55 protein-coding genes (1 of these 55 only partly in view) are annotated in these 57064 nt (G+C 65.3%); 25 read left to right on the top strand and 30 right to left on the bottom strand.

Annotation, left to right across the window (positions count from 1 at the left end; translation table 11 throughout):
- Positions 1-25 precede the first annotated feature (25 nt).
- A complete protein-coding gene (locus tag NO347_RS07795) occupies positions 26-1636 on the bottom strand; it encodes a GTPBP1 family GTP-binding protein (protein ID WP_256289061.1) in 1611 nt (536 codons plus the stop codon).
- Between the two features lie 144 nt (positions 1637-1780).
- Complete coding sequence (locus tag NO347_RS07800) at positions 1781-2350, bottom strand: J domain-containing protein (protein ID WP_256289062.1); 570 nt, start codon at positions 2348-2350, stop codon at positions 1781-1783.
- Between the two features lie 99 nt (positions 2351-2449).
- On the opposite strand from NO347_RS07800, the gene NO347_RS07805 reads away from it, so the two are divergent.
- Positions 2450-2917, top strand: coding sequence for an acyl-CoA thioesterase (locus NO347_RS07805; protein WP_121569817.1), 468 nt, complete (start codon positions 2450-2452; stop codon positions 2915-2917).
- A 32-nt stretch (positions 2918-2949) separates the two neighbouring features.
- Here the strand turns inward: NO347_RS07805 and NO347_RS07810 are convergent, their stop codons facing one another.
- Positions 2950-3714 carry a glucose 1-dehydrogenase gene (locus tag NO347_RS07810; protein ID WP_256289063.1) on the bottom strand — a complete coding sequence of 255 codons (765 nt, stop codon included), beginning with the start codon at positions 3712-3714 and terminating at the stop codon, positions 2950-2952.
- A 90-nt stretch (positions 3715-3804) separates the two neighbouring features.
- On the opposite strand from NO347_RS07810, the gene NO347_RS07815 reads away from it, so the two are divergent.
- The 5 genes from NO347_RS07815 (at position 3805) to NO347_RS17460 (ending at position 10334) form a co-directional block, all read left to right on the top strand.
- A complete protein-coding gene (locus NO347_RS07815; protein WP_256289064.1) occupies positions 3805-4290 on the top strand; it encodes an Lrp/AsnC family transcriptional regulator in 486 nt (161 codons plus the stop codon).
- A gap of 364 nt (positions 4291-4654) precedes the next feature.
- The gene (locus NO347_RS07820; RefSeq protein ID WP_256289065.1) at positions 4655-6148 is read left to right on the top strand and encodes a proton-conducting transporter transmembrane domain-containing protein; all 1494 of its coding nucleotides are present in this window, start codon (positions 4655-4657) and stop codon (positions 6146-6148) included.
- A complete protein-coding gene (locus tag NO347_RS07825; RefSeq protein ID WP_256289066.1) occupies positions 6138-8579 on the top strand; it encodes a DUF2309 domain-containing protein in 2442 nt (813 codons plus the stop codon). Before NO347_RS07820 ends, NO347_RS07825 begins: the two co-directional genes overlap by 11 nt.
- A gap of 188 nt (positions 8580-8767) precedes the next feature.
- Complete coding sequence (locus NO347_RS07830; RefSeq protein WP_256289067.1) at positions 8768-10042, top strand: RNA-guided endonuclease InsQ/TnpB family protein; 1275 nt, start codon at positions 8768-8770, stop codon at positions 10040-10042.
- Between the two features lie 124 nt (positions 10043-10166).
- Entirely contained in the window at positions 10167-10334 is a 168-nt protein-coding gene (locus tag NO347_RS17460) for a DUF7838 family putative zinc beta-ribbon protein (protein ID WP_256289254.1), read from the top strand.
- A gap of 21 nt (positions 10335-10355) precedes the next feature.
- On the opposite strand, the gene gcvPB is transcribed toward NO347_RS17460, so the two are convergent.
- From gcvPB to NO347_RS07865, 6 genes are all read right to left on the bottom strand, one after another.
- Positions 10356-11777 carry an aminomethyl-transferring glycine dehydrogenase subunit GcvPB gene (gene gcvPB / locus NO347_RS07840; RefSeq protein WP_256289068.1) on the bottom strand — a complete coding sequence of 474 codons (1422 nt, stop codon included), beginning with the start codon at positions 11775-11777 and terminating at the stop codon, positions 10356-10358.
- On the bottom strand, positions 11777-13048 hold the full coding sequence (gcvPA, locus tag NO347_RS07845) for an aminomethyl-transferring glycine dehydrogenase subunit GcvPA (protein ID WP_425492363.1): 1272 nt from the start codon (positions 13046-13048) through the stop codon (positions 11777-11779). Before gcvPA ends, gcvPB begins: the two co-directional genes overlap by 1 nt.
- Positions 13049-13178: 130 nt before the next feature.
- A complete protein-coding gene (gene gcvH, locus NO347_RS07850) occupies positions 13179-13559 on the bottom strand; it encodes a glycine cleavage system protein GcvH (RefSeq protein ID WP_256289070.1) in 381 nt (126 codons plus the stop codon).
- Complete coding sequence (gene gcvT / locus NO347_RS07855; protein ID WP_256289071.1) at positions 13559-14653, bottom strand: glycine cleavage system aminomethyltransferase GcvT; 1095 nt, start codon at positions 14651-14653, stop codon at positions 13559-13561. Before gcvT ends, gcvH begins: the two co-directional genes overlap by 1 nt.
- 210 nt (positions 14654-14863) lie before the next feature.
- Complete coding sequence (locus tag NO347_RS07860) at positions 14864-16402, bottom strand: globin-coupled sensor protein (RefSeq protein WP_256289072.1); 1539 nt, start codon at positions 16400-16402, stop codon at positions 14864-14866.
- Positions 16403-16559: 157 nt separating this feature from the next.
- The gene (locus tag NO347_RS07865; RefSeq protein WP_256289073.1) at positions 16560-17903 is read right to left on the bottom strand and encodes an MFS transporter; all 1344 of its coding nucleotides are present in this window, start codon (positions 17901-17903) and stop codon (positions 16560-16562) included.
- 199 nt (positions 17904-18102) lie between these two features.
- Between NO347_RS07865 and NO347_RS07870 the strand changes: the two genes are divergently transcribed.
- Positions 18103-18279 carry a hypothetical protein gene (locus NO347_RS07870; protein ID WP_158599350.1) on the top strand — a complete coding sequence of 59 codons (177 nt, stop codon included), beginning with the start codon at positions 18103-18105 and terminating at the stop codon, positions 18277-18279.
- A gap of 50 nt (positions 18280-18329) precedes the next feature.
- Here the strand turns inward: NO347_RS07870 and NO347_RS07875 are convergent, their stop codons facing one another.
- Positions 18330-18599: a DUF7999 family protein gene (locus NO347_RS07875; RefSeq protein WP_256289074.1), complete on the bottom strand. Its 270-nt coding sequence runs from the start codon at positions 18597-18599 to the stop codon at positions 18330-18332.
- A 175-nt stretch (positions 18600-18774) separates the two neighbouring features.
- Between NO347_RS07875 and NO347_RS07880 the strand changes: the two genes are divergently transcribed.
- The 6 genes from NO347_RS07880 (at position 18775) to hmgB (ending at position 26535) form a co-directional block, all read left to right on the top strand.
- Positions 18775-19284, top strand: coding sequence for an NYN domain-containing protein (locus NO347_RS07880; RefSeq protein WP_256289075.1), 510 nt, complete (start codon positions 18775-18777; stop codon positions 19282-19284).
- A gap of 146 nt (positions 19285-19430) precedes the next feature.
- Positions 19431-20279: a TatD family hydrolase gene (locus NO347_RS07885; protein WP_256289076.1), complete on the top strand. Its 849-nt coding sequence runs from the start codon at positions 19431-19433 to the stop codon at positions 20277-20279.
- A gap of 62 nt (positions 20280-20341) precedes the next feature.
- A complete protein-coding gene (locus tag NO347_RS07890) occupies positions 20342-20941 on the top strand; it encodes a DUF2150 family protein (protein ID WP_256289077.1) in 600 nt (199 codons plus the stop codon).
- 161 nt (positions 20942-21102) lie between these two features.
- On the top strand, positions 21103-22782 hold the full coding sequence (locus NO347_RS07895; RefSeq protein ID WP_256289078.1) for a hypothetical protein: 1680 nt from the start codon (positions 21103-21105) through the stop codon (positions 22780-22782).
- Positions 22783-22797: 15 nt separating this feature from the next.
- Positions 22798-25125 carry an archaellin/type IV pilin N-terminal domain-containing protein gene (locus NO347_RS07900; protein ID WP_256289080.1) on the top strand — a complete coding sequence of 776 codons (2328 nt, stop codon included), beginning with the start codon at positions 22798-22800 and terminating at the stop codon, positions 25123-25125.
- A gap of 72 nt (positions 25126-25197) precedes the next feature.
- Positions 25198-26535 carry a hydroxymethylglutaryl-CoA synthase gene (hmgB, locus tag NO347_RS07905; RefSeq protein ID WP_256289081.1) on the top strand — a complete coding sequence of 446 codons (1338 nt, stop codon included), beginning with the start codon at positions 25198-25200 and terminating at the stop codon, positions 26533-26535.
- 68 nt (positions 26536-26603) lie between these two features.
- Here the strand turns inward: hmgB and NO347_RS07910 are convergent, their stop codons facing one another.
- A complete protein-coding gene (locus NO347_RS07910; RefSeq protein ID WP_121569834.1) occupies positions 26604-27311 on the bottom strand; it encodes a helix-turn-helix domain-containing protein in 708 nt (235 codons plus the stop codon).
- Positions 27312-27515: 204 nt separating this feature from the next.
- On the opposite strand from NO347_RS07910, the gene NO347_RS07915 reads away from it, so the two are divergent.
- Positions 27516-28217 carry a metal-dependent hydrolase gene (locus tag NO347_RS07915; RefSeq protein ID WP_256289082.1) on the top strand — a complete coding sequence of 234 codons (702 nt, stop codon included), beginning with the start codon at positions 27516-27518 and terminating at the stop codon, positions 28215-28217.
- Positions 28218-28292: 75 nt separating this feature from the next.
- Positions 28293-28841 carry a GNAT family N-acetyltransferase gene (locus tag NO347_RS07920; protein WP_256289083.1) on the top strand — a complete coding sequence of 183 codons (549 nt, stop codon included), beginning with the start codon at positions 28293-28295 and terminating at the stop codon, positions 28839-28841.
- A gap of 113 nt (positions 28842-28954) precedes the next feature.
- On the opposite strand, the gene NO347_RS07925 is transcribed toward NO347_RS07920, so the two are convergent.
- Together NO347_RS07925 and NO347_RS07930 are read right to left on the bottom strand one after the other, a co-directional pair.
- The gene (locus tag NO347_RS07925) at positions 28955-29551 is read right to left on the bottom strand and encodes a DUF7978 family protein (RefSeq protein ID WP_256289084.1); all 597 of its coding nucleotides are present in this window, start codon (positions 29549-29551) and stop codon (positions 28955-28957) included.
- An 80-nt stretch (positions 29552-29631) separates the two neighbouring features.
- Positions 29632-30090 carry a pyridoxamine 5'-phosphate oxidase family protein gene (locus NO347_RS07930; RefSeq protein ID WP_256289085.1) on the bottom strand — a complete coding sequence of 153 codons (459 nt, stop codon included), beginning with the start codon at positions 30088-30090 and terminating at the stop codon, positions 29632-29634.
- Positions 30091-30232: 142 nt separating this feature from the next.
- On the opposite strand from NO347_RS07930, the gene NO347_RS07935 reads away from it, so the two are divergent.
- Positions 30233-31735, top strand: a complete 1503-nt coding sequence (locus NO347_RS07935) for a replication factor C large subunit (protein ID WP_256289086.1) — start codon at positions 30233-30235, stop codon at positions 31733-31735.
- Here NO347_RS07935 and NO347_RS07940 read toward each other — a convergent pair.
- The 5 genes from NO347_RS07940 to NO347_RS07960 form a co-directional block, all read right to left on the bottom strand.
- Complete coding sequence (locus NO347_RS07940; RefSeq protein ID WP_256289087.1) at positions 31728-32264, bottom strand: hypothetical protein; 537 nt, start codon at positions 32262-32264, stop codon at positions 31728-31730. The genes NO347_RS07935 and NO347_RS07940 overlap by 8 nt on opposite strands.
- Before the next feature lie 73 nt (positions 32265-32337).
- On the bottom strand, positions 32338-33078 hold the full coding sequence (locus tag NO347_RS07945) for an amino acid ABC transporter ATP-binding protein (protein ID WP_256289088.1): 741 nt from the start codon (positions 33076-33078) through the stop codon (positions 32338-32340).
- Positions 33075-33902 carry an amino acid ABC transporter permease gene (locus NO347_RS07950; protein ID WP_256289089.1) on the bottom strand — a complete coding sequence of 276 codons (828 nt, stop codon included), beginning with the start codon at positions 33900-33902 and terminating at the stop codon, positions 33075-33077. Before NO347_RS07950 ends, NO347_RS07945 begins: the two co-directional genes overlap by 4 nt.
- Before the next feature lie 30 nt (positions 33903-33932).
- On the bottom strand, positions 33933-34829 hold the full coding sequence (locus NO347_RS07955) for a basic amino acid ABC transporter substrate-binding protein (RefSeq protein WP_256289090.1): 897 nt from the start codon (positions 34827-34829) through the stop codon (positions 33933-33935).
- Between the two features lie 235 nt (positions 34830-35064).
- The gene (locus tag NO347_RS07960) at positions 35065-35907 is read right to left on the bottom strand and encodes a COX15/CtaA family protein (protein ID WP_256289091.1); all 843 of its coding nucleotides are present in this window, start codon (positions 35905-35907) and stop codon (positions 35065-35067) included.
- A gap of 141 nt (positions 35908-36048) precedes the next feature.
- Here NO347_RS07960 and NO347_RS07965 point away from each other — a divergent pair, with 141 nt between their 5' ends.
- Positions 36049-37221: a M24 family metallopeptidase gene (locus tag NO347_RS07965; protein ID WP_256289092.1), complete on the top strand. Its 1173-nt coding sequence runs from the start codon at positions 36049-36051 to the stop codon at positions 37219-37221.
- Between the two features lie 126 nt (positions 37222-37347).
- Complete coding sequence (locus NO347_RS07970; protein ID WP_256289094.1) at positions 37348-39591, top strand: NADP-dependent malic enzyme; 2244 nt, start codon at positions 37348-37350, stop codon at positions 39589-39591.
- A gap of 31 nt (positions 39592-39622) precedes the next feature.
- On the opposite strand, the gene NO347_RS07975 is transcribed toward NO347_RS07970, so the two are convergent.
- Positions 39623-40300, bottom strand: coding sequence for a reverse transcriptase-like protein (locus NO347_RS07975; RefSeq protein ID WP_256289095.1), 678 nt, complete (start codon positions 40298-40300; stop codon positions 39623-39625).
- Between the two features lie 174 nt (positions 40301-40474).
- On the opposite strand from NO347_RS07975, the gene NO347_RS07980 reads away from it, so the two are divergent.
- Positions 40475-41023, top strand: a complete 549-nt coding sequence (locus NO347_RS07980) for a CBS domain-containing protein (RefSeq protein WP_256289096.1) — start codon at positions 40475-40477, stop codon at positions 41021-41023.
- A gap of 48 nt (positions 41024-41071) precedes the next feature.
- On the top strand, positions 41072-41998 hold the full coding sequence (locus tag NO347_RS07985; protein WP_256289097.1) for a DMT family transporter: 927 nt from the start codon (positions 41072-41074) through the stop codon (positions 41996-41998).
- A gap of 39 nt (positions 41999-42037) precedes the next feature.
- On the opposite strand, the gene cmk is transcribed toward NO347_RS07985, so the two are convergent.
- Positions 42038-42652, bottom strand: a complete 615-nt coding sequence (cmk, locus tag NO347_RS07990; protein ID WP_256289098.1) for a (d)CMP kinase — start codon at positions 42650-42652, stop codon at positions 42038-42040.
- Positions 42653-43002: 350 nt separating this feature from the next.
- Here cmk and NO347_RS07995 point away from each other — a divergent pair, with 350 nt between their 5' ends.
- From NO347_RS07995 to NO347_RS08005, 3 genes are all read left to right on the top strand, one after another.
- Positions 43003-43284, top strand: a complete 282-nt coding sequence (locus NO347_RS07995) for a DUF8028 family protein (protein WP_121569849.1) — start codon at positions 43003-43005, stop codon at positions 43282-43284.
- A 128-nt stretch (positions 43285-43412) separates the two neighbouring features.
- Positions 43413-44009, top strand: coding sequence for a DUF1684 domain-containing protein (locus tag NO347_RS08000; RefSeq protein ID WP_256289099.1), 597 nt, complete (start codon positions 43413-43415; stop codon positions 44007-44009).
- Positions 44010-44111: 102 nt separating this feature from the next.
- Positions 44112-45203 (top strand): aminopeptidase, encoded by a 1092-nt coding sequence (locus tag NO347_RS08005; RefSeq protein ID WP_256289100.1) that lies wholly within the window; start codon positions 44112-44114, stop codon positions 45201-45203.
- A 28-nt stretch (positions 45204-45231) separates the two neighbouring features.
- Here the strand turns inward: NO347_RS08005 and NO347_RS08010 are convergent, their stop codons facing one another.
- Positions 45232-46284 (bottom strand): hypothetical protein, encoded by a 1053-nt coding sequence (locus tag NO347_RS08010; RefSeq protein WP_256289102.1) that lies wholly within the window; start codon positions 46282-46284, stop codon positions 45232-45234.
- A 71-nt stretch (positions 46285-46355) separates the two neighbouring features.
- Positions 46356-47120, bottom strand: coding sequence for a DUF1405 domain-containing protein (locus NO347_RS08015; protein WP_256289103.1), 765 nt, complete (start codon positions 47118-47120; stop codon positions 46356-46358).
- Between the two features lie 130 nt (positions 47121-47250).
- Between NO347_RS08015 and pdxS the strand changes: the two genes are divergently transcribed.
- Positions 47251-48159 (top strand): pyridoxal 5'-phosphate synthase lyase subunit PdxS, encoded by a 909-nt coding sequence (pdxS, locus tag NO347_RS08020; protein ID WP_256289104.1) that lies wholly within the window; start codon positions 47251-47253, stop codon positions 48157-48159.
- A 149-nt stretch (positions 48160-48308) separates the two neighbouring features.
- On the opposite strand, the gene NO347_RS08025 is transcribed toward pdxS, so the two are convergent.
- Complete coding sequence (locus NO347_RS08025) at positions 48309-49184, bottom strand: homoserine kinase (RefSeq protein ID WP_256289105.1); 876 nt, start codon at positions 49182-49184, stop codon at positions 48309-48311.
- A gap of 230 nt (positions 49185-49414) precedes the next feature.
- On the opposite strand from NO347_RS08025, the gene NO347_RS08030 reads away from it, so the two are divergent.
- Positions 49415-50770, top strand: a complete 1356-nt coding sequence (locus NO347_RS08030; RefSeq protein ID WP_256289106.1) for an NAD(P)/FAD-dependent oxidoreductase — start codon at positions 49415-49417, stop codon at positions 50768-50770.
- A 6-nt stretch (positions 50771-50776) separates the two neighbouring features.
- Here NO347_RS08030 and NO347_RS08035 read toward each other — a convergent pair whose 3' ends face one another.
- From NO347_RS08035 to NO347_RS08065, 7 genes are all read right to left on the bottom strand, one after another.
- Complete coding sequence (locus NO347_RS08035; RefSeq protein WP_256289107.1) at positions 50777-51388, bottom strand: DUF6149 family protein; 612 nt, start codon at positions 51386-51388, stop codon at positions 50777-50779.
- A 225-nt stretch (positions 51389-51613) separates the two neighbouring features.
- The gene (carB, locus tag NO347_RS08040; RefSeq protein WP_256289108.1) at positions 51614-54859 is read right to left on the bottom strand and encodes a carbamoyl-phosphate synthase large subunit; all 3246 of its coding nucleotides are present in this window, start codon (positions 54857-54859) and stop codon (positions 51614-51616) included.
- Positions 54860-55068: 209 nt separating this feature from the next.
- A complete protein-coding gene (locus NO347_RS08045; protein ID WP_256289109.1) occupies positions 55069-55302 on the bottom strand; it encodes a helix-turn-helix domain-containing protein in 234 nt (77 codons plus the stop codon).
- An 82-nt stretch (positions 55303-55384) separates the two neighbouring features.
- Positions 55385-55918 carry a DUF5815 family protein gene (locus NO347_RS08050; RefSeq protein ID WP_256289110.1) on the bottom strand — a complete coding sequence of 178 codons (534 nt, stop codon included), beginning with the start codon at positions 55916-55918 and terminating at the stop codon, positions 55385-55387.
- A gap of 113 nt (positions 55919-56031) precedes the next feature.
- A complete protein-coding gene (locus NO347_RS08055; RefSeq protein WP_121569861.1) occupies positions 56032-56283 on the bottom strand; it encodes a DUF8006 family protein in 252 nt (83 codons plus the stop codon).
- A gap of 99 nt (positions 56284-56382) precedes the next feature.
- Entirely contained in the window at positions 56383-56634 is a 252-nt protein-coding gene (locus tag NO347_RS08060) for a DUF7996 family protein (RefSeq protein WP_121569862.1), read from the bottom strand.
- Between the two features lie 46 nt (positions 56635-56680).
- Positions 56681-57064: the 3' end of a sensor histidine kinase gene (locus NO347_RS08065; RefSeq protein ID WP_256289111.1), read on the bottom strand. The gene runs 783 nt beyond the window's last position; the window shows 384 of its 1167 coding nt (coding positions 784-1167); the start codon falls outside the window, past its right edge; it ends in the stop codon at positions 56681-56683.

Consider the following 57064-nt stretch of genomic DNA (forward strand, 5'->3'; position numbering starts at 1 on the left):
AGTCGGTCGAACGACCGTTCGACCCTCACTCACCGACGTCGACGACGGTCCCAACGCCCTTCGACTGTCCCTCGCGGAACACGAACCGCTGGCCTTCCTCGACCAGGTAGGGGCGGAACTTGAACTCGACCGTCGCCGTTCCCGTATCGCCCGGGAGGAGTTGACCGCCTTCGGGGTGGAAGATGACCGCCTCACTCGCCGTCTCTAGGTGGACGACTGGCTCGTAGCCCTCGCGGATGCGGGTGGGATGATTCAGCACCATCACTTCCGCCTCGAACGAGCGGACTGACGGCGGGTCGGCGTCGCCCGGCAGCAGCGCCATTCCGCGCTCCATCTCCTCCTCGCGGACGCCTTTAAGCGCGATACCGACGATGCGTCCCGCCTTTGCCCGATCGACGCGGTGGTGGTGCATCTCGATCGAGCGGACCTCGACCTCGCGGAAGGAGCCGTCCGGCATCGGCCCCAGCAGCAGTTCGTCGCCCACCTCGACGGAGCCCGAGTTGACCGTCCCGGAGGCGACCGCGCCGACGCCGGTCACGGAGTACGTCCGGTCGACGTACATCCGGAAGTCCCCGCGGGTGTCGGTCGCCGTCTTCGGCAGGCGCTCGAACATCGCGTCGAGGTCGTCGAGGCCGTCCATCGTCACCGCGCTCGTCCGCAGGATCGGGACGACCGAGTCGCTCAGTTCCTCGACGGCGGCTTCGACGCCGTGTCGGTCGACGCGGAGCGGCGTCCGTCCGACGTCCCGGAGCATCCGTTCGACCTCGCGTTCGACCTCCTCGAAGCGGTCGTCGGTCACGGCGTCGGCTTTGGTGATCGCGACGACGGTGGGAAGTTCCATCGCGAGCAGGATGCCGAGGTGCTCGCGCGTCGTCTTCGTCGGGCCGTCGTCGGCGGCGACGACGACGAGTCCGTAGTCGAGGCGCTGGCCGACGAGCCCGCGGATCGTCGTCCGGAGCCAGGGCTCGTGGCCCACGGTATCGACGAATGAGACGAGCCGGTCGGCCTCCTCGACCACGCGTGCGCGGTCGGATTTGCGGTGGGGGTTGTCCATATGGACCGCGCCGTCGTCGGTGAAGCCGTAGACGGCGTACGAGAGGTCCGCCGAGAGCCCGCGCTCGACTTCGTGCGGCTGGACGTCGAGGAAGCCGCGCGTCTGGCCCTGTCCGTCGTCGGCGGTCCCGGTGACCAGCGACCCCACGAGCGTCGACTTGCCGTGGTCGACGTGACCCGCGGTCCCGACGACGATGTGGTCGTCGTCGACGTCGAGCATCCCCCCTTCCTGGACGGTCGCGACGCCGACGAGGCCGCGCTCGCCGTCGTCACCGACGCCCCACGTCTCGACGTCTCCGATGTGGGCGTCCGCCTCCTCGGCGAGGATCGAGAGGACGTCCATCGATTCGGAGAAGGCTTCTGGCGGAATGCCGGCGATGCCGCCGTCGTCGGTGACGCCGACGACGTACGTCGCCGTGCCGTCGCCGGAGAGCACCCGGTGGCGCAGTTGTGCCGCGAGGCTCTCCAGTCGGCCGTCGGCGAGATGCAACTCCCGTGAGAGTCGCTCTTTGAACTCGACGCTTCCGCCCTCCTCCTCGCCGCGCTCGAGGGCCGACTCCAGTACGGCCCGATCAGCGCTCATAGCCGCGGATAGGGAACGATCCGCTAAAACCCTTTTCGTGGTGTGGGTTCCCGTGTCACAGTAGCGGTACCGAACAGCGTGTAGCGGTCTGGACGCGTGCTCTGTGGCTTATCGGCCGAGAGCGAGAGTGGCGAAGACGCCCTTTCACTCCGTGAGGCGCTCGTACGCGCGGTTCACGCGCTTGAACTGCTCTTCGTCGCCGGAGTCGGTGTCGGGGTGGACGGCCTTCACCCGCTCGCGGTAGGCGGCGCGCACGTCCGCTTCGTCTGCGCCGGGGTCGAGACCCAATGTGCGGTAGGCCTCGGCGAGCGTCGGCTCGTTCGGGTCTCGCCGGGGTCCCGCAGTTCGGCGACCACGGCCGTCAGCCGCACGCTGGCCGCGTCCGCTCGCTCGCCGGTTCCCGCCTGCGCGGCGTCCGTTCTCGGCCCCAGCCGCGCGTCTCCCCGGGCCGAAGCCCTGGAAGTCACGCGGGCCACGGGACGCCGCGTTCGGCCCTCCTCGTCCGGGGCCGGATCCGGGTCCGGCTTCGACGGTACGGCGGAGCCGGTCGCGAAGACGGCCGCTCGCGTGGTACCACAGGAGGTACGTCGCGATTCCGAACGGAACTGCCAAGAGCAGCAGAAACGGCTGATAGACGAACGCGAGGACGGTCAAGAGAACCGTCGTCCCCGCGAACACCGCTGCAATGCCGATGACGAGTCCGTCCCTGTCCACGCGTGAACGCAGGGCTCGGAGAACCGTAAGCGTCCCGGCACCCCGTGGCGATTTCGCCGAGACGACAGATCAATTACGGCTGTCGGGAAACAGCAGATTATGATTTCACTCGAAGAGACCTATATCGAGAACCGCGTGCTCGTCCAGCCGAGCAACACCAACAACCACGAGATCGCACACGGCGGCAACGTCGTCAAGTGGATGGACGAGGTCGGCGCGATGTCGGCGATGCGGTTCGCCGGGCAGACCTGCGTCACAGCCCATATGGAGAGCGTCGACTTCCACGAGCCGATTCCGCGCGGGAACGCCGCGCTCATCGAGGCGTACGCTTACGAGGCGGGGTCGACGAGCGTGAATATTCACTTACGCGTCTTCAGTGAAGACCCGCTGTCGGGTGAGTGCAAACTCACGACGGAGTCACACTTCGTCTACGTCGCGATCGACGAGGACGGCAATCCCGTCTCCGTCCCGGATCTCGAAGTCACCACCGAACGGGGAGAGACGCTCAAAGCCGTCGCGCTCGGCGAGGAGACGCCCCAGCCGATCGAAGAGCAGTGGAGCGATTAGTCGGTAATTCCTGAAAAGCGGGAGACGCGACGCTACCGTGCCAAATAACCGCCGTCGACGCCGAGTGCCTCGCCGGTGACGAACGACGCCTCGTCGTCACAGAGCCAGCACACGGCGTCCGCGACCTCCTGAGGCGTTCCGAGGCGATTCATCGGGTGGAGCTGTTCGATCTGCTCTCGCATATCCGGGTCGGACGTAAGGCCCGCCGCTTCCAGAAGCGGCGTCTCGATGAATCCGGGGCAGACCGCGTTGACGCGAACGCCCGTCTCGCCGTTCTCCAGTGCGGCCGTCTTCGTCAGGCCGAGCAGGCCGTGCTTCGCGGCGGCGTAGCCCGAGGAGTTCTTGAACCCGACGTGCCCCAGGATCGAGGCGTTGTTCACGACTACGCCACCGGTCTCCTGTTCTTGCATCTGTGCGATCTCGTATTTCATACAGTTGAACACGCCAACGAGGTTGACGTCGATGACGCCCTGCCACTCCTCGGGGTCGTGGTCGGTGACGGCGGCACTCGGGCCGCTGATTCCGGCGTTGTTGAAGGCGTAATCGAGTCGGCCGTAGGTGTCGACCGCGACGTCGACCATCGCTTCGGTCGCGTCCGTGTCCGTGACGTCGGTCTCGACGAAGCACGCCTCGCCGCCGGCTTCTTCGATCTCTGAGACCGTCTCCTCGCCACCCTCGACGTCGACGTCGGCGACGACGACACGCGCACCGCGGTCGGCGAACTCGATCGCAGTCGTCCGTCCGATTCCCGATCCGCCGCCGGTGACGACCGCAACTCCGTCGGTAAACGAACCCATATCGAAACGTCACAGTAATCGATCAAAAGCGTAGCGACGGAGGGGCACCATCATACAAAGGTAAAGTGCCTTTGCCGCCGATGTACCGATATGGGCAATCAGGATATCGACGACGTGGACAAGGCTATCCTGTATGCGTTACAGGAAGACGCCCGAAATATGTCGTCCGGCGACATCGCAGAGCGAACCGGTACCTCCGACAGCACGGTCCGAAAGCGCATCCAACGTCTCGAAACCGACGAGATCGTCAAGGGATACAGCGCCGAAGTGGACTACCAGCGGTCGGGCTACCCGCTCCGGATGTTGCTGTTCTGCACCGCCTCGATCGCCGAGCGCGGCGAACTCATCGACGAGATCCTGGAGATCGACGGGGTCGTATCGGTCCAAGAGTTGGTCACCGGCGAGCAGAACCTCCTCGTGACGGTCGTCGGAGAGTCCGACAGCGACATCACGCCCGTCGCACAGAAACTGCTGGATATGGGACTGACGGTCGCCGACGAAGTCCTCGTGCGGAGTCATCAGACCACGCCGTTCGGGAAGTTCGACCCCGAGACGCACGCAGAAAACGGTCACTAGCGGAGCATCCGACAGATCGAACAGAAGTGTCCGACTCCACGCTGTAAGCGACCGACCTGTTCGCGACGAGGACAGCGTCCGGCATTCTCGGTGTGCAAGGTTGCTCGTCGGTATTCGAACGTTCTGCTGGATCTACCTCTTTCGACTGGCTACTGATGCGTACCGCGAGCCACGTATCCGCTAGCCGAGCCTGTGTGCCATACAATACCATCACGTTCTATAATTTTATTTTTCCGAACAGAATGGGAAGATAGATAGATTTAACAACCGATCTGTTCGTACAGTTGGGTAGGACGACCGAATGCTGTGATCGGTGTGTGGGACGCACGCCGTCGTCGCAGTGGTCGGTCACAGACACCAAACGATGACCGGACAAGAGCAGTCGACGACCGTGGGACAGCTTTCGACGCCGACGAACGGCGATTCACGCGTGCCGGCGACGTTGACGCGGCTCGTGTGGGTCCTATGGATTGTGAGCCTGGGTGTGCTCGCCGTCCGGTTCCGAGGCGGCGGAGGCTGGGAGATCGCGGGTCTCGTGGCTGTCGACGGCTTGACGGCCGTGATGTGGGCGACGGTGACGTTCTTCAGCGGGATCGTCCACAGCTACTCGCGGCGCTATATGGCCGGGAGCCGGAGGATCGACCGGTTCTTCGGGCGCGTGTTCGCCTTCACACTGGCCGTGATGCTGCTGGTCGCAGCCGACCACCTCGCGCTGTTCGGGCTCGCGTGGCTCGCGATGGGGCTCCTAATGGCCGACCTGATCGGACACGTCGAGGGCTGGCCCCAGGCCCAGGCCGCAGCCTCACTCGCGCGCCGGTACTTCCTCGCGAGCAGCGCCTTGCTCACGATCGCGCTCGCGACACTGTGGTGGGACACGGGTGCGACGACGATCTCAGGGTTCGCATCGAGCGTCGCCGGCGCGTCGCCTACGGTCGTGCTGTTCGCCGCCGGCGCACTCCTGCTGGCGGCGATGGTCCAGTCCGCGCTCGTCCCGTTTCACACGTGGCTGCTCGCGTCGATGACGGGACCGACGCCCGCCTCGGCGCTGATGCACGCCGGCTTCGTCAACGCCGGCGGCGTGCTACTGGTTCGCTTCGCGCCGGTGGTGACGGCCGACGCGGGAGTGATGCTCGCGGTCGTCCTCGTCGGCGCGGCGAGCGCGCTCCTGGGAAAGCTTCTCAGAACGGTGCAGACAGACGCCAAGGGCAAACTCGGCTGCTCGACGGTCGGCCAGATGGGCTTTATGATTATGCAGGCCGGCCTGGGATTCTTCGGGGCCGCCATCACCCACCTCATCCTCCACGGGTTCTACAAGGCGTATCAGTTCCTCTCGTCGGGCGGTGAGGTCGAACACGAGAGCCCGACGAAGACGAAGGCAAAGCAGTCCGGATCTGTCGGTCTCGCCGGCGTCGCCGTGATCGTGCTCACCGCGCTCGCGGGCGGCGCGGTGTTCGCCGGACTCACTGGAAAGGGCACGCAACTGGACAGCGGCGTCCTGCTCGTGGGGCTCGTCGTCCTGACGGTGATGCACGCCACCCGCGACGTGGTCACGCAGACCTCGCTTCCGACCCTGGTACGGTACGGCGCGGTTCCGCTGGTCGCGTTGCCCGCGATCGCAATCTACGCCACGGTCTACGGCGTGATCGAGGGCTTGCTCTCCGGCCTCCCCGCGATCGGACAGCCAGCGGAGTTGACGCTCGCCTACGGACTCGTCGGCGCCGCGTTCCTCGCCGTCTACCTCGCGATCGAGACCGGCGTCTACCGCCGCAGCCAGCGCCTGTACGTCGCGCTGTTGAACGCGACGCAGCCGCCCACGGACACCCTGTTGACGACGACGGAGGACTACAATGAGTACTGAATCCGCCATCGAAGAGAGCATCGACGCAGCGGCCGAATCGGTCGGCGCGGTCTGGCCACTCCACTCGTTCGTGACCGCGAACCCGCTCTCTGGGTTCGAGGACCGGCCGTTTCACGAGGCCGTCGCTGACGCCGAGGAACTGCTCGGCGGCGGCGGATACCCGAGCGCCGAGACGTTCCGCCGCGCGTGGGAAGGCGGCCAGATCGACCCCGAGATCCTGCGGGACCAACTGAGTGCCAACGGCTACGACGCCGATCCCGAGGCGGCGCTCGACCGCATCGAAGCCGGGGGCGCGAGCGACTCGACTGCCGCGCGGTCGCCGGCCGCAGAGCAGGTCGATGCGGTCCTGACGAAGTGGCTGTCCGCGTTCCTCGATCAGGGACGCGCCGAGTGGCCGATGCCGAACCGCGAGCAGGGGTTTTACGACGCGTTCCGGACGGTGGCGCCACACGACGGCGACGTCCCCGGAAACGAGACCATCGCCGACCTCCCCGAACAGCCGGTCGACGCGATCAGGACCCGGCTCTCTGAGTATCCGGTCGGCGAGTGGCAGGACATCTTCGAGTTCCAGTTGACCGCGCTCCCCGGCTGGACGGGGTTCATCAAGCAGCGCGCGGCCGACAACGACGCCTGGCAGTCGACGTATCCGATCACGCTGTCGGGATACCTGGCAGTGCGCCTGACGCTGGCAGACCTGTTCGGTGCGCCGCTCGCCCCCGAGGAAGCCCCGGGCGACGCCGACCGGAGTGCAAAAACAGCCGACGGCACCGTCCCGCTCCCCGAGGTCTGGCTGAGCGCGTGGGAGGCGACCTACCGCGCGGAACTGGTCGACTCGCTCACCGACGCGAGCGCGTCGGTCGCGGCGGACTCAGGGTCGGACCGCCCGGACGCCCAGTTCGTCTTCTGCATCGACACGCGCTCGGAGATTATCCGCCGGCACATCGAGGCGACCGGCGACTACGAGACCCACGGCTACGCCGGCTTCTTCGGGATTCCGATGCGGTATTCGGGGTACGACTCCGACGTGACCGTGGACGCCTGCCCGCCGATCGTCGACGCGGAGCATCACATCGACGATCGTCCAGCGGCGGACTGCAACGAGAATCATCACCGCACGTACGACCGCTGGAACACCGCGCTCACGACCGCGGAGAAAGCAATGAAGAGCGTGAAATCGAACGCCGCGACGGCGTTCAGTTTCGTCGAGAGCACGGGAGCGGGCTACGGACTGGCGCTGGCCACCCGGACGCTCCTCCCGGCGCGCGTCTACGACCTCGCCGACGCCACCGACGAGCGTCTCCCGGGCGACCACGAGGTCTGTGAGCCGTCGGTGGATCACCATCCGGGTGCCGACGACGAGCTGCCGCAGGGACTCACCCTCGAGGAGAAAGTCGAGTACGCCGCGGCGGCGTTCGAGTTGACGGGCTGGGAGCAGTTCGCCCGCGTCGTCGTCTTCGCGGGTCACGCCAGCCACACGACGAACAATCCGTTCGGTTCGAGTCTCGACTGTGGGGCCTGCGCCGGCAACCCCGGCGGGCCGAACGCGCGCGTCCTCGCGACCATCTGTAACGACGAGGCGGTCAGAGAGAAACTCCGCGAGCGCGGGATCGACGTGCCCGAGGACACCGTCTTCGTCGCGGGCGAACACAACACGACGACCGACGAGGTGGAGCTGTACGACGGGAGCGTCCCAGAGACGCACGAAGACGACGTCGAACAGCTCCGTGCCGACCTCGCGACCGCGCGCGCCGGTGCGGCTGCCGAACGGGCCGGCGATATGGGAGGCGAGACCGAGACAGGGGTCCGCGAGACCGAGCGCCGCGCGGCCGACTGGGCGGAGACGCGTCCGGAGTGGGGGCTGGCCGGCAACGCGGGGTTCGTCATCGGCCCCAGAGAACTCACCGACGACCTCGACCTGGACGGCCGTTCGTTCCTCCACTCCTACGACTGGCGGACCGATGACGACGGCGACGCCCTCGAAGCCATCCTGACCGGCCCGATGGTCGTCACCCAGTGGATCAACGCGCAGTACTACTTCGCGACGGTCGACAACGCGGTCTACGGCAGCGGCTCGAAGGTGACGCACAACCCCGTCGGAAACATCGGCGTCTACCAGGGCAACGGCGGCGATCTGATGACCGGTCTCCCCCTGCAGTCGCTGACGAGCGCGGACGACGAGCCGTACCACCAGCCGCTCCGTCTCTCGACGGTCATCCACGCGCCCGTCGAACGCGTGACCGCCGTCGTAGCCGAACACGAAAACCTGGCCGGCCTGCTGGACAACGACTGGCTCTCGCTGACGGTCGTCGATCCCACGCAGGACCACCGCGCGCTCCACTACACGGGCGATCTCAACTGGACGCCGCTCACGGAACAGGCCCGGACAGAAGCCCCGAAGCCGGCGGCGACTTCCACAGTCGCCGACGACTGAGCGGCCTCAGCGCCAAATCGTATCGCGGCTACCGGTTTATACACAAGCAAGGAGAATACCTGACCCTTTAGAGTCAGGATGAATCCGACAACTCCTACACAATCCACCGTCGATAGCAAGGCCGGATATTCCACGCCAACCGACACTATTAACAAAACAACATTCATAACCAGTTATGAAGCCAGAAAATGAGTCGTACCGTCCGAACATTCGAGGCCACCATCACGAACCAGCAACAGGTTCGTGACGACCTCGACCAACTCGGATGGGCCGCCTCAAAACTCTGGAATGTCGGTCGCTATTACGCACAAGAACAGTGGGATGATACGGGCGAAATCCCCGATGACGGGGAACTCAAAGCCGAACTCAAAGGCCACGAACGCTACACGGACTTGCATTCTCAATCCAGTCAGCGCGTTCTCGAAGAACTCGCTGAAGCGTTCAACGGCTGGTTCGGCAAGCGTCGGAACGGCGACGACCGTGCTCGACCGCCCGGCTACCGCAAAAACGGAGACTCCCACCCGCGTTCAACGGTGTCGTTCAAAGCGGCTGGCTTCAAGCACGACGCTCAGTTCACCCGCGTTCGCCTCTCGAAAGGTCGCAACCTCAAAGAACACCGTTCAGATTTCATTCTGTGCGAGTACCAGACTCGCCCGGATATTGACCTGACTGAGTGGGACATTCAACAGGTTCGCGCCGTCTACAAACGGGACGAGTGGCGGCTTCAATTCGTCTGTCGCACTACCATCGACCCGGAATCACCGGGCGACGACGTGGCTGGTGTTGACCTCGGGATATGCAACTTTGCGGCCGTCTCGTTCGGCGGTGAATCTGTGTTGTATCCCGGTGGCGCACTGAAAGAGGACGAGTACTACCTCACGAAAAAGAAAGCCAAATGCGACGATTCCTCATCCTGTGAAGCCACTCGTCTTGACCGGAAACGGGCTGGTCGGCGGACACACTTCTTGCACGCGCTCTCGAAATCCATCGTGAATGAGTGTGTCGAACGGGGTGTCGGTACGCTTGTCGTTGGCGATCTTGGCGGGATCCGTGAGGACGACGAGAACGGTGAACCTCAGAATTGGGGCGACCACGGAAATCTCGACTTGCACGGGTGGGCATTCGACCGCTTCACGACGCTACTCGACTACAAAGCGGAAGCGGAAGGCATTGACCTTGAGTTGGTGTCCGAACGCGATACGTCGAAGTCGTGTTCGGCGTGCGGCCACACAGATGACAACCAGCGAGTTGAACGTGGGCTGTACGTGTGTGAGAAGTGCGATACGGTTGCGAACGCTGATGTAAATGGTGCGGAGAATATTCGGCAAAAGGTACTCCCAAGTCTCGCCACGGATGGCGGTGATAGGGATAACGGCTGGTTGGCACAGCCAGCGGTTCACCTGTTCGACCGTAGTGAGGGCCGTTTCGCCCCACGAGAACAGGTTGTGAACCGCGAACCGTAATATCCCAACTCAGCGGTGCGGTGCCGTGGGATTCCCGCGTCTTCAGGCGCGGGAGGATGTCAATCTCGCCCGCGACATCGACCGAATCAGTATCTTCAACACCGACCACGCCAAAATCGCGGGTATGAGTCTCGAACGCGAGTACGACTGCCCCGAGTGTGGCAACACGGAGTTCTGGAAGACGGCGTCGATGGAACTGCACCTCGGAACGAAGACGAAGTGGCGTTGCAGCGAGTGTGGCTACGGCTTCATCGAGATCAACGGTATCAGTACTGCAAAAGCGGACGCGTAGGCCGCTTGCCGACTGCGAGTTCTATTCCTCGTCGCCGAGTGCGTGCCAGGAGAGCCGCGGGTTTCGCGCGGCCGCAGCCTGGTCGATTCGCCGCGCCGTCGTCTTCGACGGCGCACTCTCGACGTCCTCGATCGAGTCGGCCATCGCGGCGTTGAACGCGGCCGCGAGGTCGTCGAGCGAGGCGCGGCTCTCGGCCTCGGTCGGCTCGGTGAGCATCGCCTCGGGAACGAACTCGGGCCACTTCGTCGTCGGCGGGTGGACGCCGTAATCGAGCATCCGCTTTGCCACGTCGGCGGCGTCCCGATCTCCCGCGGTCGCGGCGAACTCGTGATGGAACGGCTCGTAGGGGATCTCGTAGTCGATCTGTTCGGCGAGGTAGTTCGCGTTCAGGACCGCCTTCGCGGAGGCGTCTTCGAGCCCCTCGTCGCCGAGGCGCGCGATGTACGCGTAGGCCTTCACGAGCACGAGCCAGTTGCCCTGATAGCCGTGGACCTTGCCGATGGTCTGTTCGGGTTCGCAGAGTTCGTACCCGCCCTCTGTCTCGCAGACCCGCGGGCTCGGAAGGAACTCCACGAGGTCGTCGACGACGCCGACCGGACCGGCTCCGGGACCGCCGCCACCGTGCGGCGTCGCGAACGTCTTGTGCACGTTGTAGTGCATCACGTCGAAGCCCATATCGCCCGGTCGAGCGCGGCCGAGCAGCGCGTTGAGGTTCGCGCCGTCATAGTAGAGCAGACCGCCGGCGTCGTGGACGATATCGGCGATCTCGACGATGTCGCGCTCGAACAGGCCAACCGTGTTGGGGTTCGTGAGCATCAGCGCCGCCGTGTCCTCGGAGACGGCCGCCTCCAGTGCGTCGAGGTCGACGCGGCCGTCCTCGCCCGAGGGCAGTTCGACGACGTCGTAGCCCGCCATCGCGGCGCTCGCGAAGTTGGTGCCGTGAGCCGACGCGGGGACAATCACTTCGGAACGGTCGTCGTCGCGAGACTCGTGGTACGCCTTCGCGACGAGGATGCCGGTGAACTCCCCGGCCGCGCCCGCGGGGGGCTGCAGCGTCACCGCGTCCATCCCGCCGATGCGCGCTAAGTAGTCCTGCAGGCCGTGGAGGACTTCGAGCGTCCCCTGCAGGCTCGCTTCGGATCGGTCGGGGTGAACAGCGCCGTTGGGGTCGGCCGCGACGTCCTCGGTGAACGATGGATTGTACTTCATCGTGCACGACCCGAGGGGGTACGGACCGCTCTCGACGCTCCAGTTCATCTGCGAGAGCCGCGTGTAGTGCCGAGCGATCTCGGGTTCTGAGAGGCCCGGCAGTTCGAGGCTGTCGCGCGTCAGGTCGTCGGGCAGCGGCGACTGTTCGTCGACGTCGACGCTCGTCGTGTCCTTTTCGGAAAGCAGCGGTTCGTACCGTTCGTCGTCGCCGTAGCGTGCCTGATCGTGATTCATTATAGCGCCTCCTCGAACGCCGCCACGAGGGCGTCCGTCGCTGCGGCGTTCACGTCCGTGACGCACACCTGCAGTCGGTGGTCGTCGACGACGTGGACCGCGAACCCGCTCGCTTCGAGGTCGTTCGCGATGGCGGACGCAGGCTGATCGGTCCGCACGAGGAACTCCCTGAAGTGGTGACGGTCGTGGACGGGGGCTTTGACCCCTCGAAGTTCGCTCAGTCGCTCGGCGAGCGACTGCGCCTCACGAACACACTGGCTCGCGAGGTCGACGAGTCCGTCGGGACCCAGCCACGCGAGGTGCATCGCCGTTCGCAGCGCCACCCACGCCTGATTGGTACAGATGTTCGAGGTCGCGCGCTCCTTGCGGATGTGCTGTTCGCGCGTCTGCAGCGTCAGCGTGTACGCGCGCTTGCCCGCGGCGTCCTCGCCCGCGCCGACGAGTCGGCCGGGCACCTGTCGGAGGAACGCCTCGCGCGTGGCGAACAGACCGAGACCCATCCCGTAGGCCGTCGGCAGTCCCAGCGCGTCGGCCTCGCCGACGACGACGTCGGCACCGACGCTCGCCGGTTCGGTGAGCAGGCCGAGCGCGACGACGTCCGAACCGAGACAGAACAGCGCCTCGACGTCGTCTGCGACGTCGCCAACGTCTGCGAGTCGGGATTCGATCGTCCCGTGGACGGTCGGGTTCTCCGCGTAGATCATCGCCGTCTCCTCGTCGGCGGCCGCAGCGAGCGCCTCAACGTCGACGGTACCGTCGGCCATCGGATACGTGTGGACCGTGAGGTCGGTGCCGTCGACGTAGTTTTCGAGGACGGCGCGCTTGTTCTCGTGGAGGATCTCCGGGACGAGCACGCGCGTCCCCGACGCCTGTCGGACGCGCCCGGCGAGCCGTGCGGCCTCACCGAGCGCGGTCGCGGCGTCGTACATCGAACAGTTCGCGATCGGCAGGCCGGTCAGTTCGACGACGAGCGACTGGTACTCGAAGAGCGCCTGGAGGAATCCCTGCGTGATCTCGGGTTGATACTGCGTGTACGACGTCAGGAACTCCGATCGCTCGGAGAGTTCGTCGATCAGCGACGGCACGTAGTGGGTGTGGTGGTCGCGGCCGAGGAACTCCGTCAGATCGGCGTTCTTCGCGAGCGTCGACGACAGTTCCGCGCGGAGTTCGCGCTCGCTCCGCGATTCGATCCCCAGCTCGTCCTCGAAGCGGACCTCCGCCGGGACGTCGAACAACTCGGCCTCGCTTTCGAGGCCGATCGCGTTCAGCATCGCGGCCGTGTCTTCGGGCGTGTGCGGTGCGTAGGGACTTCCCTGGGCGCGTTCGTGTCGGTTGTGATTGCTCATCGGTGTTCTCCGTTGTGGACAGCAACCGCGATCGCAGTCACGTTCACAGTCGCCCTCACTCGGTCTGCTCGCGGTACTCGTCGGCCGAGAGCAACGCGTCGAAGTCCGCGTCGTCCGCGCGGTCGACTTTGAGCATCCACCCCTCGCCGTAGGGGTCTTCGTTCACCAGTTCCGGGCGGTCGAACAGTTCCTCGTTGACCTCGGTGACGGTGCCCGAAATCGGGGCATAGAGGTCCGAGACGGCTTTAATCGACTCGACCACGCCGAACTCTTCGCCCTGGGCGATGTCGTCGCCGACCTCGGGCAGTTCGACGAAGACGACGTCGCCCAGTTCGTCCTGTGCGAAGTCGGTGATGCCGATCGTGACGGTCTCGCCGTCGGTGGTTGCGTACTCGTGCGATTCCTGGTACTTGCGGTCTTCGGGTGTTTCGAACATTAGTTGTCCTCGATGAATGGTGTGGATACGACTTCCGCTCGTTTCTCCTGGTCGCGAACGACGACACTGAGTTCGGTGCCGGGGTCTGCGAGGGTTGTCGGGAGGTAGCCCAGCGCGATCGCCTCTCCCAGGGTGGGACTCATCGTCCCGCTGGTCACGTGCCCGACGACCTCGCCGTCGGCGACGATCTCGTGGCCGTGCCGGGCGATCCCGCGCTCGCGGAGGATCAGCCCGACGAACGTCTCGGTGACGCCCTCGCGTTCGATCTCGGCGAGCGCGTCGCGGCCGACGAAGTCGGTGTCGAGGTCGACAGTCCAGCCGACGCCGGCCTCGTAGGGGTTGCGTGGCTCCTCGACGGGATCGAAGTCCTGCCCCGAGAGGAGAAAGCCCATCTCGGTACGAAGGGTGTCACGACAGCCCAGGCCACAGGGCGTTACGTCGCCTTCGAACGCCGACCAGACGGTCTCGGCGTCGTCACTCGGACACAGGATCTCGTACCCGTCCTCGCCGGTGTAGCCCGTCCGCGACACCCACGAGCGGACGCCGTCGATGTCGGCGTAGGTGGCCTCGCCCCACGAGAGCGGCGTCACGTCGACGTCGGTCGCGGTGTCGACGACGTCCGGGGCGTCGGGTCCCTGGACGGCGAGCATCGCCCACGCGTCGGTCTCGTTTCGGACCTCCGCGTCGAGGTCCCACTCGTCCCGGTGGTCGACCCATCGCCGATACGCCTCCTCGTCGTGGCCCGCATTCGGGACGAACAGGTAGCGCGTCGTCTCCTCGTCGGGCAACCGATAGACGATCGTATCGTCGACGATCGTCCCCGATTCGTCGGTGAGCATCGCGTACTGGGAGTCTCCGGGCGCGAGCGCGCTCACGTCGTTGGAGGTGAGCCGTTGCATCAGCGCCGTTGCATCCGAGCCGGTGACGACGATTTCGCCCATATGCGAAACGTCGAAGATCCCGACCGATTCGCGGACGGCGGCGTGTTCCGCCCGAATCGAGTCGAATTCGACCGGCATATCCCATCCGCCGAACTCCGTGAACGTCGCATCTGCGGCGTACACGTCGTACAGCGGTGGCTTCCGATGGGCCATACTGATGGCTTGGTTTGGTACAAGAAATGTTTTGGTATGCTCTGTGGCCGCTAGCAGCGTCATAAATTTTATACCGCGATATGAAAATGTCGGATTCTCTGGCAAGCGTATAATCACGGCTCGCCGAGCCGCTTCGCCAGGTCGGCACTGAACGTGGGGGTATGTGTTGCTGGGAGGCTGCATCGAGACGGATACGGGGAGTTTCGCTCCTCACAAACCGACCGAATTCCGCTGCTGGCCGTTATCCGTGAGCTCTCGCACGGTTTCAGAAATCGCGTCGATGCTCTCTCCCTGTTGGTCGACCGCATCCGCGACGTCCTGGATCTTGGTCTCTATACGTTCGGCGCGGTGACTCGCTTCGTCGATCGTCGCTGCGAGTTCCTCGGTGCTCGCTGCCTGATCGTCGGTCGCGTCTGCGACCTCGGAAATGCCGCTCGACGTCTCGGAGACCGCCTCGGCGATGTTGTCCAGTTTCGCCATCGCGGCGCCGACGCTGTCGACGCCGGTGTCGATTCGGTCGGTCGTCGTATCGAGGCTGGCGACCGTCTCTTGGGTGTCAGCCTGGATCTCGTCGATCATCGTTTCGATCCGACCGGCCTGCGTCTGTGACTCCTCGGCCAGCGATTTCACCTCGTCGGCGACGACCGCGAATCCGTCACCGGCCTCACCCGCCCGCGCGGCCTCGATCGACGCGTTCAGCGCGAGGATGTTCGTCCGATCGGCGATATCGTTGATCACCTCGACGATCTCGTCTATCTCTTCGACGCGCGCTTTGAGCTGTTCGACGTCGTCGCTGACCTCGTCTGCAGCCTCGCCGACGTCGTCCATTACGTCCATCGCGTCCGCGGCCGACTCGCGGCCCTCCGTGGCCAGCGTCTCGGCGCGCTCGCTGGTCGTCGCGACCTGGTTCGCGGTCGACGCCACCTCCTCGATGGTGGCGCTGAGGTTCGAGACTTCACCCGAGACCTCTGTCATACTCTCGGACTGTTCGACGGTGACCTCGCGGATCTCGTGAGCGCACTCGGAGACGTCGTCAGACGCCTCCCGCAGCGCACTGACGGACGCGTCGACGTCACGGGCGACAGACTGCTGCCGATCGAGTTCCCGCTCGATCCGTTCGGTGTAGGAGTGCAGATACGTGTCCATCGCGACCTGTTGGTCGAGATTGATGAGCTTGAGGACCGAGAGCGTCCGGTCGACGACGGTGTCAATGGCATCTTCGACTGCTTCCTCGACAGCAGACGCCGAGTCGTGCCCGTTCCGCGCAGCGGCCGTGGGCTCGTCGACCGCCGCGCGTACGCTCGATTTCACTTCGTCCGCGATTCCCTGCAGTATCCCCTCGTAGTAGATGGCGTACGCCCCGAGGTAGATTTTCGGTCCGAGATCGAGCATATCGTGGATCTTCCCGATCCGAGCCCGCCGATCAAAGTACGAGCGACCGTACTCTCCCCGTCCGAGTCCTTTTAAGTACTCGATCTGACTTTTCTTGAGAGCTTCGACCGATTTCGAGGACGACTCGAGTATCGCGACCGACTCCGAGTACGCTTGAATGTGATCGTAGAAGTCGTCGACGAGGTCCTCGGCGATGTCGTCGAGAACCGGCGCCGTCTGTTCGAGGTTCTGGCAGTCAGCCTCGTCGAACTGCGTGAAGTCCTTTCGCCAGTTGATCTCGCCGTCGTCGATACCGATCTTCTCGGTTAATCGCTGCCCGTCCACCTGCCCCCGCTCTTGCTTGGTGATTGTCCCCATATCGCAAATGAAAATACTAAGATATTATAAACTCTATTTCTTGTTATCAACATTGAATATACAGTGTGTTTAAATATCAGCGGTCGGATCGTGGAGGGGGAAAGAACGGAGAACGATTCCGTTGGCGTGAGAGTACCGCAGTCGAAGTAGCCGTTGCTTATGCATACGCCTCGAACTCCTCGCCGAAGAGGAGAAAGTAGCCCGTGCCGACGACGCCGATTGCGGCGGCGATGGTGAACGCGACCTCCGGACTCACGAACTCCCAGAGGTACCCGCCGAGGGCGGCGCTAGGGATGACGATCGTATTCCGGAGCAGGTAGTACGTACCAGTGACTCGCCCTCCAGCCCCCTGCTGTGCGGGGCCGACGATCAGCGCCTTGTGCGAGGGGAGACCGGCGAATCGCAACCCCGAGAACGCAAAGACGAGGACCATCGCCGTCGCGGTCCCCGGCGCGTTGATGAGCACGACAGGGAACAGCGCGTACACTGCGAACCCGAGCGCGACGACGGGCTTCAGGCCGACACGCTCTGCGGCCTTCGCGGCGGGTGCCATCACGAGCAGCGCGACGAGCATCTCCACGCCGAGCAGGTAGCCGAAGAACGCCTCCGGAGAGAGGTCGATCGCGTACGAGAAGCCGGCGAGTGAGACGGTCGTCGCGAATCCGACCTGGTAGATCCGCGTGATCACCAGCACGAAGAACACGTAGACCATCCCGTTGGCGAACCGAACCAGGGTGTCGCCGACGAGCAGCGGCCGCAGCGTCGTCGGCATCTCGCGGAGGTCGCGACGGATCCGGTCAAGGCCCGCGAAGGAGTCGCCGAGCGTGTCCTCGTTGGCGTCGTAGAGCAGGTGCTGGGCGACCGTCCCGAGGACGCCGAACGCGACGGCGACGCCGAGAACGTACTGGAAACTCACCGTAAACGCCGGATGGAGACCGATGAGGATGGCGGCGAGGACGGGGCCGACGAGGAAAGCCGTCCGGCGGAACGTCTCCGTACTGGCGAACCCAGCAGCCAACCGCGAGGGCTCGGTCGCCTGCTTGACGACCGCGAACGTGGCACCGAGGCCGAACGACTTCCACGCCTGCGCGAGCAGCAGGCCGACGAAGATCCAGATCCACGGCTGGATCGTCACGCCAGCGAGCGACACCGGACCGACGCCAGGCGCGAGGAGCCAGACGGTGAACCCCAGCGTCGACACCAGGCCGAACACGGTCAGCGCGTAGCGGGAGCCGATCCGGTCGGAGATCGCACCGCCCGGGTACGGATAGACGGCCGAGATGACGTTCCCGACCGTGCCGAACAGCCCGACGACGAAGCCGCTGGCTCCGAGCGCGACGAGATACTCCGGGAGGAAGCGGTTCGTCATCTGGAAGCCGAGACTGAACGCGAACATCGCGAGCGACAGCACCAGTACGTCGCGTTCGAGCGCGAAAAAGCGACGGAAAGTATCCAGTGGTCCCGATTCGTCCCGTCCCTGGCCGACGCGCTCCTGTGTCATCAGGTGTCTGAGCGCGCGTGCGGCAGAGAGAAATATCCACCTGCTGGACGTCCCGAATCGAACGTCGTAGCGCTACAGCGCGGGACTGCGTTCGCGAGGAAGATCACACCCAGCGAGCACGTGATCCGGTGTCGGCGGTGCCGACACATATTACAGATTTGGCGTCTGTAATCCGGCGTACGGAGGTGACTTCACAGCGATGCGGCGACGCACACGCGCACTACTCGTTGCGGTGATTTGCCTCGTCGGCGCCGGCGTCCTGATCGCTCTCACGGTCTACCCGTTCCAATACGGGATTGTCGAGGGCGTGATCGTCGCCGGCGCACTGGTGGTCGCGGCACTGTTCGAGACGGTGCTTGACGACACCTCGTTCTGAGTGCGCGGGAAGGACGCGGCGTACCACCGCCGGCTCGTCGTGGGTTCCGGTTACGTTCCGGCCTGCGATTCGGTCCGTACGGCCTCTGGGTGGACACGGTGAGACGCAATGTCGACGCGCCAGACGTTGCCGCGCCAGCCGATGCGTGAAAGCGACAGCCGTACCGGTTCGCCTGGCTGCAGCGACGCGAGCGCGTCACGCGTGGACTCGTCGGTGTACTCGACCAACTGGTAGGTCGCGTGCGTGGTCGTGGACCGAACGGTCAGCGCATCGTGTGGGTTCATCGCGGTGACGACAGTGAACGAATCTGTTTCAGTCATCGGTATCGGACTCGTTATGTCCACTATTCCTCCGACTTACTTCATAAACATACTCCAATAGGTGTTATAGGTGTATATTCTAGACATACCACACCGCCGGTTGGGGCCTCCGCGATCCGCGTTCGGCGGCGGCCGGCATCGTCGGCGTTATGTCGGTCCCCGTGAAATCGGTGCTATGGACCTCCTGGGACGCCTGTTCGCCGACGAGGCGGACGAGCCGCGGGTCGCGCTCTTCGTCGACGGCCCGAACGTCCTCCGCGACGAGTTCGACGTCGATCTCGACGACGTACGCGAGGCGGCTGCAGCCGTCGGGCAGCTGACGGCGATACGGCTCTATCTCGACGAGCACGCGACGCCGGGGCTCATCCAGGCGGCGGAAGCACGCGGCTTCGAGGTGATCGTCACGAGCGGCGACGTCGACGTCCGGCTCGCCGTCGACGTGACCCGCTTTGCCGTCGAAGACCGTGCGGACATCATCGCTATCGCCTCCCGCGACACCGATTTCAAGCCCGCGATCGAGACGGCGAACTCCTACGGCTGTCGGACCTTCGCGATCGCCCCCGGCGAGTTCGGCCGCTCGGACGCCCTGCGGAACGCCGCGACAGAGCGCGTCACACTCGAAGAGGAAGAGGAAGACGAAGACGAAGACGAGGACAGCCCGACCCTCGTCGGCTACGACGCGTAGGTGTCGGAGGCGACGTCGTTCGCGACACGCGCGACGACCGCGACGCGTCATCGTCCTGGCCGCCCATACCGACCTTTCCGCCACACCGTCCTTTCCGCCCAGCGACAAACGGGCGAATTTTTTGAGTGGCGAGCCGAGGGGCGCGTATGGAAGATCTCGGCACGCCGGTGCTCGACAACCACCTACATCTCGACCCGGTGCACGGCCGTGGCCTCGACGCCGTCCGCGACTTCGCGCGGCTCGGTGGAACCCACCTACTCGTCGTGAACAAACCCTCCTGGCTCCTCGGCGTCGAACCCGAGACGGGTGAGGATTTCCGCCCGGTCTTCGAGACGACAATGGACGTGGTCGAGGAAGCGACCGAGTTGTTGCCGGGCCGGGCGTGGCCCGTGCTCGGCGTCCATCCGGGTCTGGTCTCGAAGCTCGTCGACGACCGCGGGTTCTCGCCGGCGGACGCGAGCGCGTTGATGCAGGCGGGACTCGACTGCGCGGCGGAGTACGTCGCCGGGGGCGACGCGCTCGCGCTGAAGTCCGGGCGGCCGCACTACGACGTCTCTGACGCGGTGTGGGAGGCCTCGAACGAGGTAATGCGCCACGCGTTCTCGCTGGGCGCAGAACACGGCTGCGCCGTCCAGTTGCACACTGAGGCGACAGACGACCTGACCGAGGTGGCCGAGTGGGCCGAAGCGCGCGGGCTCTCAGCCCACAAGGTGGTGAAACACTACGCCGGTGGGACGCTCGCGGGCCCGACGCCGAGCGTGATGAGCAAGAAAGATCGCCTGGAAGTCGCGGCTGAATCGGGTGAGCCGTTCCTGATGGAGACGGATTTCGTCGACGATCCCGACCGTCCAGGGATGGTGCTCGGTCCGAAGACCGTGCCGCGTCGCGTGCGATGGCTCCTCGAATCGGGGTACGACGCGGCCGTCGAGCGCGCTCACGTCGAGACTCCCGCCGACGTCTACGGGATCGACACGTGTGCGGCGCTGTCACGCTAGTCGAGCGCTCGTCGGGACCCTCGACAAGAAAGGCATTTGAATCCCGGCGGAAATGGTGGAATATGACCGAGGCCGAGGAGACTTACTACACCGAAGAACGCTGGCAAAACTGGCTCTCGCGTGTCGAGGAAGAAGACCTCGACCCCGAAAACGAGGACTCCGCGCGATTGCTCTTGAATCTGCAGGACGACGCGGCCATCGCGGTCGCGAAGATCGTCTCTGCGTACGAGGACGGACGGCTCGAAGACGAGGAAGCGATCGAGGAACTCGAACGCGTCCGCACGATCGTCCTCTCCGAGCCCGAACTGGACATCGAAGACGAGGCCGCGCGCGAGGACAAAGTGATGCTCATCGACGGCGTACAGACGAGTCTCGTCTGCGTCTTCTACGCTGCGGAGGAGTACATCGTCGCCGGTGCGGCCGAAGAAGCGCCGCTGACGGAGTACGTCGAGGCCGCCGCCGCTGCAGAGCAGGACGACGATATGGACGCCGCGCTCGGCTACCTCGTGCAGGCCGGCACGCGGATCATCGAGGGCGACGAACTCGATATGGCCGTCGTCGAAGAGCTCGAGTACGGGCTCGTCTCCGAGTGGGTCAACGGACTGGACAGCCTCCAGAGCGCGATGAGCGATCCCGAAGTCGTCGAAGAAGAAGAAGACTGAGCGGCACGCGTCGTCGCGACGGCACTCGCGGTGGCCGGGAGTGACAATCACTCTACCATTCCCGTGACCGGGACGCGAGCGTCGGTCTCCGATGCGATCTCGGCCTCGATTCGTGCCGCTTTGCCGGCATATTTTTATCCACCAGTCGCCGATTCCGGGGTATGTCTCTCGGGGGCGACGACAGGGCCGTGACGGTACAGATCGGAGCGGTCCTGCTCCTGGGATTTCTCGTTATCTCACTCTCGTTGTATCAGGCGACTGTCGTTCCACAGGAGAACCGACAGATCGAGTTCCAGCACAACCAGCGCGTCCAGTCGGATCTGCAGGAAGTCCGAAATACGATCCTCGGTACGGCCGCGACGGGATCGTCAGCGCCGGCCAGCGTCGAACTCGGGACACAGTATCCCACGCGCGTCGTCGCCGTGAATCCCGCGCCACCGAGCGGGACGCTCTCGACGTCGTCGCTTGGCAATATCACGATCAGGAACGCGACGGCCGACGATCTGACCACCGATCGCACCGACAACCCTGAGACGGCGGACTTCTGGGACGGGACACCGCACAACTACACGACCAAGTCGCTGGTCTACCAGCCGAGCTACGCGAACTACGACGGTGCACCGACCACCGCCTACGAGAACGGCCTCGTCTACAACCGCTTCGGTGCGGGGGGCACGACGCTCCTGACGGATCAGTCGATCGTCTCGGGGAAGCGGATCTCACTCGTCGCGCTCGACGGGAGCCTCTCGCGCGGTGGGGCCAGCACGCTCACCGTCGACCCTCGCGCGGTGAGCGTCTCGACGCGTACGATCAGTATCTCGAACGAGACGGCCGATATTTCGATCGTCGTACCGACCGAACTAGGTGTCGATGAGTGGGAAGACGCAGTCGAACAGAGTAGCGAGTACGTCGAGGTCGACTCTCATCCGCGAGGCGTCGAGTTAGTCTTCGATCAGGGCGTCACGTACCAGCTCAAACTCTCGAAAGTCGGCGTCGGGACGAATGTCGAGGAGACCGACACCGCGTATCTGACGAGCGTCGAGGACCTCCCGGAGAGTCCGTTCGCAGGCCAGACGTACTCTTTCGAGGTGGAATCGAGGGACAAGTACAACAATCCGGTCAGAGACAACGTCGTGGCCGGGCCAGACATTCCCAATGGCGTCGTCCTCGAAACTGGACGCTACCGATATCAGTACACTGCGGGAACGGCGGGTCCGGACTGGGTGAACGTGACGTCGCGGTTTGCGGAGAATTCTCCATATGACGTGGACGACAGTCAGTTCGAGGCGCGACGAAACGAGAACGTGCAGTATGATATGGAAGTGCAGACTGGAGGAGGTGGCGGACCCGGTGTTGGTACTGATGGACCTCTTACACTCCGTGCCGGGAGCGGAGAGGTGTACGAACAGACGGGGATACAGTTCGTCGTCGACAATGGCGGATCGCAAGAGGCCGTTATTACGGAAATAGAGTTATCGACAGATAGTGCAGCTAAGGTTTACGAAGGTTCCAGCTCTCAGAACGGTGCTGAAGACCGAGAGACGTTCATTGACGTAGGTGACGACGGAGCCAATACAGAGAACCCGGAAGACGGCTACTACGAGTCTGGTGACAGTAACGAAAATAAAGATAGTTGGCAAATTGGTTCTCTCGGGACCCTGTCTGAAACTGCACGCATTCCGGGAGACGGAGTTGCTCGATTCTATATCTACGAATTTATTAGTGCAGGTCCAGGGGGGAGTGGCAGTCCCGTTGATATGGCAGGAAGCACAGTAACTGTGACTGTCACGTACACTGTTAGTGGAACCGAATACACCGAGTCGTTCGACGTGACGGCGTAGCTGACACACATTCATATGCACAAGACCACACCCAATCGCGCCCAAGCCGAATCCATCGGAACAGTTCTCTTAGTCGCGATTGTCGTCGTCAGCGCGACGACGTTCGGCGCGTACTACGTCGCCTCACGGACCGGCGGCTCGGCAGGTGATACAGCGGGGTCTGCGGGCGGCGCAGGCGGGACACCGGTGGACATCGTGATGACGGCGACTAATGAGTCTCTCACACTCTCGCACAACGGAGGACGATCACTCTCCACAGAGTCACTCCGCGTCAACGTCGGCAACGCTTCCGGGGAGTTCTCGTTCGCGTTCAACGACGGAGCGGTAATCGAAGGCGGCGACGATGGGAAATTCGAACCTGGGGAGAGTTGGCGGCTTGGATGGAATCAATCAAGCGGTACGGAGGTGACTGTCACGGTCAGAGACGGAGCAACCGGTACGCTGCTCGCAGAACGCATACTGACGATTTCTGAGCAGGATCCAGGAGCCGCCCGGGGAGAGGAGATTCCTGATGCAGATCCGCCGACGGAAGACGATGACGACGAGGAAGACGACGACGGTGACGAAGACGAAGACGCCGAGGTCCCTGACGAACCGTGGCTGGACATCGACGACGATGGAGCGTACGAGACTACTGACGGAGATGTGACCGTAGACCTCTCGTCTGGGACGGTTCCCGGGAGTTACTCCGAGACGGCGTCGTCGGCCACGCTTCGCGTTCCGAGCGGCGTAACGGTCGATACTGGGCGGAACGCGATCGATCTGAGTGCCGAGAACGTAAGCCTCTCCGGGACGCTACGAACGAAAGGTTCAGTCTCGCTCGACGTGCCCGGATACGTCGCTCTTCCTGAAGGCACAATCGACAATGCAGACGGATGGAACAGTGTCACGGTGAAATCAGGCGAGGGCCACGTCAGCGGACACAGTGCATCCGTTCAATCGAGGGGAAGCATCTCAATCTCTGGAGACCGCGGCGTGCAGTTGACGGAGTCCCTCGTCGACAACACCGCCAACTGGAATAGCATCAGTCTCAAGTCCGGCGAAGGAGAGACTAATCTCGCAGGGACAACTGTAACCTCGCGCGGAAGTATCACCGTCTCGGCACCAGGCCCGGTGCAACTACGCGGCGCACGGATCGATAATCTTCGAGGGTCGAATAGTATCACCGTCAAATCCGGGGAGAGTACCGTCACCGCCATCGGAGCGAGTGTCACCTCGAAGGGTTCTATCGTCGTCTCCGGGTCGCAGGGCATCCAGATGAGATCGGCTACGATCACTAACGCTGCTGGGAGCAATAGCATCACCCTCGTGTCCGACAGCGGGGCTGTCGACGCTCACAGCACTGAGATGAGTTCGAAAGGAAGTATCTCTGTCACCGGATCGACGGACGTAGGTCTTACCTCCGCATCGATTGACAACGCAGCGGGGTGGAACAGCGTCACTGTCTCGACAGATAGGGGTTCGGTGTCGGGCGATCGGATGACTATCAGGTCGAAAGGAAGCGTGACTGTCGAAAGTGAAGACGGGATTGCCGCTCGAAACGCAGAGATACTCACCCGGAGTTCGATAGAGATTACAGGATCGAGCGCCGTCAATGTCGGCCAATCGCTGATCACCAACGAGGTGGGAGACGGCAGCGTTACCGTGACCTCGGATAGCGAGTCCATTGACGCCGTGCACACCCGTCTTACTGCCGGTGGGAAAGTGTCCGTCACCGCGGAATCAGCAGTGCGACTGACGGAGGCAACGATCGACAATACAGCTGGGTGGAGCGGAGTGTACGTCACGTCCAAGAGCCGTCAGCTCGCGGGACGTGACCTATCAGTCAAAACAAGGGGAAGTCTCCGCCTCACTGGTGAGGAAAACGTGACCCTGACGAGCGCTGACCTGGATACCTCCGAGGGGTGGAATAACATCAAAGTGAACTCCGGAAAGCACCTTGCAATCGATGACGCCACGGCGGTCAGCAAAGAGGGAATCTCGATAACTGCGAGACACGGAATTGACGCCACAGCGTCAACACTCGACAACGCAGAGAGTTACGACAGCATCTCTCTCACAGTGAGCGACGCGGGCGACATACAGCTCGTCAAGGCGAAGATTCGGTCGCGTGGCCACGCGACAGCTGTGGTGCCTGCGGAATCAAGCGACGGCCCAGGAGAAGGTAAAGGACGTGGGAGGGGCCAAAGTCAGGGCCGCGGACAGGACGCCGGAAGTGACGGAAACGCCTACGTCGTCAATGTCACCGACGCCGTTATCCACGACACGGACGAGTATCTGGAAGTCTCTCCGAAAAGCGCGGTAGTCGGCGATCCGGAATCGGGCGCAGCCGGAGGTAGCTGAGACATATTCCTTCGACAAACGACGTACGGAGGCATCGACAAAACCATATGCGCAGCCTCGAAATGCGACCCTATGACTGCCGTCGGCATCGACGCCATCGAACTCTGGTCTGGGAAACTCCGCCTGGACCTCGCGGAAACGTTCGCGCCAGTGAAGGGCGAAGACCCTGGAAAGTACACGAAAGGCATCGGTATCGAGTATTCCTCGCTGCCCGATGTCTACGAGGACATCGTCACGATGGGCGCGAACGCGGCCAAGCAACTGATGGACCGCAAAGGCCTCACGCCCGAGGACATCGGTCGCATCGACGTCGCGACCGAGTCCGCCTTCGACAACTCGAAGCCCGTTTCGACGTACATCGCGGGCTGTCTTGAACAGGTGTACGACGGCGACTTCCACCACGCGAACAAGGGCGAGCGGAAGTTCGCCTGCCTGTCGGGCACGCAGTGTCTCGACGACGCGTACAACTGGATCCGCGCGGGGCGAAATCGCGGGCGCGCGGCGCTCGTGATCGCGACCGACACGGCGCTCTACGAGCGCGGCGACCCAGGTGAGGCGACCCAGGGTGCGGGTGCGGTCGCGATGCTCATCGACGAGGAGCCGGACATCGTCGCCCTCTCGACAGAGCAGGGGTACGGCAGCGCCGACGAGACCGACTTCCTGAAGCCGAATCAGCAGTTCCCGAGCGTCGACGGCAAGCGCTCGATCCAGGTGTATCTCGCGCGGATGCGCGAGGCCCTGGAGGACTACGAGTCCGTCGCCGGCGACACTCACCCCGAGGACTTCGTCTACTTCCCGTTCCACACGCCGTATCCGGGGATGGTCCGAAAAGCCGCGTTGCTCGGCTACCGGCACATCACGCGCGACACCGAGATCGAGGACGCCCTCGCCGACGACATCGGGATGCAGCCGCGCGAGGAGAACTACGAGACGCGCGAAGACTACGAGGAGGCGATCCGCGCGTATATGGACGAACTGAAAGGGACGCGTCAGTACCAAGAGTGGTACGAGCAGGCGATCGAGCCGACGATCCAGGTCTCCGGGCAGGTCGGCAACTGGTACACAGCCTCGGTGCATCTCGCTCGGCTCTCGGCCCTCCGCGCGGCCGCGTCCGAGGACGTCGACCTCGCGGGCGAGAAGATGCTCGTCGGCTCCTACGGCTCGGGCGCGCAGGCGGAGATCCACGCTGAAACCGTCCGCGACGGCTGGCGCGAGGGCGTCGAGGGTCTCGACGTCGACGCGCAACTGGCGGACCGCTACGATCTCTCCTTCGAGGAGTACGAACTCGTCCACGACGTCCACAACCACCAGAAGGAAGTCGAAGTCGAGGAGTTCACCCAACCAGAGGGCGAGTTCGTCTTCACCGGTTGGGGCCGGATGAACGAGCGGCGCTACGAGTACGTCGAATAGGTCGCTACGAGGAGCGCGGATCGGCGGCAGCGACTGTTCTTTCTCTCGCGGCGACCGCAGTCGAGTACCTACGGGAGTCGCCGCAGATCGTCAAGCATCTCGTCGAGATCCCGATTCGAGATCGCGAGCGAGAAGCCGTCGATCGTGGCGAGCGCGGGCGCGTGCTCCCAGAGGTCGTCCTCGGTAAGCCCGTGGAGGATGACGGCGTTCGGCGTCGGATTGACGACGCGCATCGCGACCAGCGGCGACTCCCCGCGGGTGACACCCGTGAACACCAGCGCGCGCGAGGTCGACTGGCCGTAGAGGCGGTAGAACTCCTCCGAGGAGAGACGCGTGATCGCTTCGATGCTGTTGATAACGGTGTGGCCGCTGATCCGGTCCTGATCGCCGCGGACGAGTTCGGTCGCGTCCATCGCGTCGTACAGCGTCTCCAGCGGAATGGACGTCGGATACTCCCGGAGGTCCTGGACGATGTCGCTCTCGAATCCCGCAGAGATGACGCGAGCGTACTGGCGGATGCGACCCCCGCCCCGAGATTCGTCGATATCGAGGAGCGCCTCGACCATCCGTCTGACGACGCCGATGCCGGGGCTCTCGCGGCGGCCACTCTCGTAGTCGGAGATGACCGACGAGGAGACGTCCAACTGTTCGGCGAGCGCCGTCTGTGAGACGTCGAAGTCCGTGCGCCACTTGCGAAGCGTCGCGCCCGGATCGTCACTCAACGTAATTTCGCCCGCGATTCGCCGCGCGAGATCCTCTCGAGGGACCGTCGTCACGGCTTCCAGCCCTCCGCGATCGACCGCTCACGATACATACTGCTGGGAACTGGGGGAGGCGGTCGCAAAAGCGTATCGAACGGGGGGTTCGACGAACGCCGAGAGTATAACCGCCGGGCGGGGCCGACAGGATCGCTGTCGCGGGGCGAGAAGCGGTGTAGCAACGCACGAACGTTCAAGTCTGGTCGGGCGTAGAGTACCGTCGTGCCATCGACGCTCGTCCACGTCGCGCTCGCACTCCTCATCGCCGCCGCGCTCCTCGGAGAGGAGTTCGACGGTCGGAGCGCACTCGTCGTCACCGCGGCGACCGTGCTCCCCGACCTCGACGTGGCGCTCGAACCGATCCTCTCGGGCGCACACCGCTCTGTCGGCCACACCCTGCTCTTCCCCGCGGCCCTGTTCGCCCTGCTGTGGTGGGACGCCCGACGCGGCGCCGACTCGATCGTCCGCCAGCGATACGGCAACCGCGGGCTCCGAGTCGCGTTCGTCGCGGTCGGCTGCCTCTTCGGAGCCGCGATCGTCCCCGACCTCGTCGTCGGGGGCGTGAACGCGTTCTATCCACTCCACGATACGTTCTACACGGTCGACGGGCGACTGTTCTACTCGACGGACCGCGGGTGGGTCCAGACGTTCGTCGATCTCTCACCACCCGAGACGGAATCACGGCGCACGACGGAGAACTTCGCGTTCCGGACGGTGTTGGACGTCGAACCGACACTCGGCGTCGAGACGGCGAGTGGCGACGGGAGCAGCGGCTCGGGACAGCCACAGCGCGTCGAGCGCATCTTCCCGGTGGCGATGACGGGCTTTCGCGCGTGGTTACTGCCCCTCTCGGCATTTGTGACCGCCGTCCGACTGTGGCAGACGCGGCGCGCTACCGGAGCGGGCGCGGACGCCGAGGAGTGATCGGACGGTCGAGCCTTCACTACCGGTTCGGCGGAGATGGCAGCGTTCTTGCGCTCCGGACGTCGAGTGAGACTGATGACCGAGCAGGCAACGTCGGCCGACGCCACGATCAGATCGTACGACACTGATACCGACCGCGACGCGCTCTGGGAACTGAAGCGCGGGTTCGAGCTCGGAATCGGCGCGGACACCGGTGGCGAGGAGAAGGGCGCGGTCTACGAGGAAAAACTGACGGCGGAGTACCGCGAGCGCTGGCTCGCGTGGGTCGACCGCTGCGTCGACGAGGACCCAGACAGCGTCCTCGTCGCCGTCGACGAAGCGGCAGCAGCGGAAAACAGTGAGAACGGCGACGGCGACGTCGTCGGCTACGCGTTCGTCCTCCCGGAGTCGCTGTCGTTCGTCTGGGACGCCGCGATCCTCAACGAGATCTTCGTCGCTCCCGACTACCGCGGAACGGGCGTCGCCGACGCGCTGATGAACGCCGCCGTCGAGAGCGCGCGTGCCCAGGACCTCCCGCTCGATCGGATGGTTCTCGACGTGGACCGCGAGAACGACAGAGCACAGGCATTCTACGAGCGATACGGCTTCGAGCACTGGGGCGAGATGGTCGCTCGCGATCTGTAACGCAGAGCGGCCGATAACTCATAGGGATTATCGTAAGTCCGCATAGATTTCTCGGCGGACAGTACGGCGAGAATCTCCGAACAGTTACGATAATCCCTATCAGATTCGGAGCCTCACGCGCGCCCGGGCGTGGCGAGCGCACCGAGCGCCCCGCCGAACGCGCCGAAGACGAGCGGGTAGACGAGTCCTGCGAGTAGAATAGCCGTGACTAGCGTCGGTCCGGCCGTGGCGTCGCCGACGTCGACGGCGAAGAGGAACGCGCCGACGACCGCGAGCGGGAGGTAGCCGAGGATGACCGATGCGCCGCCGACCGCGCCGGCCATCGGGGTCTCGGACCGGCTCAGGGCCGCCACGAGCGCTCCCGCGAGTGCGAGCGCGACCGGCGGGAGTACGAAGAGCGCCGCGGAGAACGTGTCGCCGCGCCCGACGAGGTTCACGGCCGTCGATCCGAACAGCCCGGGGATCTCGCTGGTGACGAAGTGTGCGTTGTAGAACACCCAGCCGACCAGTTTCCACGTTCCGGGGTCGCCCGTGGCGATCTCTAGAACCCGGGCCGCAAGCGAGTTCGAGATCTGCTGGCCGGTCACTGCGTACGTGAGCGCGTACGAAACGAGATACGCGAGGACGCCGCCCAGCGCGGCGATACCGAGCGTTCGACCGTCCGGGGCGTAGCCTCGCCGCGACGTCGGTGTCGACTCGGATCGTGCCATCGGTTCCACGTGAGAGTACTCCTATAGGTGTCTTGTGGTCGAGTGAGACGCCGACGAAGTCGCCGTCGGCAAGCACCCGGTTACTCGATTCCGGTCGCCGGTTTCTCGCGGCGGCCGGTGATCTCTTCGGGGCGCAACCGGTAGAGCGTGTACTCCAGCTCCCGAGGCGGTTCCTCGTAGATGGTAAAGAACGGGATGTCGATCGAGCGGATCGCCTCGACGACCGTCCCGTCGATACTCGCTTCGGGGATCTCCACCAGCGGCCCGCGGACGACGACGGACTCCCAGCCGCTGCTGCCCTCGGCGGTGACGACGAGCGCGGCTCGATCGGAGCCGGCGAGGTACTCGCGTTTCTCGGAGTCGGTTCCGAACCCGAGGCGGAGATACACCTCGCCGGCGTTGGCGTCGTACCCGTAGGAGACAGGAATCGCGTATGGGTCGTCGTCGCTGGCGAGCGCGAGCACGCCGACGCCGCCCGTCCCGAGCAGTTCGTCGATCGCTTCGCGGTCAAGCACGACAGCGCTCTCGTCTGCGGACATACGTGATAATAGGTGCCACGGGACCATAAACTGTCGCTCGGTTATAACAAAAGGGAGCCGTTCGGGAGCCGACTCCGACAGCGCGCGATCTGCGCGGTGCCACCCCGCAACCACTAAACGGGCCTCGCTCCTTCCACCGGTAATGACGGACTGGACCGAACGGTACCGCCCGACGACGTTGTCGGAGGTCCGCGGCAACAACAAGGCCCGCGACGCCCTGAAAGAGTGGGCCGACACGTGGGACGACCACCGCGAGCCGGTCGTCCTCCACGGCGCGCCCGGCGTCGGGAAGACCTCCGCCGCCCACGCCTTAGCGAACGATATGGGCTGGGAGGTCGTCGAACTCAACGCCTCCGACGAGCGGACGGCAGACGCCATCGAGCGGTTCGCCGGACGGGCCTCGCGGAACGCGACGCTCGCTGGGTCGGTCGGCGGCGACAGCGGCGGCCGCCAGCTGGTGATAATGGACGAGGCCGACAACATCCACTACCAGTACGACCGCGGCGGCAAGCAGGCCGTCACGCGCCTGCTCAAGGAGGCCAACCAGCCGATCGTCCTCATCGCCAACGAGTACTACGATATGTCGAACGGGCTGCGGAACGCCGCCCAGGAGATCGAGTTCCGCGACGTCTCGGCGCGCTCGATCGTCCCGGTGCTCCGAGACACCCTGCGGAAGGAAGACATCGAGTTCGAGGAGGAGGCGCTCGAACGGATCGCCGAGGCCAACAGCGGCGACCTCCGCGCGGCGGTGAAGGACCTGCAGGCGACCGCCGACGGGAAACCCCGGGTCACGCTCGAAGACGTGACCACCGGTTCGCGAAACCGCGCGGTCGGCCTGTTCGAGTTCCTCGACGCCGTGCTGAAAGAAAAGCCCGCTCAGGAGGCGCTACAGACCGCCTACGACGTGGACGAGACCCCCGAAGACCTTCTCAAATGGGTCGAAGACAAGGTCCCGCTCGTCTACGAGGGCGAAGAACTCGCCCGCGCCTACGAGTTCCTCGCGAACGCCGACGTCTGGACGAGCCGGGTCTACGCGACCGACTACGACTACAGTTGGTGGCGCTACGCGACCGACAACCTCGCCGGGGGTGTCGCGGCCGCACGCGACCACACCCGCGGCGGCTGGACGCGCTACGGCGGCGCGCCCTATCGGTCGACGCGGGACGCGACCCGCGACGAGGTCGTCCGCTCGATCGCCGAATCCGGCGGCTTCTCGATGTCGACCGCTCGGCTCGACGTTCTGCCCTTCCTCGCGGCGATGACGCACCACTGCAAGCCCCGAGAGCTGACCGTGGCGATGGCCGCCTGGTACGACCTCGACGAGGCGGCCGTCTCCTACATCACGGGGAGCGGCGAGACGACGAACAAGGTGCAGTCGATCGTCGAAGACGCTGCCGACCTCCGAACTGACGAACTCGAAGCACACGCGGGTGGGGCGTTCGCCGACGACGACCGAGGGGCTGGCGACGCCGAGGCCGACGACGGGAGCGCCGGTGCGGACGCGAGCGACGGCGGGGGCGACGACTCCCAGCAGACGCTCGGCGCGGAGGTGCTGGACCGCGACGAAACCGAGACCGACGACGGGGGTGACGGGGCCGACGCGGCGGACGACGACGGCCAGGCCGGACTCTCGGACTTTATGTGAGTTCGGAGGTGCCGATCCACGTCGCCGCCGCATCGAGTATCGGGCCGCCGAACGCGGTGAGTGGAGCGAGGAGTGCACCGACGACCACGGCGGCCAGGCTTCCGGTGAGGAGCAATCCGACGAGCGCGCCGACGACGCCGCCGAGCGCGTAGCTAGCCGTCGCACACCGCAGGCCACGTTCTCGCGAGGTGTCACGGAACAGTACCGTCACCAGCGCACCGAGCGCGATCGGGAGTCCCTCGACGATGGCTGCAACGAGGAGCCCACCGAGGAGAACGCCGACCGTAAATCGGGCGAGGCCGACGGTCGCACCGATCGGCGCGTCCTGGATTCCGACCGGCGAGCCAGCGGCGAGTGCGCCGACACCGACCAGGATCGCGATGGCGTGGACACCGACGAGCGTCCAGGTGAGACGTCGTCCGAGCACCGTCGCGACGAGGAGGCTCAGGCCAGCCAGAAGCGGCAGGACGACGAACGTCGCAGCCGCAGCGAGGAGGAGGACGAATCCGGGGCCGGGGACGTTGGTCACGGGCGGCGCTACGGAGAGCGCCGGTAAGTGCTTTCCCGCAGTTCGTCGCAGAAAGAGACGACGGCAGTCCCGATCAGAGTAGTTTCGAGAGGAACTGCTCGCCCCGCTCGGTTCGCGGGTTCTCGAAGAACGAATTCGGCTCGCCGGTTTCGACGACTCGCCCCTCGTCCATCAGGACGATTCTGTCGCCGACCTCACGGGCGAAGCCCATCTCGTGGGTGACGACCATCATCGTCATCCCGTCGTCTGCGAGCCCGCGCATCACTTCCAGCACTTCCCCGACGAGTTCGGGGTCGAGCGCGCTCGTCACTTCGTCGAAGAGCATCACTTTGGGGTCCATCGCGAGCGCCCGCGCAATCGCGACGCGCTGCTGTTGGCCGCCCGAGAGCTGATTCGGGTAGGAGGCCCCCTGTTCGAGGAGGCCGACGTCTTCGAGCAGCTCTTCGGCGCGAGTGCGAGCGGTCTCCTCGTCGATACCGCGGACCTTCCGCGGCGCGAGCGTGATGTTCTCAAGTGCCGTCTTGTGCGGGAAGAGGTTGAACGACTGAAACACCATCCCGATGCGCTGTCGAAGCCGGTTGATGTCCGCGTCGGGGTCGGAGATCGACCGCCCGTCGAGGCGGATCTCACCAGCCTGGATCTCTTCGAGGCGGTTCGCACAGCGCAACAGCGTCGACTTGCCGGACCCCGAGGGGCCGACGACGACGCACACTTCGCCGTCCTCGATGTCGAGAGAGACCTCCTTGAGGACGTGCGTCTCGCCGAAGTACTTGTCCACGTGGTCGAACTCCAGGAGGGCGTGGTCCGCAGTCATTGGGACTCACCGCCCCAGTCCGAACGGGCTTCGAGGTACTCGACGAGGCGACCCATCGGAATCGTGATCGACAGGTACGCGATCGCGACCAACACGAGCGGCGTCCACGGGTCGAACGTGGCGCTGTTGACGTCGCGGAACTGTTGGATGAGTTCGGGAATCGCGATGACCGTCAAAAGCGAGGTGTCCTTCACCAGGATGATCTGGTCGTTGCCGACCGCCGCCAGTGCGTTGCGCCACGCCTGTGGAATGACGACTTCGCGCATCGCCTGCACGTATCCCATCCCAAGCGAACGCGCGGCCTCCATCTGTCCGTCGGGCACCGCGCCGATCCCGCCGCGGACCGCCTCGCCGACGTACGCCGCGTGATTCAGCGTCAGCGAGATGATCGCCGTCGGAAGCCCCCAGTTCGAGATCGGGAACGTCCCCGGCCACAGCGTCGGGACGCCGAAGTAGACGACGAAGATCTGAAACAGCAGCGGCGTCCCGCGGAAGAACTGGACGTAGGCGGCGGAGAGCCCGCTCGTGATCCGCGTCTTCGAGACGCGCGCGAGACCGACGAAGATCCCGGACGTCACAGAGAGCACGCTCCCCGTGACGACGATGCCGAGCACCAGCCCGTAGGCTCTGATGAACTGCGGGAGGATCGTCGGGACTAGCCCGTAGTCGACTTGGACGGACAGGATGTACAGAACGAGTAAGACGACGCCCAGCGCGAACAGACTCGACAGTCCGACACCGAGATACTTCAGCGTCTGATCGTCGAAAAACCCGTCCGCGGTGGCGTTGGCTTCGGCCGGCGCGCCCGAGTATGAATCTGCCATAGTTGGGACGAAATACAGATCTGTCGAGGGTTATCCCGAGAAGTACTCCGAGTAGATCTCGTCGTACGTGCCGTTGTCCCTGATCGTCGCGAGCGCCTCGTTGACGCGCTCGCGGAACTCGTCGTCGTCCTGACGGAACGCGATACCGTAGTTCTCGACGGTGAGCGTCAGGTACGGCGGTGCTTCCTGTCCGCTCTCGGCGGCCGCACCTTCGCCTTCGAGGAACACCACGTCGTCGCGTTCGTTCGCGAACTCGGCGTTCACGGTGTTGTCGTTGATGATGGCGTTGACCTGGCCGTTGATCAGGGCCTGGAACGCGCCGGAGATCTGGTCGTACTTCTTGAGGTCGAGGTCGCCGTCGAATTCCTCTTTCAGCTGTTCGGCGGCGTTGGCACCCGTCGTGCCCTTCTGGACGCCGATCGGCTGTCCCTGAAGATCCGCCTTCGAGGAGATCGAACCGCCCTCACGAACGATGACCGTCTGGTAGGCGGTGAAGTACGGATCCGAGAAGTCGACTTCCTGCGCCCGCTGGTCGTTGATCGTCATCGCGGACATGATGATCCGGAAGTTGTTGTTGTTGAGCGAGGGGATGATCGAGTCGAAGCTCGTCGGCTTGAACTCGTAGTCGATCCCGAGCTGGTCTTCGAAGACCGCCGCCGCGATGTCGACGTCGAAGCCCGTCAGTTCCCCCGAGGTCGTCTCGTACTCGAAGGGACGGTACGGGATGTCCGAGCCGATGACGACCTTCGAGGGGACGGCCGATTCCGTCGTCGTCGCCTCGGTTTCACCCGATTCCGTCGTCGACGACCCGCTGTCGCCGGAAGTCGTTTCAGTCGCCTCTCCACCAGACCCGCCGCCGGTACACCCGGCGAACAGCCCGCCGGCGATGACGCCGACACCAGTCTTCACGTAGGTCCGTCTGTCCATAACACCGTTGAGTTATAGAGAGGAATATAACAACGTGTCGTTTCGGTATACGTCCGTTCACCCAACTAACGGCTTTTCGACCGCTCGTGGGACAAAATTCGATCCGGCGGCGGCGTCGTGCGATTAGTCCGAGGCCCCTCGCCGTGGGGCGATTGGAGAGGCGTAGTCGGCGCAGTCGGCCGCTTCAATGAATCGGCGTCGCGCCGGATCGATCGAGTTGAGGCCGCGTCGCGGGTCAGTCGCTCCCGGGAACGCCGCGCGAGCCCGCCGAGTCGGCGCCGCGTCGAACCGTGTACCACGCGACGGCGACGAGCCCGAGCGCGGCGAGGCTGCCGGCGATCGAGACGTACTGGAGCGTCCCACCGTACACCAGCCGACCGACGACGAGCAACGAGACGACGACGAGCGCGGCCGCGCCGGCGAGTCGGCGAACGCGACGTGACGCTCGGGCCGCGTCCGTGCCGGCCGTCGGCGACGACCACACGGCCGTGGCGAGGAGCGCGGCGTAGGTACCGAGCCCGAGGAGGTAGTAGGCGGCCTGTACGGGCGGGCCGAACGTGACGAAGACGTGCGGCGTCAGTGCGAGGAGGACCGGAAGCAAGAGTCCAGCCGTGGTGAGCGACTTCCGCATCCGATCGTAGCTCGCGCCCGCGGAGCCGTACGTCCACGCCGCCGCCAGTGCGACGCCGGTGAAGATGATCGACGCCGTGCTGAAGTGCGCCAGCAGGATCGCCCACTGGTAGGTCTTCACCGTGAGCGCGCCGAGGATGATCTGGGAGGGAAGCAGAATCGTCGCACCGGCGAGCGCGAGACGAACGCGTCGGTCAGCGCCCTCACGCCAGGCCAGGATCGTCGTCCCGAGGACGAGGAAGCCGGTGATCATCGCGACGAGTCGGTGGAACCACTCGATGAAGCTACTCCAGTTCGCCGGGAACAGTCCGAGGAATCCGTCACACAGCGGCCAGCGGCCGGCGCAGGTCAGCCCCGCGCCCGCCGCCGCAGTGTACACGCCGAGCACCATCAGAATGCCCGTGAGCGCGGCTGAGATGCCGACGAGCCGACGGAGACGTGTGTCCATATCCACGGCTCGGGACCGGAGATACTTGAATCGCTCTCTCGGCGGGCGAGACCCTCGGCCGGCCGTCGATGACGAACGATGTGACACCGAGGCCGCGACGGTTTCGACACGTTTCAAGTCGCAGCGGCGGTACCCGGAGGTATGACCGACGAGACACCGCCGACTGCGGCTCCGGACGACGACGCAGACCGGGACCGAACGCAGGAACACCTCGATCACCGCCGCGAGCGACTGACCGAGTTTCTCGACAGCGAGGGACTCGATGCGATCTGGTTCGGTCAGCCGAGCTCCTTCGCGTGGCTGACGACGGGCAGCAACGTCGTCGACCGCGACGCCGACGTGGGCGTCGCCGCTGCCGGCTACACCCGCGACGACGGCTTCGTCGCCGTCACCAACAACATCGAAGCCGAACGGCTCGCCGACGAGGAACTGCCGGAGCCGTTCGATATCACGTCCGTCCCGTGGTACGAGTCCTCGCTGGCGTCGGCCGTCGCAGACGCGACCGCGGGCGCGGGCGCCGCCGACTTCGACGTCCCTGGATTCGACGAACTCGACGCGAGTCGGCTCCGCCGCCCGCTCTCTGCGACGGACGTCGAGCGGTACCGAGCGCTCGGCCGCGACGTCGCTGACGCGCTCGAACGCGTCGCGCGCGAACTCCAGTCCGGCGACACGGAACACGAGGCCGCCGCGGGGCTCCGCATCTCGCTCGCGACGCTGGGGATCGAAGCGCCCGTGACGCTCGTCGGCGGCAGCGAGCGCGCGCAGACGTACCGCCACTTCACGCCAACCGGTGCGCAGCTCGGCGACTACGCGCTCGTCTCCGTGTCGGCCGAGCGCGGCGGGCTCTACGCCAGCGCGACCCGGACGGTCGCGTTCGACAGCGCACCGGCGTGGCTCGCGAGCCGTCACGAGACGGCGATGCGCGTCGAGGCGTCGGCACTCGACGCGACGCAGCGCGCAGTCGGGGGCAGTGAGAGCAGCGGCACAGCCGGCGACGTCTTCGACGCCATCGCGGGCGCGTACGACACACTCGGTGAACCCGACGAGTGGCGAAACCACCACCAGGGCGGCGCTACCGGCTTCGACACGCGTGAGTGGATCGCAGCACCCGAGAGCGACGAGCCGATCGAGGCACCGCTCGCGTACGCGTACAACCCGACGGTCCGCGGCGCGAAGTCAGAAGACACCGTGCTCGTCACCGAAGACGGGGTCGAAGTCCTGACGAGCACCGGCGAGTGGCCCACCCGCTCTGTAACGTCGGCCATCGACGGGTCGGCGTTCACCATCGAGCGGCACGACGTCCGCACGCTCTGACGCCGGGCTGGGGACACTCTCCGGGGTAGCACGCCGGCCGTCGTAGCGAGTGACCAATCCGTACGTCGTCTGTCGAATGACGCTTCGACAGATAGCTTTTTTTGTGCAGCTATCCTCGCCGCCGCTATGGGACTTGACGACGACGCGAGAGAGTATCACCGCGAGGAGCCGCCTGGGAAGATCGAGATCTCGACGACGAAGCCGACGAACACCCAGCGTGACCTCTCGCTGGCGTACTCGCCGGGCGTCGCGGCCCCGTGCCGCGACATCGACGCGGACCCGACGCGCGCCTACGAGTACACCGCGAAGGGGAACCTCGTCGGCGTCGTCTCGAACGGCAGCGCCGTCCTCGGCCTCGGCGACATCGGCGCGCAAGCGTCCAAGCCCGTGATGGAGGGGAAGGGCGTCCTGTTCAAGCGCTTCGCCGACATCGACGTGTTCGACATCGAACTCGACCTCGACGATCCCGACGCGATCGTCGACACCGTTCGGGCGATGGAGCCGACGTTCGGCGGCATCAACCTCGAAGACATCAAAGCCCCCGAGTGCTTCGAGATCGAGTCGCAACTGCGCGAGGAGACGGACATTCCGATCTTCCACGACGACCAGCACGGGACGGCGATCATCTCGGGCGCGGCCCTCCTGAACGCGTCCGACGTCGTCGACAAAGCACTCGAAGACCTGAACGTAGTCTTCTCCGGCGCGGGCGCGTCCGCGCTCGCGACGGCTCGCTTCTACACCTCCCTCGGCGTGCAGCGAGAGAACATCGTGATGTGTGACTCCTCGGGCGTCATCGGGACCGACCGCGAGGGGCTCAACGAGTACAAAGCCGAGTTCGCCTCCGACACCGACGACGACACGCTCGAAGAGGCGATGGCTGGCGCGGACGTGTTCGTCGGCCTCTCGGTCGGCGGCATCGTCTCGCAGGAGATGGTCGCCTCGATGGCGGACGATCCGATCGTCTTCGCGATGGCGAACCCCGACCCCGAGATCAAATACGAGGACGCGAAGGCCGCCCGCGACGACACCGTGATTATGGCGACCGGGCGCTCGGACTACCCGAATCAGGTGAACAACGTCCTCGGATTCCCGTTCATCTTCCGCGGCGCACTCGACGTCCGCGCGACGGAGATCAACGAGGAGATGAAGCGCGCGGCGGCGAAGGCCCTCGCAGAACTCGCCCGACAGGACGTGCCGGACGCCGTCGTGAAGGCCTACGGCGACCAGCCGCTCCAGTTCGGCCCCGACTACGTCATCCCGAAGCCGCTCGACCCCCGCGTCCTCTTCGAGGTCGCGCCCGCGATCGCGAAAGCGGCGATGGACTCCGGCTGTGCTCGGAGCGAGGTCGACCTCGAAGCCTACGAGGAGCGCCTGGAGGCGCGCCTCGGCAAGTCTCGCGAGATGATGCGCGTCGTCCTCAACAAGGCGAAGTCCGACCCCAAGCGGGTCGCGCTCGCGGAGGGCGGCGACGAGAAGATCATCCGCGCGGCCTACCAGATGCAAGAGCAGGGGATCGCCCAGCCGATCCTCGTCGGCAACGCCGAGGAGATCGCAGAGACCGCCGCCGACCTCGGCCTCGAATTCCAGCCCGAGATCCTCGACCCGCGCAGCGGCGACTGGGACCACTACGCCGACCGCCTGTACGAACTCCGTCAGCGCGAGGGCGTCACGGAGAACGAGGCGCACGAGCTGATCCGCAGGGACAGCAACTACTTCGCCAGCGTGATGGTCGAACAGGGCGACGCCGACGCGATGCTGACGGGGCTGACTCACCACTACCCCTCGGCGCTCCGCCCGCCGCTGCAGATCATCGGTACCGCGCCGGACGCAGACTACGCGGCCGGCGTGTATATGCTGACGTTCAAGAACCGCGTCATCTTCGCGGCCGACACGACGGTCAACTTCGACCCCGACTCGGACGTGCTCGCGGAGATCACGAAGCACACCGGCGAACTCGCCCGGCGGTTCAACGTCGAACCGCGCGCGGCGATGCTGTCGTACTCGAACTTCGGCAGCGTCGAGAACGCGAGCACCCGGAAGATCCGCGACGCCGTCTCGATGCTCCACGACGACGCCGACATCGACTTCCCCGTCGACGGTGAGATGCAGGCCGACACCGCCGTCGTCGAGGACATTCTGGAAGGAACCTACGACTTCTCTCAGCTCGACGAGCCCGCGAACGTCCTCGTGTTCCCCAACCTCGAATCCGGGAACATCGGCTACAAGCTCCTCCAGCGCCTCGGCGGCGCGGAAGCCATCGGGCCGATGCTCGTCGGGATGGACAAGCCGGTGCACGTCCTGCAGCGCGGCGACGAAGTGAAAGACATCGTCAACCTCGCCGGCGTCGCCGTCGTCGACGCACAGGAGTAATCGCGCCACTGCGGGCGCGTTCGTACGCCGATCAGTCGCTCGCGCGATTCTCGAACCGCGACGGCGGCGGGAACTGCGGGTCGTTCCCGTCGCGGACGTCGTCGGCGAGGCCCGTCTCCCGCGTTCCGGTGTCGATCGGGTCGGGGAGGACACAGCGGTCGGCGCGCCGGTTCACGTGCGCGTAGTCCTGCGGCGCGTTCGCGAGCGGGTGTGCGGGATTCTCTCGGCCGTCGATTCGCGCCGCTCGGAGTTCGTCGAAGCCGGCGATGCGGGCGCGGATGCCGCGCCAGTGGGACTCGCTGCCCGGCGGGATCCGCTCGACGCCGTGCGGCCGCCACTCGGTGTCGCCGCCGGCTCCGGCCAGCACTTCGCTGTTGACTGCGGCCGCGAGGTCGTCGTGGTCGACGAGGACGCCGACGCGGGCGTTCCCGGGCGTCCTGGCCGCGAGCACGTCGAGACCCAGATGGAGCGCGCGATATTCGGCGACGTTGTTGTTCGGCGCAGTGTCGGGCAGGGAGACCCGCGCGACGCGGGTCCCGTCCCGGGTCTCGATCACGGCACCGAGGCCGCCGCCGGCACCGTCGCGGCGATAGGACCCGTCGGTCGCGACGTAGAAGTGTCGATGGTGGGTGCGCGGCGGATGCGCGATGTGTGGCGTCGGCGAGTCGTCAAACAGGTCACGGAGCGTCGGACGGCCGTGAGCGGCCATACCCCTGCTAGCCAACGCGGATTCTTAAATATATCCTCGATAACGGTGCGAGCGTATATAAAGCAGACCCGAACAGGTGGGTGCAGTCCATCGAGAGTCCGCTACCGGCCGAGACACGAACGTTCGGTCCGACCCAGGCCAAACGCTTAGACGGCGACCGGCCAATACTCCCGTATGGCTCAGATCCAGACGCTGACCGCTCGCGATCTGATGACGACCGACGTGGAGACGGTGTCCGTCGACGACGACGTGAGCGAGGTGCTCAGCCGGCTCGCCCGCGCGGACTTCAACGGCTACCCCGTCGTCGACGAGGACGGCTCGCTCGCGGGGATCGTCACCCAGCACGACCTCGTCGGGTTGTTCCAGACGCAGGACCGGACGCTGTGGATCCCCGTCGGCTTTCCGCCGTTTCTGGAGACGCTCACCTACGCGGTCGACGTCTCCTGGGACGACCTCGATCTCGGCATCGACCTCCTGCGGAACACGAACAAGCCGATCAGCGGGGTGATGACGTCGGACGTCGTGACCGTCGGACCCGACACGTCGATCGACAAGATTCTGGACCTGCTGGCCGACGACGAGCGCGACATCAACCGGCTGCCGGTGCTCGACGACGGCGAACTCGTCGGGATCGTCGCCCGCCAGGACGTGATCCGCGCGATTCGGGACGAGCGACGTGCCACTGAGGCGGGAGCCGAAGCCGGCGAGTCGGGCACGGAGTGAACGCCGGGAGAGCGAAACGTTGAGGGCGGCCGCCACCGCACCTTCGCTGTGACCCGGTATCGAAACCTCCTCTTATTCGTCCTCCTCGCGGCGGCGTGGGGCTCCGCGTTTATGGCGATCAAGGCGGGACTGGAGTTCATCCCGCCGGTGCTCTTCGCAGCGCTCCGGTACGACGTCGCCGGCCTGTTAATGCTCGCGTACGCGTTCTACGCGACCGACCAACTCATCCCACAGACGCGCGGCCAGTGGGCCCTCGTCGGCATCGGCGCGACGCTTCTCATCGCGGGCTATCACACGCTGCTTTTCATCGGCGAGACCGACCCGGCCGTCACCTCGGCGGCAGCGGCGGTCATCGTGAGTCTCAGTCCCGTGTTGACCACGGGGTTCGCGCGCGTGTTCCTCCCAGAGGAGCGGCTCACGACTGTCGGCATCGTGGGGCTCTTGCTCGGCCTCGTCGGCGTCGCAATCCTCTCGAACCCCGATCCGAACAACCTCCTCACCGGGGGTGCGGTCGCGAAACTGCTCATCTTCGGCGCGGCCGCGGCGTTCGCACTCGGGTCGGTTTTGACTTCCCGCATCGACGCCTCGCTGCCGATCGAGACGATGGAAGCGTGGTCGATGGTCGGCGGCGCGCTGATAATGCACGGCGTCAGCGTCGGTATCGGCGAGTCGTTCGCCGACGTCGTGTGGACCGTCGAATCGATCGCGGCGCTCGCGTACCTCTCGATCGTCGCGAGCGCGCTCGGCTTTCTGGTCTACTTCGATCTCTTGGAGCGCCTCGGAGCAATCGAGATCAACCTCGTCTCCTACGTCGCTCCGGTGTTCGCCGCGCTCGCCGGCTGGGCCGTCCTCGACGAGGTCCCGACGACCTACACCGTCGTCGGCTTTCTCGTGATCTTCGTCGGCTTTCTCCTCCTCAAGCGGCGGGCGATCCGCGCGGAGTTGCCGCGGCTCAGACGGCTGGTCCGCTCGTAGCGTTCGCGACCCACACAGAAGAAGTCCGCTCGCTTCGGGTTACAGTTCGACGTCTTCGGTGTGGAACGCGCCCTCGTCGACTTCGGGGTCGTACTCCTCGACCGCGGTGAGGACCATCTCCAGCGTCGCCGTGGGACTCCAGCGGGCCGTGTTGATCGAGAGGTCGTAGAAGGACTGATCCGACACGTCGATGTCGTAGTAGGATTTGTACCGTCCGGCCTCGCTGACCTCGCGAACCCGCATTTCGGCTTCCATCTCCTCGCGGTCCCGCGTGCGCTCGACGCGCACCTCCTCGGGGGCGTCGAGCCAGATCCGGAGGTCGGCGCGGTTGCCGGCGAGCCAGCCGGCGAGCCGCGATTCGAGGATGAACGGCTTGCTCGACGCCCCCCACTTCTCGGCGATCGTTCGGAGGCGACGGTCCAGCGCGCGGTCGATCTCGTCGGTCTCGTCGGTCTTCGCGATGAGTTGTGAGAGCGACAGGTCCCGCTCGTCGGCGAGGTCGCGGAAGATGTCGCCGCCGGAGACGTAGCCGCAGTCGAGCGCCGACGACAGCCCCTCACAGAGAGTCGTCGCGCCACAGCCCGGCGGTCCCGAAACCGTGATGAAGAGGTTGCTGTCGACCGACCGCGCCGTCGGGACGTCGTCGTCTGTCATAGACGTTCGGGACTTACCGCCTGAGCACAAAAATCCGCGGGACTGAAGGGCGCTTCGCCGTTCGAGAGCACGTCACGAGGCGGTCCTCACCACGGGCATCGTACACACGGAGGGGGTGAGACTCACCGTGCTACCATCGCCGACGGTCGACCAAGTGTGGGGACGGCTGCTTGCACTGTCGGAACGCCATCGAAGGATTAGATCGCCGTATAAATCGTCTCGGACGCTTTCAGTCTGCAATAAAACGTATTAGCCGGCGGCTTCTCGCGTGAACGAATATGAAGTGACGGGAACGCTCTGGCGGCTATATGACCCCTGCTACCGTAGTAGTGATCGAGGTGTCCCCGTAAATGTCGAACTCCCACCGCCCGTTTGGTTCCGAGCGGATCGGTCGCATCCGTGAGGTGATCGAGTCGCCGCCGGCCTCCCTCCAGGCCCCGATCAAGTTTCTCGCTGCGCCGGTCCGGTTCGTGTCTTTCTGGGCCGCCGTTGCCCTCCCGTTTCTGTATCTGCCCCTTCTCGCCGGCGGCCTCGAAGGGAGCGAACCGAACGCGTTCGTCGCCCTCCTCGCCGTGAACGCTGTCGCGCTCGTCGTGGGACACAGCTACCACACCGACAGCGACGCCCGGTGACGGAAGACAGGTAGTGGAGGCCGTCCTCGCCGTCCATCTGGCTCGCCCGCTCTGGACTGCCGAGAGCGATTCGCAACGACTCGCAGCAGAACCGTCAAACGTTACGGCACGGCGCGCGTGGATTCGATATGACCGAGACACACGACTCGTCGGAATCAGATCAGTCCGACGATTCGGCGGCGTACGTCGCAGAGCTGCGAGCAAATCGCGAGGAGAAAGACGAGTTCTTCGGCTCGCATCCGCAGTCGCCCATTCCCCCGGAGCACCGCGATTCGTTCGACGGGCTGGCGTACTTCGATCCCGCGCCGGATCTCCGCGTCGAGGCGACGGTCACCGCTCACGACGACCCCGAGCCGGTGCCGATGGAGACGACCGCCGGTAACGAAGTGCGGTACGTTCGCGTCGTCACCTTCGCGTTCGAACTCGTCGGAGAGACCCACGAGGTCCACGGCTACAAACAGCGTCCGGACGACGACGAAGAGCCGATATTCGTCCCGTTCCGCGACAAGACGACCGGACAGGAGACCTACCGCGGCGGGCGGTACATCGAACTGCACCCCGAGGGCGACCTCGCCGACGACGAGACGGTCGTGCTCGATTTCAATCTCGCGTACACCCCCTTTTGCGCGTTCAGCGAGACGTTCGAGTGTCCGCTCCCACCCGAGGAGAACTGGCTGGAGACGGCGATCCGAGCGGGCGAGCGCGACTGGTCGCCGTCCGAGTGAGCGGGTAGTCACGGTCCCGCACTATCGTGAGTCTGCGGCGCTCGAAACTCGCGGGCGACGAGGGGGCGAAAGGTGTTTGGTGCGCACGGACGACCCACAGGTATGGACCCGCGAATCCGCGAACACGCAGGGATCGTCGCCGACCACTCGGCCGACATCGAGGCCGGCGACCGCGTCGTGATCAGCGCGCCGGCCGCCGCAGAGGACCTCGTGGTCGCACTCCACGAGGAGTGCGCCGACAGAGGGGCCCATCCCGTCTCGCTGAACAGCGACTCGCGTGCGACGCGGGCGTTCCTCCGCAACCACGACGGCGACTTCGAGACGCCGGAGCACCTGCTCGCGATGTACGAGGAGATGGACGTCTACATCGCCGTCCGCGGCGACGTCAACGCCACCGAGACGGCCGACGTCGCCCCAGAGCGCAACGCCGCCTACCGGCGCGCGATGAAGCCGGTCCTCCAAGAGCGGCTCTCGAAGACGTGGTGTCTCACGCAGTATCCCACGTCCGGGAACGCCCAGCTCGCGGGGATGAGCACCGAAGCCTACGAGGGATTCGTCTGGGACGCCGTCAGCCTCGACTGGGAGGCCCAACGCGAGCACCAGGCGCAGATGGTCGAGATCCTCGACGAGGCCGACGAGATCCGGATCAAGTCGGGCGAGGAGACCGACGTGACGATGCGCCTCGCGGGCAACAAGACGCTCAACGACTTCGGCGAGAAGAACCTCCCCGGTGGGGAAGTGTTCACCGCGCCAGTGCGGGACTCCGTCGAAGGCGAGGTGTACTTCGATATGCCGCTCTATCGCCAGGGTCGTGAGATCGAAGACGTCCGCGTCCGGTTCGAGGACGGCCGCGTCGAATCCTACAGCGCCGGTCGGAACGAGGACGTGTTAGACGGGATCTTCGAGACCGACGAGGGGGCGCGCTACCTCGGCGAACTCGGGATCGGGATGAACCGCGCGATCGACCATTTCACCTACAATATGCTGTTCGACGAGAAGATGGGCGATACGGTCCATATGGCCGTCGGCTCGGCGTACCCCGAGACCGTCGGGGAGGAGAACGAGCGCAACGAGAGCGCCGAGCACGTCGATATGATCGTCGATATGAGCGAGGATTCGGTCATCGAGGTCGACGGCGAGGTCGTCCAGCGCAACGGGACGTTCGTCTTCGAAGACGGCTTCGACGAAGCGTAAGATCCGGCTCTCTCGCCACCAGCCGGCGTCACTCCCAACTGAGCCCAATCGAATTTTCCGGCGCGTCGAGCGGACTCTTCGGCAGCCCCGGCTGCACGTCGGGATCGTTGTAGCCCGCGGGCGCGACGTCGTTCGGGCCATCGGGGTAGAACAGCGACGCGAGCAGTTGAATGTGATCGCGGCCGACGCCGAGTTCGAACTGGCCGCCGCCGTAGAGTGAGACGTCGCGCGCTTCGGCCCACTCGATCGTCTCGAACAGGGACTCGACGGTCCCGAAGCGTGAGGGCTTGATGTTCAGCCACTCCGGCTCGAACGGTCGCGCTTCGACGGATTCGACGCCCGTGATCGGGTAGTCCCACGACACGCGGCCTTCCTCGCCGTCAAAGAGCGGTCGCGTCTCCGATGTGAGTCCAGGGTCCTCGATGACGGCCTCGGGGAAGGCATCGAGCAGTCGCCCGTAGAGATTCGGATCGGGTTCGGTGTCGACCTGCGTCCCCTCGTAGAGCCCTTTCAGATCCAAAATCCGAACCGCATCGGTCGCGGCGGCCGCCTCCACGACCTCGTCAGTCCACTCGGCTGTCGGATCCAGTTTGAACTCGGTGTCGGGATACGCGTCGAGAATCGCATCGAGACGGTCGGTCGTCGGCGGGTCGCCGAGGCGCGTCGAGACGACGAAGCGGAGCGGCGCGGGATCGCGGTCGACCGCCTCAGCCAGCGAAAGGGCGTTCTGCCGGAGCGCGAGATCCAGCGCGGCCGACTCGACCGCCCAGCGCCGGTAGTGCCGCGCCGTCTCACGCTCGGGCGACTTCGTCGGGAACAGGTCGACGTCGTCCAGATGCGCCGAGAACGACGCGAACGTGTACTCGCCCGCGAAATCGAACGCCGGCGCGTCCGCGAGCGCGTCGTGATCTTCGGTGTCGTAGGCGACGTCCTCGCCGCGGCCGGTGTGACCCGCACCGGAGAGACGGAACGTCGTCGTCGTTCTGACGAATCCGCTCGACGTGTCGCGGTCGCGTCGCGTTCGGTCGGTCGATTCGATCGAGAGCGGGAGGTCGGCGACAGCGTCGAAGAGATCGCTCATCGAATCAGGGTACGCGTGGCGCGGGCAAAAGCGTGGGCGGTGGTGCGGTGGTGACCGGCGGCCGAGAGGCGTTACTCGCGCTCGATCTGCAACTCCAATTTCTTCACGCGCGTCGCGAGCGCGGCGAACGTGGCGACGAACGTGAGGACGACGGCCCCGGCAGCCGCGAGTTGGAGCGCAGTCGTGCCGCCGACGACCGCGCTGTCGGCGAGCGGAATCGACGTGTGGTGCGGGTCGCCCACGATGGGGACGAAGTAGTCGACGACGTCGTTGAAGCCGTACCAGACGAGCGCGACGGCGACGGCGCGGACCGGGAAGTCCGAGATCCGATGGAGGACGAACGCCTCGACGACCATCGCGAGGTGACTCACGAACAGGAAGACGTACAGTGGGAACCACGTGATGTCGAGGAACGCGTCGGCGAAGACCGAGAGCACGTACGGCGTCCAGAGGCCGAGTTTCCAGCAGCCGAAGAACGCCAACGCGACGAGGTACTCGTTCGTCCGTCCGAGCTTCCAGCTCGCAAACGCCAGCGCGATGAACAGCGTCGCCAGCGGACTGTCCGGAACGAACGGCCACATCACGACCGGTTCGGCCGCGAACTGCCAGGTGATGAGCGGATCCGAGAGCGGCAGCGGGTGAAAGCCGTAGTACCAGAAGCCGAAGGCGGTCCCGAGCAGATTGATCGCGACGACGAGCCACGCGAACCGGAGGCCGACGTTTTCGAGCCACGTCGGCAGCGGCGCGAGCCACCACGGGAGCCCATCGGGGTCCGGCAGGCCGTCGCCCGAGACGAACCGACGAAGCCCCGAAGACGACGCGGGAGACGATGCCATACAGGTGGCTCGGAGTGCGGCGAAAAAGGGGTGCCGGTTCGGGACCGAGCGCCGCCGACGTGGCAGTCTGTTGGCCCGTCGGCGGCCGTGGGGTGAACTGTTTAAGTGCGTCCGACCGCAACCGAGTAGTATGTCCGAGGAGACTGATCTGTCCGAACTCCGTCGCGGGACCGACCTCGTCAAGCGCGGGTTCGCACAGATGCAGAAGGGCGGCGTCATTATGGACGTCGTCGACGCCGAACAGGCGAAGATCGCCGAGGAGGCCGGTGCGGTCGCGGTGATGGCGCTCGAAGCCGTCCCCGCGGACATCCGAAAGCGCGGCGGCGTCGCGCGGATGGCCGACCCCGCAGACGTCAAAGAGATCGTCGAGTCCGTCTCCGTCCCGGTGATGGGCAAGTCCCGGATCGGCCACACGAAGGAAGCGCAGATCCTGCAGTCGGTCGGCGTCGATATGATCGACGAGAGCGAGGTGCTCACGCCCGCCGACGAGCGCTACCACATCGACAAGCGCGACTTCACCGCGCCGTTCGTCTGCGGTGCGCGCAACCTCGGTGAAGCGCTCCGCCGGATCGACGAGGGCGCGGCGATGATCCGAACGAAGGGCGAGGCCGGCACCGGCGACGTGAACCAGGCCGTCCACCACCAGCGCAACATCAAGGGCGCGATCCGCGAACTCGAAGGCAAGACCCACGAGGAGCGCGAGAAGTGGGCCCGCGAGCACGAAGCGCCCGCCGATCTCGTCCACGAGACCGCCGAGATGGGTCGGCTGCCGGTCGTGAACTTCGCCGCCGGCGGCATCGCCACGCCCGCGGACGCGGCCCTGATGATGCACCACGGGTGTGACGGAATCTTCGTCGGCTCCGGTATCTTCGGCGCCGAGAACCCGCCGGCGATGGGCGAAGCGATCGTCGAGGCCGTCAACAACTGGGACGACCCCGACACCCTCGCCGAAATCGCCTCGAACCTCGGTCAGGGAATGAAGGGCGAGGCCAACACCGACCTCCCCGAAGAAGAGAAACTGCAGGGCCGCGGCGTCTAAGCGGACGTTCGGGTCCGCAGTCAAGTCTCGTCTAGTTCCGTTTCACGCGCGCTGTTCCGCTCGTTTTCGCCGTTGCATACATCCAGTCCCGGCCGATAGCGCGGTGCAGCGGCTCTCGAAACTGAATACACGAAGATGTAGCGACGGCGTCAGTACAGCGTCGCGCCCCGACTCACGCGCGTCTGGTACGCGCGGGAGTCGACGCCGGCGTCGGCGAAGCCGTCGACCATCGCCGCGGCGACGTCCCGACGGTCGGACTCGCGGCACGGCGCGATGACGGCCGGGCCGGCACCCGAGACGGTCACGCCCGTCGCCCCCGCCTCGAGAGCGGCTTCGCGGACCGTATCGTAGCCGGTAATGAGTTCCGCGCGGGCGGGGGTGACGACGCGCTCGTCCATCCCGGTGCCGACGAGTTCGGGGTCGTCGCGGCACATCCCGATGGCGAGCGTCGCCGCGGAGCCGACGGTGTGAACGACGTCTTCCATCGCCGCCGACTCGGGGACGACGCCGCGGGCGTCGCGGGTCGAGACGGCGATCTCGGGGAGACACGCCACGAGTGGGATCGAGGCGTCGACAGTCGTGACCGCGTCGCCGCGAGCGACGGTGAATCCACCGAGCAATGCGGGTGCGACGTTGTCGGCGTGGGCCTCACCGGAGACGACCGCTTCGCCCTCGGCGGCCACGGGGACGAGTTCCTCACGGGAGAGCCCGCGGTCGTAGAGCGCGTTCAGCGCGACGGCCGCCGCAGCCGAACTGGCCGCCGACGATCCGAGTCCCGAGGAGGGGCGGACGCCCTTGTCGATCCGGATGTGCGCCGGCGCGTCGAGTTCCTCGGCGACGGCGCCGACGACGTTCTTTTCGGGGTCCTCGGGGATGTACTGGCTCCCGACGCCGGTCATCTCGATCGTCGTCCGATCGGCCTTCTCGACGCGGACGACGTCGGCGGGACGGTCGAGGGCGACGCCGAAGACGTCGAAACCGCTCCCGAGATTCGCGCTCGTCGCGGGGGCCCTGACCGTCTGCATACGCGTTCCGTTGCCCAACGGCGGGTAAAAAGGTAGCGAACGACGGTAATAGGGGTTATCGTAAGTCCGCATAGATTTCTCGCCGGACGATACGGCGAGAATCTCTGAACAGTTACGACAACCCCTATAAGTCGGCGAGATCCCGTCGGGCGGTCCTGCCGCTCGGCGGCGACACGCGGCGCCGACACCGGGAACGGAAAGCACTTTCCGGGCTGTCGAGTACTGCGCGTATGATCGGCGTCGTCGGCGGCGGGATCGCGGGTCTCGCGGCCGCCTATCGGCTACAGCAGCGCGGGCACGACGTACAGGTGTTCGAGGCCGCGCCACAGCTCGGCGGCCTCGCGGCCACCTACGAGACGCCGGGTGACGACATCGAGCAGTTCTATCACCACCTCTCGAAATCGGAGGAGACCATCGTCGACCTCGCCGAGGAACTCGGCGTCGGCGACCGGATCGAGTGGCGCGTCGGCACCAACGGCTACTACGTCGACGGCGTCGTCCATCCGCTGGACACCCCCTGGGAGATTCTCGCGTATCCGCATATGAGCCTCTACGACAAGTTCCGGCTCGGGATGCTCACGCAGGGCGTCGACGTTCGCGGGGGGCTCCCAGACTTCGACGCCTACGACGACCTCGCGGAGTACGAACACGTCACCGTGCGGGAATTCGTCGAAGAACACACCACGACGAGCGTCTACGAGAACTTCGTCGATCCCCTGCTCGACGGGAAGTACGGGGACAGAAAAGACGACATCTCCGCGGCGTGGTTCCTCGGACGCGTGCGCTTCCGCGGCGAGCGCGACCTCTTACGCGGCGAGATCCTCGGGTACTTCGACGGCGGGTTCGGCGTGCTTCTGGAAGCACTCGTCGACGCGGTCGGTCGGGAGAACATCACGGCGAACGCGCCCGTCACGGACCTCACAGTCGAAGATGGGCAGATCCAGTCGCTCACTGTCGATTACGACGGTACCCAGGCGGCCCCCGGAGCCGACGCCGAGGAGACACACGAGGTCGACGCCGCGGTCGTCGCGACGATGCCGAACGTCCTGGAATCACTGACGGGCTTTTCCTGTGAGATCGACTTCCAGGGGGCGATCTGCGGTCTCGTCACGATGGAGGAGTCGCTGCTCGACACCTACTGGCTGAACGTCGCACACGACGCACCGTTCGGCGCGCTCGTCGAACACACGAACTTCGTCGAACGGGAGCGCTACGGCGGCGACCACCTGCTGTACGTCGCCTCCTACGTGCAAGACGAGACGGAGGACCTGTGGCAACTGGACGACGACGAGGTGCGGGAGAGGTGGCTCGCAGAGATCGAATCGATGTTTCCGGACTTCGATCGGGCAGCCGTCTCCGAATTCCGGATCGCCCGCAACCCCCGCGCTGCGCCGATCTACGAGTGCGGCTATCTCGACCTCGTCGTCCCCTACCAGCTCGACGAAGAGGTCGGCGAGGGCGTCTACTACGCGGGGATGGCCTCGGAGGCGCAGTACCCCGAGCGCTCGCTCAACGGCGGGGTCGTCGCCGGCTACGAGGTGGCCGACCGGATCGACGCGCAGATCGGGTCGAAAACGGACGAGTAACGCGAATTAGGCTTCCGATTCGTCGGTTTCCGCGTCGGCGTCGACGTCCTGGAGGCCGGGCGCGATGTCGACATCGACGTCCTCGGGTTCTTCGCGACCGCCGACGCGGACGTCGCCGTCCTCGCCCTCGACGTAGACGTCGTCGGCGAAACCGCCCACGGCGTGCGGGTGTTCGGGGTCGTCGAGTCGCTCCGGCGTCGCGGGCGCGTCGGGAATCTCTTTGGTCCGGAAGTCGCCGAGCGGGTTCGCGATGTCGATGTCGTAGCGCTCGAAGAAGTCCGCGTAACGCTCGTAGTGGGCTTCCAGTTCGTCGACGGGGAACTCCATCATCTCGGTCCAGCCGTAGTTGTAGAAGTCGAAGTTGGCCTGGATGTGGGTGATCTCGCGGGCTTCCGCCTCGCTGAATCCCTCTTCGAGCGCGCGGACGTACGTATCGAACGTCAACTCGAAGAACGTCTCCATATGCGGTTCGCGCTCCTCGCGGTGTTCGGGGTCCGCCTTCTGCCCGAAGACGCGAACGTGGAGGTCGACGAGTTTGTCCGTCGCGATGTCGCCGACGACCGGCATCGTCAGCGCTTTCTTCGCCGCGAAGTGCCGGAGGTTCTGACGGAGTTTCATCGGTCCCGCTTGGGACCGACAGGCCTTCAATCACACGCGTGCAGGCGCTGCATCGCTCACGAACGGCCAAAAGAGACAAATGAGAAGAACTGAGAGAGCGAAAGTCGACTCGGCGTCACCGACTTCGTCGTCGGCGAACGCCGCTCATAGGGAGTATCGTAACTGTTCGGAGATTCTCGCCGTACCGCCCGGCGAGAAGTCTATGAAGACGTACGATATTCCCTATCAGTCGTCGGACTGTGCGCCCCAGTTCTCGACGCGGCGCGGGCGGTCGGAGACGGCTTCGACGTCGATCGGGTCGTCCTTCGCGTCGAGCGCCTCCAGTGCGGCGAACGCAGAGGCGGTCGTCGAGAAGTACGTGATCTCCTCTTCGACGCAGACTTCGAGCGCGTCGCGGTCGCGGGAGACGACGAGGTCGATTTCACCCTCACGCAGCGCCGAGACGAGGTCTCCTTCGTCGTCGAACGTCGCGAGGTCGAAGTACTCCGCGTAGCCGTTTTCGAGGGCGTCGCCGTCTTCGGTTCCGGGTTTGGGGAACTCCTCAGCCGAGAGGTCGACCCACGCGGTGCCGGACTCGGGGATCGGCTTGCCCGTCGCGTCCTGGGCCTTGTCGTAAGCCTTCGCGAACGTGGACGCCGTACCCATCACTTCCCCGGTCGACTTCATCTCCGGGCCGAGACGCGGGTCCGAACCCGGGAGGCGATCGAACGGCAGGACGACCTCCTTGACGCTGACGTCCTCGGGGATTTTCTCGGGAACGTCGAGGTCGTCGAGAGTCTCGCCGGCCATCACCTTCGCGGCGAGTTTCGCGATCGGAACGTCCGTCGCCTTCGAGACGAACGGGACCGTCCGCGAGGAGCGCGGGTTCGCCTCCAAGACGTAGACCTCGCCGTCCTTAACGGCGAGTTGGACGTTCAGGAGGCCGACGGTGTCGAGCGCGGTCGCGATGTCTTCTGTGACCTCGCGGACGCGGGCCATCGTCTCTTTGTCCAGAGAGCGCGGCGGGATCATACACGCGGAGTCGCCCGAGTGGACGCCCGCGCTCTCGACGTGTTCCATAATGCCGCCGATGATCGCGCGCTCGCCGTCGGAGACGGCGTCGACATCGAGTTCGATGGCGTCGGCGAGGAACTGGTCGATGAGGATCGGCTTGTCGGGGGAGACGCGAACGGCCTCCTCGATGTACTCTTTCAGCTCTGCGTCGGAGTGCACGACGTCCATCGCGCGGCCGCCCAGCACGTAGGAGGGACGCACGAGGACGGGGTAGCCGAGTTCGTTCGCGAGGTCGAGCGCCTCTTGCTCGCTGGTCGCGGAGCCACCCTCGGGCTGGAGGATGCCGAGGTCGTCCATCAGGCGGTTGAAGCGGTCGCGGTCCTCCGCGAGGTCCATCGCCTCGACGCTCGTCCCGAGGATCTCACAGTCGAGGCCGCGGCGCTGGAGTTCCGATTCGAGCGGGTGGCCGATGTTGACGGAGGTCTGGCCGCCGAACTGGACCATCACGCCGTCGGCGTCGGCTGCCTCGACGACGTCTGCGACTTCCTCGGCCGTGATCGGCTCAAAGAACAGGCCGTCGGAGGTGTCGTAGTCGGTCGAGACCGTCTCGGGGTTGTTGTTCACGACGTGCGCGTCGATGCCCATCTCACGCAGGGCCTGTACGGCGTGGACCGAACAGTAGTCGAACTCGACGCCCTGGCCGATCCGGATCGGGCCGCCGCCGACGACGACGACGCTCTCGACGTCGCGGTCGACGCGGAGTTCGCCCGCCGCGGCGTCGCCCTCGTAGGGGCCGGAGTAGAACTCGGGCTTGCGCGAGGAGTAGTAGTACGGCGTCTGTGCGGCGAACTCGCCGGCACAGGTGTCGACCTGCTTGTACGTGCGACCGGGGACGGCGGTCTCGACGTCAGCAACGCTTTCGCCCGTCGAAGCGGCGATCTCGGCGTTCGTCACGCCGGCCGTCGCAGCGGTCGTGAAGTCGCCCTCCTGGGCCGCGTCCATCGCCTCGGAGACGCGCTGGTAGCGTTCGAGGTACCACTCTTTGATGCCGGTCAGCTCTTGGACATCGTCGACGCTGTACCCGCGGTCGAACGCCTCGAAGATAGCGTAGGTGCGGTCGGGGGTCGGCCGTTCGAGCAGTTCTGTTTCGAGTTCCTCGTCTGAGACGCTCTCGACGTCGGTCGCGGGCTCGTACTCCGTCGACCGGATCGCCTTCAGCATCGACTCCTCGAAGGTCCGCCCGATGGCCATCGCCTCGCCGGTCGACTTCATCGCCGTCGAGAGCGTGAAGTCGACGTCGTCGAACTTGTCCTTGGGCCACCGCGGGATCTTGGTGACGATGTAGTCGATCGCCGGCTCGAAGGCAGCGGTCGTCTCGCCGGTGATCTCGTTTTCGATCTCGTGGAGCCGTTTCCCGAGCGCGACCTTCGCGGTCACGCGGGCGATCGGGTAGCCGGTCGCCTTCGAGGCCAGCGCGGAGGAGCGCGAGACGCGCGGGTTCACTTCCACGACGCGGTACTCGCCGCCGGGCGTGCCGTCGTCGTGCCAGGCGAACTGGATGTTACAGCCGCCCTGGATGCCGAGTTCGCGGATCACTTCGAGCGCGGCGTTGCGCATCTCCTGGTGGCCCTCGTCGGGGATGACCTGCGAGGGCGTGACCACGATGGACTCGCCGGTGTGGATGCCCATCGGGTCGATGTTCTCCATATTGCAGATGATGATACAGGAGTCGTCGGCGTCGCGCATCACTTCGTACTCGAGTTCGACCCAGCCCGAGATGGACTCGGTGATGAGCACTTCGGAGTTCCGGGAGAGGCGGAGACCCTTGCGGACGCGCTCGTAGAGTTCCTCTTTCTCGTGGACGACGCCCGACCCGGAGCCGCCGAGGGTGTAGGTCGTCCGCGAGATGACCGGCAGCCCGCCGACCTCCTCGACGGCGTCGTCGACGCGGTCCTGGAGGTCAGCTTCGGTCATCCGCTGCACTTCTTCGCCCTCGTCGAGCGAAATCGTCGTCGACGCGGGGACGGGCTGGCCGATGTTCTCCATCCGCTGGCGGAACAGGTCGCGGTCCTCGGTGGCGTAGATGGTGTCGAGCGGCGTGCCCATAATCTCGACGTCGTACTCCTCGAGGATGCCCTGCTCTGCGAGTTCGGCCGTGACGTTCAGGCCGGTCTGGCCGCCGAGGCCGGCGATGACGCCGTCGGGGTTCTCCTCGCGGATGATCTCCGAGATCGCCTCGGGCGTGATCGGCTCGATGTAGACCCGGTCTGCCATCTCCGGGTCCGTCATAATCGTCGCGGGGTTCGAGTTGACGAGGACGACTCGCGCGCCTTCTTCCTGCAGCGCCCGGCAGGCCTGTGCGCCGGAGTAGTCGAACTCGGCCGCCTGTCCGATCTGAATGGGTCCGCTACCGATGAGCAGTATCGTCCGGTCTTCGGACGCTGCCTCACCGTCTGTCGAGATGTCCTCGTCAGTCATCACTGTGAGGCAGTCCGTACATCGTAATAAGCCCGGCGAAATACTACGAGATGCGAAGGGTCATTTCGAAATTCGTAATCGCTCCGGGCCGGTGCGCTGTCCTCCGTGCGCGCCGATACACAGCAGCGGCGGGACCCCGATCGGGAGCTCCATCGACGACTATCGAACGATCCAATCTACGAACGAAAAACTGTCTCGGTACAGATGTCTCAGCGAGACGGCTCGTCGAGTCGGTAGCGGTACGGGCTCCCGTCGATGACGGTGACCGCCGCCCCACGCTCTGCGGCCCGTCCGAGCACGGTCGCGACGCGATAGGACGTCTCGAAACCGTCGACGCCTCGCGCGCGCAGGCGATCGAGAACCTCCCGGGCGGTCAGCGGTTCCTCCGCGGTGGCGAGTACGTCGCAGACCTCCTCGAACCCGGAGGGCCGGGTGATGCTCATACGCAACTGAAGCATACGACAGGGCTTAGGCTTCAGTGCGACGTGCGTCAGACGCGGTGAAACGCAGCGATCGAGACCCGGCTCAGGCGTAGACGTCGTCCGCGGAGAGATCCCGTTCGGCGCGGTACTCCTCGACAAACTCGCTCACGTCGAAATCCAGCATCTGCCGTTCGAACTCCGAGACGGCGGTCTCGTCGTCGGCGTGGCTGACGGCGTGTTCCATCAGTTCCACCACGAGTTCGACGATGATTTCGTGGAGCCGTCGCGCCTCGAAGTCAGTCACCCAGACGATTCCGGCGCCAACGTCCCCGTCGTCGCTCACGTCCGCGGAGACGACGCGCTGGGGGAACTCCTCGAGGACGATGCCCATCAGGTGTGCCGTGCCGAACTCCGGCATCTCCTCGCTCGTCGTCTCGACAGCCTCCCGGAGAACGGAGACGAGAAACTCCGGCAGAAATCGCTCCGGCGGGTGGACGTCCATCACGACCGCGTGACGCTCTCCGCACGCGCACTCGAACTCGCGCATCCCCAGATCGAGCGTCCCGATCGACTTCGTCTCACCGCACGGCAGTTCGAGCGTCTCCCCGCCACCGCCCGGAACCTGCGGTTGTGCCATACGCTGCGTTGTCGACGACGGGGGTTAAACGTCGCGTTCCGAAATCGGCCGTGGCTCCGGAGCGACTCGCTCGCGTCCCGTCGACGCCGTCGAAAAAACGGAGTGGTATCCCCTCAGTTGCTCGCGGTCGCGTACAGGAGCGGCCCGATGACCAACAGTGCGAGGCCGAGGAACAGGTAGTGCAGTGGGACGAGCGACTGCGGCGTCAGCGCGAAGATCAGCCCGAACACGATCACGTTGAGCGCGAGCAGTTTTTGTGATTTCAGGGGGAGCACGCCAACCGTCGCGAGCACGAAGACGAGCAGTAACGCCTGCCCGACGTTGTAATTGAGCAGGAAACTGTCGACGAGCTGTAAGGGGAGCATCCTTGTCCGGAGTTTCGGCGCGAATCGAGTATTAAAGTTCCGTTCTTCGCGGGCGGCGACGCGGCAGCCCGCGCGGTTGCTCGATCGTTCTCGGCTCGATTACTCGGGCTTCGGTCCCGTGATGTCCATCGGACGGATCCAGCCGTACCAGATCACGAACACCATCCCGCCGTATCCGAGGATGAACACGACGATACCGACGCCGTCGTAGCCGGCTTCCGCGAGCAGGCGGCGAGCAATCCCGGACCCCGCGACGCCGATCAGGAGGATGGCGGCCAACAGGAGTTTGCTACGGGTCAACTCGAAGAGCTGGGTGCGTTCGGTGCGTCCGCCGGCGTCGTCCTCGGTCATTACCGTCAGTTGGAGCCGAAGACCCCTCAATGACTCGATCGGCCGCTCACCGGCTGGACTCGTCGGCGGTCTCGAACTCGATGCGAACGCCGCCGTCCGAACAGTCTGCGAGTGCGACCTGCCAGCCGTGCGCCGTCGCGACGTCGTAGACGATCGCGAGCCGGAGGTCGCGACGGTCCGTCTCGTTCACCGGGCGGTAGCCAAAGGGATCGACGCCGACGTCGCGTTCGAGACCCGGACCGTCGTCGGCGACGTAGAATCCATCCTCGTCGAGCGCGCCGATGCGGATCTCGACTGACGACCCGCCGCGGGCGACGGCGTCGTCGAACAGGCTCTCTAACGCCGTGCGGAGCCGTCGCTCGTTCGCGCGGACGGTCGTGCGGTCCTCGATCGTGAGCGTCGCCGCTGCGGGACAGACGGTGTCGAAGAC

The sequence above is a fragment of the Halobellus inordinatus genome (assembly GCF_024464655.1).
Taxonomy (GTDB): Archaea; Halobacteriota; Halobacteria; order Halobacteriales; family Haloferacaceae; genus Haloquadratum; species Haloquadratum inordinatus.

Bases quoted from the DNA above. Each gene is read 5' to 3' on its own strand.
- NO347_RS07920 (WP_256289083.1), top strand. From the start codon at position 28,293: ATGACCGAGCAGGCAACGTCGGCCGACGCCACGATCAGATCGTACGAC.
- gcvT (WP_256289071.1), bottom strand. From the start codon at position 14,653: ATGGCCCATCGGAAGCCACCGCTGTACGACGTGTACGCCGCAGATGCG.
- NO347_RS08025 (WP_256289105.1), bottom strand. From the start codon at position 49,184: ATGCAGACGGTCAGGGCCCCCGCGACGAGCGCGAATCTCGGGAGCGGT.
- NO347_RS07975 (WP_256289095.1), bottom strand. From the start codon at position 40,300: ATGGCCGCTCACGGCCGTCCGACGCTCCGTGACCTGTTTGACGACTCG.
- NO347_RS07805 (WP_121569817.1), top strand. From the start codon at position 2,450: ATGATTTCACTCGAAGAGACCTATATCGAGAACCGCGTGCTCGTCCAG.
- NO347_RS08045 (WP_256289109.1), bottom strand. From the start codon at position 55,302: ATGAGCATCACCCGGCCCTCCGGGTTCGAGGAGGTCTGCGACGTACTC.
- NO347_RS07955 (WP_256289090.1), bottom strand. From the start codon at position 34,829: ATGGACAGACGGACCTACGTGAAGACTGGTGTCGGCGTCATCGCCGGC.
- NO347_RS07870 (WP_158599350.1), top strand. From the start codon at position 18,103: ATGCGGCGACGCACACGCGCACTACTCGTTGCGGTGATTTGCCTCGTC.
- NO347_RS07795 (WP_256289061.1), bottom strand. From the start codon at position 1,636: ATGAGCGCTGATCGGGCCGTACTGGAGTCGGCCCTCGAGCGCGGCGAG.
- NO347_RS07960 (WP_256289091.1), bottom strand. From the start codon at position 35,907: ATGGACACACGTCTCCGTCGGCTCGTCGGCATCTCAGCCGCGCTCACG.
- NO347_RS07935 (WP_256289086.1), top strand. From the start codon at position 30,233: ATGACGGACTGGACCGAACGGTACCGCCCGACGACGTTGTCGGAGGTC.
- NO347_RS07830 (WP_256289067.1), top strand. From the start codon at position 8,768: ATGAGTCGTACCGTCCGAACATTCGAGGCCACCATCACGAACCAGCAA.
- NO347_RS07820 (WP_256289065.1), top strand. From the start codon at position 4,655: ATGACCGGACAAGAGCAGTCGACGACCGTGGGACAGCTTTCGACGCCG.
- carB (WP_256289108.1), bottom strand. From the start codon at position 54,859: ATGACTGACGAGGACATCTCGACAGACGGTGAGGCAGCGTCCGAAGAC.
- NO347_RS07865 (WP_256289073.1), bottom strand. From the start codon at position 17,903: ATGACACAGGAGCGCGTCGGCCAGGGACGGGACGAATCGGGACCACTG.
- NO347_RS07810 (WP_256289063.1), bottom strand. From the start codon at position 3,714: ATGGGTTCGTTTACCGACGGAGTTGCGGTCGTCACCGGCGGCGGATCG.
- NO347_RS08030 (WP_256289106.1), top strand. From the start codon at position 49,415: ATGATCGGCGTCGTCGGCGGCGGGATCGCGGGTCTCGCGGCCGCCTAT.
- NO347_RS07895 (WP_256289078.1), top strand. From the start codon at position 21,103: ATGTCTCTCGGGGGCGACGACAGGGCCGTGACGGTACAGATCGGAGCG.
- NO347_RS08035 (WP_256289107.1), bottom strand. From the start codon at position 51,388: ATGAAACTCCGTCAGAACCTCCGGCACTTCGCGGCGAAGAAAGCGCTG.
- gcvPB (WP_256289068.1), bottom strand. From the start codon at position 11,777: ATGAATCACGATCAGGCACGCTACGGCGACGACGAACGGTACGAACCG.
- NO347_RS17460 (WP_256289254.1), top strand. From the start codon at position 10,167: ATGAGTCTCGAACGCGAGTACGACTGCCCCGAGTGTGGCAACACGGAG.
- NO347_RS07965 (WP_256289092.1), top strand. From the start codon at position 36,049: ATGACCGACGAGACACCGCCGACTGCGGCTCCGGACGACGACGCAGAC.
- NO347_RS07950 (WP_256289089.1), bottom strand. From the start codon at position 33,902: ATGGCAGATTCATACTCGGGCGCGCCGGCCGAAGCCAACGCCACCGCG.
- NO347_RS07880 (WP_256289075.1), top strand. From the start codon at position 18,775: ATGGACCTCCTGGGACGCCTGTTCGCCGACGAGGCGGACGAGCCGCGG.
- NO347_RS07925 (WP_256289084.1), bottom strand. From the start codon at position 29,551: ATGGCACGATCCGAGTCGACACCGACGTCGCGGCGAGGCTACGCCCCG.
- NO347_RS08015 (WP_256289103.1), bottom strand. From the start codon at position 47,120: ATGGCATCGTCTCCCGCGTCGTCTTCGGGGCTTCGTCGGTTCGTCTCG.
- NO347_RS08050 (WP_256289110.1), bottom strand. From the start codon at position 55,918: ATGGCACAACCGCAGGTTCCGGGCGGTGGCGGGGAGACGCTCGAACTG.
- NO347_RS07970 (WP_256289094.1), top strand. From the start codon at position 37,348: ATGGGACTTGACGACGACGCGAGAGAGTATCACCGCGAGGAGCCGCCT.
- NO347_RS08055 (WP_121569861.1), bottom strand. From the start codon at position 56,283: ATGCTCCCCTTACAGCTCGTCGACAGTTTCCTGCTCAATTACAACGTC.
- NO347_RS07885 (WP_256289076.1), top strand. From the start codon at position 19,431: ATGGAAGATCTCGGCACGCCGGTGCTCGACAACCACCTACATCTCGAC.
- pdxS (WP_256289104.1), top strand. From the start codon at position 47,251: ATGTCCGAGGAGACTGATCTGTCCGAACTCCGTCGCGGGACCGACCTC.
- NO347_RS07980 (WP_256289096.1), top strand. From the start codon at position 40,475: ATGGCTCAGATCCAGACGCTGACCGCTCGCGATCTGATGACGACCGAC.
- cmk (WP_256289098.1), bottom strand. From the start codon at position 42,652: ATGACAGACGACGACGTCCCGACGGCGCGGTCGGTCGACAGCAACCTC.
- NO347_RS08005 (WP_256289100.1), top strand. From the start codon at position 44,112: ATGGACCCGCGAATCCGCGAACACGCAGGGATCGTCGCCGACCACTCG.
- NO347_RS07890 (WP_256289077.1), top strand. From the start codon at position 20,342: ATGACCGAGGCCGAGGAGACTTACTACACCGAAGAACGCTGGCAAAAC.
- NO347_RS07860 (WP_256289072.1), bottom strand. From the start codon at position 16,402: ATGGGGACAATCACCAAGCAAGAGCGGGGGCAGGTGGACGGGCAGCGA.
- NO347_RS07995 (WP_121569849.1), top strand. From the start codon at position 43,003: ATGTCGAACTCCCACCGCCCGTTTGGTTCCGAGCGGATCGGTCGCATC.
- NO347_RS08000 (WP_256289099.1), top strand. From the start codon at position 43,413: ATGACCGAGACACACGACTCGTCGGAATCAGATCAGTCCGACGATTCG.
- hmgB (WP_256289081.1), top strand. From the start codon at position 25,198: ATGACTGCCGTCGGCATCGACGCCATCGAACTCTGGTCTGGGAAACTC.
- NO347_RS07930 (WP_256289085.1), bottom strand. From the start codon at position 30,090: ATGTCCGCAGACGAGAGCGCTGTCGTGCTTGACCGCGAAGCGATCGAC.
- NO347_RS08060 (WP_121569862.1), bottom strand. From the start codon at position 56,634: ATGACCGAGGACGACGCCGGCGGACGCACCGAACGCACCCAGCTCTTC.
- NO347_RS07945 (WP_256289088.1), bottom strand. From the start codon at position 33,078: ATGACTGCGGACCACGCCCTCCTGGAGTTCGACCACGTGGACAAGTAC.
- NO347_RS08010 (WP_256289102.1), bottom strand. From the start codon at position 46,284: ATGAGCGATCTCTTCGACGCTGTCGCCGACCTCCCGCTCTCGATCGAA.
- NO347_RS07900 (WP_256289080.1), top strand. From the start codon at position 22,798: ATGCACAAGACCACACCCAATCGCGCCCAAGCCGAATCCATCGGAACA.
- gcvH (WP_256289070.1), bottom strand. From the start codon at position 13,559: ATGTTCGAAACACCCGAAGACCGCAAGTACCAGGAATCGCACGAGTAC.
- NO347_RS07875 (WP_256289074.1), bottom strand. From the start codon at position 18,599: ATGACTGAAACAGATTCGTTCACTGTCGTCACCGCGATGAACCCACAC.
- gcvPA (WP_425492363.1), bottom strand. From the start codon at position 13,048: ATGCTGAACGCGATCGGCCTCGAAAGCGAGGCCGAGTTGTTCGACGTC.
- NO347_RS07825 (WP_256289066.1), top strand. From the start codon at position 6,138: ATGAGTACTGAATCCGCCATCGAAGAGAGCATCGACGCAGCGGCCGAA.
- NO347_RS07815 (WP_256289064.1), top strand. From the start codon at position 3,805: ATGGGCAATCAGGATATCGACGACGTGGACAAGGCTATCCTGTATGCG.